The following is a 54,803-nucleotide window of genomic DNA, read 5'->3' on the forward strand; positions in this document are numbered from 1 at the left end:
TGCAGGAATCCCTCCGCATCATCCGGAAGCACGGCTCGGGCGTGCTGGTGTACCTCGACCAGGAAGGCCGCGGCGCCGGCTTGTTCGCGAAAGCGGAGGGCTACGAGCTGTCGCAGAAGCAGGGCCTGGACACCTTCGCGAGCTACGCGGCACTCGGCTACAAGGCCGACAGCCGGTCTTACGAGGACGCCGCGGCCCTGCTCGCGCAGTTCGATCTCACTTCGGTGCAGCTGCTGACCAACAACCCCGCCAAGATCTCGGCGCTCGAGGCGGCGGGCATCCAGGCGGAGATGCGCCAGCTGGTGCAGCCGGACCCGAGCCGCGAGACGGTGCGGTACCTGGCGGCCAAGGAAGTGCACGGGCACGCGATCCTCCCGCGGCCCGCCTGAGCCTCCCTGTCGATTCCGGGTGCGCTCGTTCGACGCACCGGTGTACGCACCCGGAACCAGGAGGATCCATGACGCTGCTCGCAGGCAAGAACGCCGTCGTCTACGGCGCCGGCGGCCGGATCGGCTCGGCCGTCGCCGCCGCGTTCGCCGAGGAAGGGGCCACCGTTTTCCTCGCCGGCCGGACGCTGTCCCGGCTGGACGAGGTGGCCGGGCGGATCCGGGCCGCCGGTGGTGCGGCCGAGACCGCCGAAGTCGACGCCCTCGACGAGCGGGCCGTCGACGAGCACGCCGACGCCGTCGCCGCGCGGGGTGGGCTGCACGTGTCGTTCAACCTCATCTCGCACGGCGACGTCCAGGGCACGCCGTTGGCCGACATGGCGCTAGCGGACTACGAACGGCCGGTGCTGACCGCCGTGCGCACCCAGTTCCTGACCGCCCGCGCGGCGGCCCGGCACATGATCGGGCAGCGGTCCGGCGCCATCCTGCTGTTCGGCGGGGCGGGGGAGCCGATGCGCGAGTTCGCCGTCGGCGGGCTGCAGGTGGCCTTCCACGCGCTCGAGGCGATGCGCCGCCAGCTCGCCGCCGAGCTGGGGCCGCACGGGATCCGGACGGTGACGCTGCGGACGGGCGGCATCACGGAGGTGCTCCCGGCCGGCTTCCCGGGCCGCGACGCGATCGAGGCGAACATCGTCGGCAAGACGATGCTCGGCCGCGCGGCCACCTTGGCGGACGTCGGCGCGGTGGCGGCGTTCGTCGCGTCCGACCGCGCCCGCACGATGACGGCGGCCACGGTCAACGTCAGCTGCGGTGCCTTGGTGGACTAGCGGCGGGACGAGATCTGCTGGACCGCCCAGGCGTTGCCGTCCGGGTCGGTGAAGAAGACGAAGCCCACGTTGTCCAGGTCGGCCTTCCCGTCCCAGGGACCCGCGCCGATGACCTGGATCTCGCCCGCGTCGACCCCGCGTTCCAGCAGTTCCGCGTGCGCCTTCGGGAGGTCCTTGACGACGAGCTGCAGGCCCTTCAGCGACCCCGGCGGCATGTCCGGCACCGCGCCCTTGCCGATCACCACCGAGCAGCCCGAGCCCGGTGGGGTCAGCTGGACGATCCGGACGCCGTCCGCGGGCGCCACGTCGTGGTCGAGGGTGAACCCGAGCTGATCGGCGTAGAAGGCTTTGGCGCGGTCGATGTCGGACACCGGCACCACGACCACTTCGAGCGTCCATTCCATGGGGGAGACGCTACTCGGCCGAAGCCCCGCGCTGCTCGACCACGAGGCGCTGGTGACGGGCCGCGCGGACCCGGTCACCGCAGGTCGTGGAGCACCAGCGGCGGCGGGCGTGCTCCCGGAAGAAGAAGCGGACGCAGCCGTGGGCCTCGCACGGGCGGACCAGCCGGCCGAGGTCGCCGCCGACGACGTCGATCGCGTCGCGAGCCAGCGCCGCGACCGCCTCGTCGACGGTGCCCGGCCGGGTGCTGCGCCACTCGCGCAGCGGGCCGCCCCGCCAGACGAGCTGGGGTGCGGCGGCGTCGGCGCGGGCGGCCGCGTTCACCACCGCCACGGCGGCGGCGTCCGGGACGCGGTCGTCCGCCAGCGCGGCCAGCAGCTCGCGGACGGCGCCGCGCAGTTCGGCGAGGCGCGCCACGTCGGCCGGCCCCAGTGGTGCCGCCGCCAGTTCGCGCCGGCGCAGCCAGGCCGCGGCGCCGTGCGGTTCGGCGAGGTCGTCGACGTCGCCGTTCGCGCTCGACCGCCGGGTGTTGACCAGCGCCAGCGCGGGCGAGCGGTCCTCGCCGGGTGCCGCAGTGACCACATCCGCCTCCCGAATCCGGTGCCCGGTTTTCCCCGGCCCGTTGACAGCCTACCTGTCTCATGGATAAATAAAAAAGTAACCATGAGACGCAGGAGGAACCGATGGTCACCGTGCACCACCGCCACGCCACCGTCGCCGGGCACCGGCTCTTCTACCGGGAGGCCGGGCCCGCGGACGCACCCACGATCGTGCTGCTCCACGGGTTCCCGACGAGTTCGCACATGTTCCGGCACCTCATCCCGGCGCTGGCCGACCGCTACCACGTCGTCGCGCCCGACTACCTGGGCGCCGGCGCGTCCGACGCCCCCGACGTGGCCGAGTTCGCCTACACCTTCGACGCGCTCGCCGACCTCACGCTCGGCCTGCTCGACGAGATCGGCCTGACCCGGTTCGCGCTCTACATCCAGGACTTCGGCTCGCCGGTCGGCCTGCGCATCGCGGCCGCCAACCCGGATCGGGTCACGGCGATCGTCACGCAGAACGGCAACGCCTACGTCGAAGGGCTCGGCGCCGGGCTGCCGCAGAAGCTCGCCGCCGGCACGCTGACCGAGGACGACCTGCGCGCGATGGTCACCCTGGAAGCCACCAAGGCGCAGTACCTCGACGGCGTGCCCGACCCGTCGCTGGTCAGCCCGGACGTCTGGATCCACGACCAGGCCCTGCTCGACCGGCCCGGTGCCGCGCGGATCCAGCAGGCGCTGCTCGCGGACTACCACCACAACATCGGCCTCTACCCGAAGTTCCACGAGTACTTCCGGAGCAGCCGCGTGCCGCTGCTCGCCGTCTGGGGCGCCAACGACGAAATCTTCGTCGCCGCCGGCGCCCGCGCCTACGCCCGCGACCTGCCCGACGCCGAGATCCACCTGCTCGACTCGGGGCACTTCGCGCTGGAGACACACCTGGACGCCATCGCCGGCTACATCCGCGGGTTCCTCGGGCGCGTGCTGGCGGGCTGACCGCGCTCAGCGCCAGCCGTCGTCGCCGAAGCCGAGGGTCACCGGGCCGCGGCGGGTGCCGGCCACCGTCTCCGACGGCAGGACTTCGTCCAGGAACCCGTAGTCCGGGCGGCGGGTGCGCGCGTGCCACTCGGCGATCTCGTGCCAGCCGGGGGCGGCGAGCGCCCCGCCGAAGTGCTGGACCGACAGGCTCGCGGTCAAGCACGCGAAGCGGAGCCGCTCCGCCAGCGGCCAGCCCGTCAGCGTCGCGGCGACGAACCCCGCCCCGAAGACGTCGCCCGCGCCCGTCGCGTCGAGGACGTCCACCGGCAGGGCCGGGACCGCCGCCGTTTCGCCCGTCGTGCCGTCGACCGCCAGCACGCCCGCGCCGCCGCGGGTGATCACCGCGATCGGGACCAGGTCCGCCAGCTTCGCCAGCGCCGCTTCCGCGGTGTCCGTGCGGGTGTAGGCCATCGCTTCGACATCGTTCGGCAGGAACGCGTGGCAGCACCCGAGCTGGTCGAGCAGCGCCGCCGACCAGGCCTCGGACGGGTCCCAGCCCACGTCGGCGAAGACCAGGCTGCCGGTCTGGTGCGCGGTGTGGACCCACTCCGCGGTGTCGAGGCCGATGTGCGCGACGGTCGCGCGGCTCAGCGGCGGCGAGCCCGCCAGCTCCGCGACCGGGACCGGCGGCGCGTGGCCGTGGGTGACCATCGCGCGGTCGCCGGCGTAGGCGAGTGAGACCGTGACGGGGGAGTGCCACTCCGGGAACCGCCGCGAGCGGGACAGGTCGATGTGCTCCTGGCGCGCGAGGACGTCCCAGCAGTAGCGCCCGTAGACGTCGGTGCCGAAGGCGGCCGCCAGCGACGTCCGCAGGCCGAGGCGGCTCAGCGCGACGGCGAAGTTCGCGATCCCGCCCGGTCCGGAGCCCATGCCGCCCGTCCACACCTCCGTGCCCGGCGCCGGTGGTTGTTCGAGCCCGGTGAAGACCAGGTCGAAGAACAACAGGCCGGACAGGAAGACATCGGTTTCGGGTGCGGGCTCAGCCGGCACGGGCGCCTCCACGGAAGTTCGCGCAACTGTGCGCACGAGAGTGCGTCAACCACGCAGATTTCGCAAGATCTGCGCATTCTTGGTCAGGAACTGAGCACAGTTGACTGCTATGGTCGCCGGATGCTGCCCCAGCGTCGCCACGAGCTGATCCTGCGGGCCCTCCGCGCGGAGGGGCCGGCGCCGGTCGGCGCGCTGGCCGAGCGGCTCGGCGTCAGCCACGCCACCGTGCGCCGCGACCTGGTGCGGCTCGACCGCGAAGGCCGGCTGACCCGGGTCCACGGCGGCGCGATGGCGGCGGCCGGCGACGCCGAGCCGTTCGCGCCCGCCGCCGACCACGCCGACGAGAAGGAAGCCGTCGCCCGGCGCGCGGCCGCGCTCGTCGCCGACGGCGACACCGTGCTCCTCGACGTCGGCACCACCGCGCACCGGCTGGCGCGGCACCTGCGCGACCGCCCGCTGACCGTGATCACCAGCAGCCTCGCCGTCTACGAAGAGCTGAAGGACGCCAACGACGTCGAGCTCGTCCTGCTCGGCGGCGTCGTCCGGCGCGGGCAGCACTCGATGGTGGGGTTCCTGACCGAGGACGCGCTGCGCCAGGTGCGCGCCGGCACCGTCTTCCTCGGCGCGAGCGGCGTCCGCTGCGACGGCCACGTGATGGACTCGACGGTCGTCGAGGTGCCGGTGAAGCGCGCGATGGTCGCCGCGGCGGACCGGGTGGTGCTGCTCGCCGACGCCGGCAAGTTCCCCGGGACCGGGCTGGCGAAGGTCTGCGGGCCGGACGCGCTCGACGTGGTCGTCACCAGCGCCGGGGCCGACGAACCGACCTGCGCCGCGCTGGCCGACGCCGGGGTCGAGGTGCTGCGGTGAAGCTGGCCATCCTCGGCGGCGGCGGGTTCCGCGTGCCGCTGGTGCACGGCGCGCTGCTGCGCGACGGCGGCGTCACGGACCTGGTGCTGCACGACGTCGACGCCGGGCGGCTCGCCGCGATCGCGCGGGTCCTCGCCGAGCAGGCCGCCGGGGTGGCGGGTGCGCCGCGGGTGCGCGTGGCGACGGACCTCGCCGACGCACTGTCCGATGTGGACTTCGTGTTCTCCGCCATCCGGGTCGGCGGCCTGCGCGGGCGGCGGCTGGACGAGCAGCTCGCGCACGCGGAAGGCGTGCTGGGCCAGGAAACCGTCGGTGCGGGCGGGATCGCGTACGGCTTGCGGACGATCCCGGTCGCGGTCGAGCTGGCCCGGCTGATCGGCGAACTGGCGCCCCGCGCGTGGGTCATCAACTTCACGAACCCGGCCGGGATGGTCACCGAAGCGATGGCCGCGCACCTCGGCGGCCGGGTGCTCGGCATCTGCGACTCGCCGGTGGGGCTGTGCCGCCGCGTCGCCGGGGCGCTCGGCGTCGACCCGGCGAAGGCGTGGTTCGACTACGCGGGCCTCAACCACCTGGGCTGGCTGCGCGCGGTCCGCGTCGGCGGCGAAGACGTCCTGCCGCGGCTGCTCGCCGACACCGGGGCGCTGGAGTCGTTCGAGGAGGGGAAGCTCTTCGGCGCGCCCTGGCTGCGCGCTTTGGGAGCCGTGCCGAACGAATACCTGCACTATTACTACTTCGCCCGCGAGGCAATGGGCTCTGCGTCACGCGGCGCGCTTCTCCTGGAGCAGCAACGGGATTTCTACGCGGAACCATCGCTGGCGTCGTGGGATCGCACCCGTTTGGAACGGGAAGCGACGTACATGGCCGAAACGCGCGAGGGTGAGCGTGACGACCTCGAGGGCGGCGGGTACGAGAACGTCGCGCTGGCGCTGATGCGCGCGATCGCGCACGGCGAGCGCGCGAACCTGATCCTCAACGTGCGCAACGGATCCGCGCTCCCGGGCGTGCCGGCGGACGCGGTCGTCGAGGTGCCGTGCGTCGTCGACGCGAACGGTGCGCGCCCGCTCGCGGTTTCACCGCTGCCCGGCCACGCGCTGGGCCTGGTGATCGCGATCAAGGCCGTCGAGCGGGCGACGATCGAAGCGGCGACGACGGGTTCACGCGAGGCGGCGCTGCGGGCGTTCGCCCTGCACCCGCTGATCGACTCGGTTCCCGTGGCGCGGCGGCTGCTCGACGCCTACGCCGCCGCGCACCCGGAACTCGGTTACCTGGCCTAGACCGCGGCCATCGCGTTGAACTCCGCTTCGGCCTCGTCGCGCTCGACGTACAGCGACCACGCCTGGTCGGCGATGTCGTCCGGGTTCAGCGTCCCGGCGGTGAACCCGTGGTCCTGCGAGGTGAACACGCGGTGGATGTCGCCGCGCTCGATGAGGCCGCCGATGGTGAGCGCGCCGGCGTAGACGCCCTTCTCGCGCAGGGCCGCGTGCAACGTCAGGACGTACATCCGCAGCGCCGCCGAGGCCGGGGCGAGGCTGCCGAGCATCGGCATCGGGTGCTTGCCGCTCAGGCCGCCGGCGAACAGCAGGGCGCCCGAGCCGCGTTCCAGCATCGGCGGCAGCGCCGCTTTCACCAGGTTCGCGGCCGGCAGCATGAAGTTCTCGAACGGCGTGCGCAGGTCGTCCGGCCCGGCTTCGGTGAGCGGTTTGATGCCCGGGCCGGCGGTCGCGTCGGCCGGGCCGAAGTACACCGTGTCGATCTCGCCGGCGTCGGCCGTGATCCGGACGAGGACGTCGCGGAGCTGGGTTTCGTCGGTGACGTCGGCGGTGTAGGTGTGCGTGGGGATCCCGGTCAGGGCCTCGCGGTACGCGTCGTGCCGCGTGGCGGTGCGGGAAACCAGCGCCGTGGTGAAGCCTTCGCGGCCGAAGCGGCGGGCGATCGACAGGCCGAGCCCGGGGCCGACACCCAGGACGGCGATCACTTTCGGCAAGGGAACCTCCTCTGAGAGAAACTTGAGACTGTCCTCAAGTTAGTCAGAAGTTGAGGGTGCCGTCAACTTGGCTCCGATGTGCGGCGAATGTCGTCACGGGTTGCGGCCACCGGCCGAACGCGCGCCCGGACTGCTGCTCCAAGCGGGTAGAACCTGTTTCAGTTTCGGGGCTGTCCCGACACGATGACCTTCGCCGTTCCGCGAGCGAGGAGTGCGCCATGGATGCCGACCTGACCCGCCGCCAGATCCTGCGCGGCACCGCGGCGGGCGTGGGCCTCGCGGCGACGTCCGCGCTCGCCGCGCCGTCCGCGGCGAATGCGGCGCCGGTGGGCGAGTACGACGTCGTCGTGGTCGGGTCCGGCGCGGCGGGCATGACCGCCGCGCTGACGGCGGCCAAGCGCGGGCTGAGCGTCGTCGTGGTCGAGAAGGCGCCGACGTTCGGTGGCTCCGCAGCCCGGTCCGGCGCCGGCATCTGGATCCCGAACAACCCGGTGCTGCTCGCCGCCGGCGTGCCGGACACGCCGGCGAAAGCCGCGCAGTACCTCGCCGCCGTCGTCGGGCCGGACGTGCCGGCCGCGCGCCAGGAAGCCTTCCTGCGCAACGGTCCCGCGATGATCGCGTTCGTCCTGGCGAACAGCCCGCTGCGGTTCCGCTTCATGGACGGCTACAGCGACTACTACCCGGAGCTCCAGGGCGGCCTGCCGAACGGCCGCTCGATCGAGCCGGACCAGTTCGACGGCAACCTGCTGGGCGCGGAGCTGGCGCACCTGAACCCGCCCTACCTGGCGACGCCCGCCGGGATGGTCGTGTTCAGCGCGGACTACAAGTGGCTCAACCTTGCCGCGGTCAACGCCAAGGGGGCCGCGGTCGCCGCCGCCTGCCTGGCCCGCGGCACGGCCGCCGCGCTCGCCGGGCAGAAGCCGCTCACCATGGGGCAGTCGCTCGCCGCCGGGCTGCGGGCCGGGCTGCTCGCGGCGAACGTGCCGGTGTGGCTGAACACCCCGCTCGTCGACCTGAACATCGAAAACGGCGCGGTCACCGGGGTTCTGGTCCCGCAGGGGCTGGTGCGGGCGCGGCGCGGCGTGATCGTCGGCTCGGGCGGGTTCGAGCACAACGCCGGGATGCGGGCGCAGTACCAGCGTCAGCCGATCAGTACCGATTGGACGGTCGGCGCGAAGGAGAACACCGGCGACGGCATCCGGGCCGGCCAGCGCGCCGGCGCGGCGCTCGACCTGATGGAGGACGCCTGGTGGGGCCCGGCCATCCCGGTACCCGGCGACCCGTACTTCTGCCTGGCCGAGCGCACCCTGCCCGGCGGGCTGCTGGTGAACCAGGCCGGGCAGCGGTTCGTGAACGAAGCCGCGCCCTACAGCGACGTCGTGCACACCATGTACGACAAGAACCCGACGGCGCCGGACATCCCCGCGTGGCTCGTCGTCGACCAGAACTACCGGAACAAGTACCTGTTCCGCGACATCCTGCCGCTGCTGCCGTTCCCGGATTCCTGGTACGCGGCCGGTGCCGTGTTCAAGGCCTCGACCATCCCGGACCTCGGCGCGAAGATCGGCGTTCCCGCCGCCGCGCTGAAGTCCACTGTGGACCGGTTCAACGCGCTCGCGCGGTCCGGTGTGGACAGTGACTTCCACCGCGGCGCGAGCGCGTACGACCACTACTACACCGACCCGCTGGTGCTGCCCAACTCCTGCCTCGCGCCGCTGTGGGCGCCGCCGTTCTACGCGTTGCGGATCGTCCCGGGCGACCTCGGCACGAAGGGCGGCATGCGCACGGACGCCCGGGCGCGCGTGCTGCGCCCGGACGGCACGGTCATCCCCGGCCTGTACGCGGCCGGCAACGCGAGCGCCGCGGTGATGGGGCACAGCTACGCCGGCGCTGGCTCGACCATCGGCCCGGCGATGACGTTCGGCTACATCGCCGCGAGCGACGTCTAGAACTCCTTTTCCACCAAGGGGAGCACCTCGGTGCCGAGCAGCTCGATGGCCTTCATGACCTCGGCGTGCGGGACGCCGGACCAGTCCATCTGCAGCGCGTAGCGGTCCGCGCCGGTGAGTTTGCCGACCTCGATCAGCCGCTCGGCGATCTCCTGCGGGCTGCCGACGAACAACGCCTGCGCGCCGTCGGTGTACTGGTCGTACTCGGCGCGGGTCGGGACCGCCCAGCCGCGGGCGCGGGCGCCGTACTTCATCGTCTCGAGCCAGTACGGGTAGAACGTCTCCTTGGCGTCCTGCGAGTTCGGCGCGAGGAAACCGATGGCGCCCATGGTGACGTGCAGGTCTTCGCGCTGGTGCTCCCCGGCCTCGCCGGCCTGGCGGTAGAGGTCGACGAGCGGGGCGAAGCGCTCGGGACGCCCGCCGATCACGGCGTACACGACGGGCAGGCCGAGCAGCCCGGCGCGGATCGACGACTCGGGGTTGCCGCCGGTGCCGATCGAGATGCGCAGGCGACGGCCGTACGGGCGGGGCAGGATCCGGGCGTTGTCCAGCGGCGGGCGGAACTTGCCGGACCAGGTCAGCGGGTCCTCGCGGTCGATGCGCAGCAGCAGCGCGAGCTTTTCTTCGAACAGCTCGTCGTAGTCGCCGAGGTCGTTGCCGAACAGCGGGAACGACTCGGTGAACGACCCGCGCCCGGCGAGCAGTTCGGCGCGGCCGTGGCTGAGCTGGTCGAGCGTGGTGAACTGCTGGTAGACGCGGACCGGGTCCTCGGTGCTCAGGACGGTCACGGCGGAGCTCAGCGTGATCTGGTTCGTGACGCTCGCCGCGGCGGCCAGGACGGTGCCCGGGTTCGAGATCGCGTACTGGTCGAGGTGGTGTTCGCCGAGGCCGTAGAAGCCGAGGCCCAGCTCGTCGGCGAGCTTGATCCGCTCGAGGGTGTTGGCCAGCGTCTCCGCGACGGACGGCTGCTCGCCGGTCCGCGGATCCGGCGCGCGGTCGCCGAAGCTGTAGATGCCGAGTTTCATACAACGCTCAACTACTTGGCGGCCGGATTCGTTCCCTCGCCGTACCGCGCCTGGATGGCCTCGAGGTTCCGCTCGGAAAGGCGCAGGGCGGCGGCGCGCAGGCTCGAGCCGTCCACGGTGGCGAGCTCGAACACGGCGGTGACCAGTTCGCGCATCCGGGCCCGGACCTTCCCGAACGCCTCGCCGGCGTCCGCGCCGACGTCGCCGAAGAGCGTCCACCACCACCAGGAGTTGGTCGCCGAGTTGGCCACGAAGTCCGGCACCACCGGGATGCCGCGGGCGCCGAGGAGCTCTTCGGCGTCCGCGGTGACCGGCAGGTTCGCGGCCTCGACGACGAGCTTCGCGCCGATCTTGGCCTGGTTGTCGCTGTCGACGTAGTAGGAGATCGCCGCCGGCACGAGGACTTCGGCCGGCACGTCCAGCCACGCTTCCGGCGGCAGGAGCTCGTCGCCGGGCCTGAGGTGGTCGCGGTCGATCCCGCCGAAGCGGTCGCGGTGCCGCAGCAGGTTCTCGACGTCGAGCCCGGCGGGGTTGGCGACGACCCCGTGGACGTCCGAGACCCCGACGACCGGCAGCCCGGCCTCGGCGAGGAACCGCGCGGTGGCCCCGCCCATCGACCCGAACCCCTGCACGACGGCACGGCTCGGCCCCGCGTACCCGAGCAGTTCGAGCCCGGTCAGCGTGGCCTGCGCGACGCCGAGGCCGCCGACCAGCTCGTCGAGCCCCAGCCCACCGACCTCGATCCGGAAGGCGTCGGCGAGCCGGGCGGTCGCCGCTTCGCGGTCTTCGAGCAGCGGGTAGACGGCCTGGACGGGGCTGAGCAGCCCGATCTCGGCGAGCACGCCGTCGATGACGTCCTGGCGCAGCCCGAGGTCTTCACCCATGGTCCAGTACCGCTCGATCAGCGGGCGCATGGCGTGCAGGTAGCGGGCGACGACGTCGCGGGCGCGCTCGTCGTACGGGTCGAAGTCGATGCCGCCCTTGGCGCCGCCGAGCGGGACGTACCGGCCGGCGGGGTCGTAGTTGAGGCCCTCTTTGAGCGTCATGCCCCGGGCGAGGCCGCGGACTTCGAAGAGGCTGCACCCGCGGCGCATCCGGAGCCCGCCGCTGGCGACGCCTCGCACGAGCCGGTCGATCACCAGGTAGCCGCGGCACCCGGTGACGGGATCGGTCCACGCCACTTCGAGGAGCGCGGTCACCCGAGCTCCTGCCGCACGGCCTGCTCGACCCACCGCACACAGTCGGCGGCGGTGACGGACCCCGTCTTCGCGACGACTTGGACGGCCAGCCCGTCGAGCAGCGAGGTCAGCCGCCAAGCGGCCCCTCGCGGGTCTTCGCACCGGAAGACCCCGGTTTTCACGCCCTCGGTGATCAGCGCGACGACGGCGTCCCGCCACCGCTGATCCAGCCGCTGCAGAACGGCCCGCAGTTCGGCGTCCCGCATGGCGGCGGCTTGCGCTTCGATCCAGAGCTGCCAGTTGTGCCCGGAATGGGCGGGCCCGTAGAGCGTGAGAACGGCTCGGAGCCGGGCATCGGCGGGACCACCGCGGGCCAGCTCGTCGCGAAGGGTGGCGAGAGCGGTTTCGGTTGCCTGGCGGAAGGCTTCGATGATGAGGGCTTCGAGGGTGCCGAAGTGGTAGAAGATCAGCGCGGTGCTGACATCGAGAACTTTGGCGACATCGGCGGCCCGGACACCGGCGATCCCCCGATCGCGGATTTGCCCAAGGGCGGCCCCGACAATCTCCTCCCGCCGGACGGCGACCGCCTTGCGCATCATGCGGGTCACGGTACCGAGGGGGTGGGGGTGTGGGGAGACGACGAAGGGCGGGTTTGCGTTCTGGGGGTGGGGATTTGGTTCGTTGGCGGGCTTCGCGTGAGCCCGCTGGCGGGCTGCCGGCCGGCGGTGGCTGGTGGGTCGCGGGCCCACTTGGGGTGGGCCGCCGACGGGTTGGGCTGCCGGAGCGGTTGAACCGGTGGGTCGGGCTGTGGGGTGCCGGAGCGGTTGGGCTGGTGGGTCGGGCTGTGGGGTGCCGGTGCCGTCGGGCATGGGCTGTCGGGACGGTAGCCGTGGCAGCGGGCTTCGGTGCCGGGGCGGCGGGGCTGCGGGTGCGGGCTGCCGGGATGACTGCGGCTGGAGCGGGGGGGGCGGGCCCGTTTGCTCCGGTGGCTCGTCGGCCTGCACGGCCCCGCTGGCCCGCTGCCCGGTAGAGGGGACGACGGTCCGGTCGGTCCCGCTCCGGCGGACCCGCGTGCCCGCTCGCCCCGCCGGCCAGCTCCGCGTGTCGGCTCGCTCCGCCGGCCCGGACAGCTGAGGTGGTCTGTCCGCCCCTGCGGCCCCGGGTGCCCAGGCCTGCCCCGGACCGCCCGGCGGCTCCGCGTGCCCGCTCGCTCCGCCGGCCTGGACGGCCTCGCTGGCTCGCCTGCCCCTGCGGCCCGCGGCCTGTCCGCCCCCGAGGCCACGGGTGGCCCGGCCTGCCCCGGTCTGCTGCGCCGGACCGCCCGGTGCGCCGGCCTGCCTGCTCCGCCAGTCCGGGCGGCTGCGCCGGCCCGCCTGCTCCGCGGCACCGGGCGGCCCAGCCTGCCCCCGCCGAAGCGGCGGCCCCGCTTGGTGTGCTGGCATGCCTGCCCCGCGGCCTCGGGTGGCCCGGCTGCTCCGGCCGGCTGAGCCGAACCGTCCCGCCGAAGCGGCGGCCCCGCTCGGTGTGCCGGCCTGCCTGCCCCGCGGTCCTGGGCGGCCCGGCCTGCTCCGGTTGGCTGCGCCGGACTGTCCCGCTGGAGTGGCGGGGTGGCGGGTGGTTGCGCTGGACCGGCCCGGTGGGGTGGCGGGGTGGCGGGTGGTTGCGCTGGACCGGCCCGGTGGGGTGGCGGGGTGGCGGTTGCGCCGGACCGGCCCGCTGGAGTGGCGGGGAGACGGGCGGCTGCCCCGGGCCGCCCCGCTGGAGCGGCGGGGCGGTGGGGCGACGGGCTGTCAAGCCTTCCACTCCGGGTTGCGGCCCAGGTAGCGCAGCAGGGCTGAGGCTGCGTCGTCGTTGGCCGGGCCCTCCAGGGCCGGGGCGTAGGCGAAGCCGCGGAGGGGTTCGGCCAGTTGCTTGGCTACCGGGAGGAGGGACTCCGCCAGTTCCTGGGTCAGTGGGGACTGCTGGCCCGAGGCCTTCGCGATGTCCCAGGCGTGGATCGCCGCGTCGAGGGCTGCTGCTCCGACCGCTACCGGGGCGGGGAGGGCGCCCTGGGGGAGGGGGGTGGGGACCGCTGGTGCGTCCGGGGTGACCGTCGCGAAGGCGGCTGCTGCGGCCGACAGGGTGGGCTCGAGGAAGTCCGCGGGCTTGGTGGTGAGGGTGCCCGACGGGGAGAACGGGTCGAAGTCCGGGCCGCCGGTGCCGGTGATGAAGGCTGCGTAGCCGAGCTGGTCGCCTGCTGCGTGCTGGAGGACCTGGGTGATGGTCCACTCCGAGCACGGGGTCGGGGCCGACCAGTCCGTGACGCCCTCGATCACCGTGCGGAGGGCTTCGTGGGACTGGGCCAGGATCGGCCACGGCGTTGCCGGGCGCAGGCCGGCGAAGAACTGGCGGATGTCCGCCACCAGGACCTCCGGGGTTTCGTGCGCCGCGTAGTGGCCGGCTGCGTCGCGGGGGCCGCCGGAGGTTGCCGTTGCGTCGTAGGTGTTCCAGCTCACGATGTTCGCGTGGTCGCGGTCGGCGAAGCGGCGGATCGACTGGAAGTCGCCCGCGAACATCGCCAGGGCCGTCGGGACCGTCGTGGGGCCCTCCGGCTCGGCCTTGCGGTGCGCGTCCTCGTAATAGAAGCGGATCGACGAGCCCGCCGTGCCGGTCAGCCAGTACAGCGCCACGTTCGCCACGACGAAGTCCGCGTCCAGGTGCTCGCCGAACAGCTGGGCGTTCCACGCCAGCAGGCCGAGCGGGGAGTCCGCCAGCGCGAACGCCAGCGTGTGCGGCTGCTGGCTGTGCAGCGTGTTGAACGAGAACATGTTCTCGTAGAACCACTGGAGGTGCGCCAGCGCGGCCTGGTCGGCCTCGCTCAGGTCCGCCATCTCGGCCGGGTCGCCGGACGGGAACGAGAACAGCTGCGTCACGTGCACCCCGACGACCTTCTCCGGCGCCAGTCTGCCGATCTCCGGCGAGATCATCGACCCCGCGTCGTTGCCCGCCGCGCCGTACGACTCGTAGCCGAGGCGGCTCATCAGCTCGGTCCACGCCGCCGCCGTGCGGTGGGTGCCCCAGCCCGACGACTTCGCCGGGCCTGAGAAGCCGAAGCCCGGCAGGGACGGGATCACCAGGTGGAACGCCGGCTCGTCGGCCGACTCCGGCTCGGTCAGCGGGCCGATCACGTCCAGGTACTCCGCGATCGAACCCGGCCAGCCGTGCGTCAGCACCAGCGGCGTCGCGTCCGCCCGCGACGACCGGACGTGCAGGAAGTGGATGGTCTCGCCGTCGATCTCCGTCACGAACTGCGGGTGCGCGTTCAGCCGCGCTTCGAAGGCCCGCCAGTCGAACTCGCCCAGCCAGTGCTCGGCCAGCCCGCGGACGCGCTCGTTCGTGACGCCGTACTCGGCGGGCAGGTCGTCCGGCCACAGCGCCCCGCGCAGGCGGCTCTGCAGGTCGTCCAGCTTGGCCTGGGGGATCTCGGCGCGGAAGGGGCGGATGGCGGGGACGGTCATTGCTGGCTCCTCGGGAAGACTGGAACGGAATGCTTCGTTCCGAACCGTACCAGAGCGGAACGATCCGTTCCAGTGCTAATCTGCACCCATGCCCGAGACAGCCCTGCCCGGCCGCCGCGGCCAGGCCGCCCGCAACGACGTCGTCATCCTCGATGCCGCCCGCCAGGTCTTCCTCGTCGACCCGAAGGCGCCGATCTCGCACGTGGCCGAGCGCGCCGGCGTCGGCATCAGCGCGCTCTACCGGCGGTACCCGAGCAAGGAGGTGCTGCTCTGCCGGCTCTGCCACGACGGCCTCCGCACCTACATCAGCGAAGCCGAAGCCGCCGCCGACGAGCCCGACGGCTGGGCGGCGCTGACCGGCTTCCTCGGCCGGGTCGTGGACGCCGACGTGCACTCGCTGACCGTGCACCTCGCCGGCACCTTCACCCCCACGCCCGACATGGGCGCGGACGCCCAGCGCGCGAACCAGCTGACGCGGGACCTGGTCGAGCGGGCCCGGGAGAGCGGGCGCCTGCGCCACGACGCCGTCGCCGAAGACCTCGGCATGGTCCTCGAGTGCTGCGCGGCCATCCGCGTCGACGACCAGGAGCGCACCGCGCAGCTGCGGCGGCGCTACCTCGCGCTGCTCGTCGAGGGACTGGCGGCCGGCGGGCCGGATCTGCCGGGCCCGCCGCCGCGTCCGGGTGAGATGAACGGCCGCTGGCGTCCCTCCTGATGGCGGTGCCGCGCGGCGGCCGGACGGTGGTAAAGGCCGCCGGGCGGCGGTAACGAATTCCGGGATCGGGGCGACTGATCAGCGTCGGACGTCCCCGAAAAGACCACGCACGACCTGTCATAGCGGCATTCCCGGACCCGAACAGCGAGATCACGACTATGCAACGAAGCTGGCGACGGACCACGATCCTGTCCGCGGTGGCCGCACTGGCCACGACGTTTTTCGCAATCGTGCCCGCCGCGCAGGCGGACACCCCGACGAGCGCCGTCTCCGTGAGCGCCACCACGGTGCTGCCGGGGCAGACGTTCACCATCACGCAAACAATTCACAACGACCGCGATTTCACGGTGACCTTCGCGAAGGGCGCCATTTACGGAAATCCCACCGCGATCACCGACGTCGTCGACGTCGTCTCCTGCACCAACACGACGGCGGTCGGCTGCTTCCAGGCCGGCAGCAGCTACCGCGCCGCGTTCGGCGACCTCGAGGCGGGTGGCACGAAGACCACGGTGTGGACCCTGCGCGTCAAGGACACCGCGGCGCCCGGGCAGTTCACGCTGCAGCACCAGTTCGTCGGCGACAACTACTCCTTCGAGACCCTGGACGGCCCGGTCATCACCGTCGGCCAGCCGTCGACCCAGGCCGACGTCAAGGTCGCGCTCGCCGCGACCGGGCACGGCGGGCTGAACGCGCGCATCGACTACACGGTGACCGTGACGAACAACGGCCCGGCCACCGCGACCGGGATCCGCGTCGTGGCCACGTACCCCTCGGGCCTGTCCTTCGCCAGCGGCACCGGCTGCGCCCGGGTCGGCACCACCAGGAGCGTGAACTGCGACGTCGCATCGCTGGCCAGCGGGGCCTCGGCGACGGCGAAGTTCTCGGTCAACGGCGGCCTGCTCGCGCTCGGCACGTACACCACGACCGCCCAGCGGACGGCGAGTTCGCCGACGGATCCCAACCCCGCCAACGACAGCGCGGCCAAGTCGTGCTCGGCGCTCACCGGGCTCATCGTGACCTGCTGAGGGTTCGCGAGAGGTGAACCGGGCTCGTGTCCTCCGCCAGGGACGCGGGCCCGGTTCGCGTTTCAGCCCGTCGCCGTCGCGTAGAGCTTCGCGATGTCGTCGTCGAAGTAGGCGCTGTAGGAGACGTCCGGGGTGTCGCCGCCGAGTTGGTAACCGCCGATGACGCCGATGACCTCGCCGCCGGTCACCCACGGCCCGCCGCTGGTCCCGTCGGGGAAACCGGGGCAGGCGACCTGCATCTGGTAGGTGTCCGAGCGCGTGGTCGTGCCGTCGCAAACGACCGGGGAATCGGCCGTGTCGGGGTAGCCCGAAAGGGTGATTCTGTGGTCGAAACCGCGGTTCACGCCGAGTGCGTTCGCGCCGGTGAGGCTTTCCAGGGATGCCGGATTGCCGGGCTGGTGAACGGTCAAGAACGCGAAATCGAGATCCGGGTCGGCGGCTGAAGTCCAGCCGTCGGCGACGGTGATCCCGGTGACCGGCCACATTCCGAGCGGTGCGACGCCGTCGTGGTAACCGGGGGCGAACGCCATTCCGTCCTGGACGCAGTGCGCGGCCGTCAGCACCAGATCGCCGGTTCCGGAGTGGACGACGCTCGCCGAACAGAAATGGCTGCCGTTCGCGAACAACGCGCCGACCGGGGAAACGGTTTTCGCGGGCGCGGCTTTGCCCGCGGTGACCGGAACCGGGGCACCGGCGGCGTAGGCGTCGTCGGCGGCCGTGTCCGCGCCGACGGCCAGGCCGGTGCCCAGCACCAGCACCGCCGCCGCGGCCAGGGCGGCCGCCCGGAGAACCTTGATCGCCACCTCCTCAGATCACCACACCGCGGCCGGATCGGCAGCGCGCGAAGCCGGATGCACAGCGACTTCACAGCGGGTGCCCGGCAGCGGTTAGCGTCGGCGCCATGCCGGAATCGGTCACCTCGCGCGACGGGACGGTCGTCGGGTTCGAGACGCTCGGCGCCGGGCCGCCGATGGTCCTCGTCCACGGCACCGGCGCGGACCACACCCGCTGGACGGCGGTCCGCGACCGGCTCGCCGAGCGCTACCGCCTGCACCTCGTCGACCGCCGCGGCCGCGGGCTCAGCCGCGCCGAGGCCGCCGGGTACGACATCCGGCGCGAGGGCGAGGACATCGCCGCCGTGGCCGAAGCCGCCGGGGGAGACGTCTACCTGCTCGCCCACTCCTACGGCGCGTTGTGCGCGCTGGAAGCCGTCCGGCTGACGAACGCGGTCAGCCGGCTCGTGGCGTACGAGCCGCCGCGGCCCGAGCCGGGTGGTCCCGTCGTCGGACCGGACGCGCGTGCCCGCATGCGGGCCGCGGAGGACCCGGAAGAGATCCTCGAAATCTTCCTGCGGGAAGCACTCCGGCTCGCTCCGGAGGCCGTCGAGGCGATGCGAGCCACGCCGGTCTGGCCCGCCCGGGTGGCCGCCGCGCCCACGATCCCGCGGGAACTGGACGCCGTCGAGGCCGTCGTGTTCGACGAGCGGCTCGCCGGAATCGCGATCCCGGTCCGGCTGTTCGCCGGCACGGAGAGCCCGGGTTACCTCCGGCTGGCCGCCCAGGCGGTCGCGGACCGGATTCCCGGCGCCGACGTCGTGCCGCTGCACGGCCAGGCGCACCAGGCGATGGACTTCGACCCGGAGCAGTTCACCGAGGCGGTGTTCGCCTTCAGCCGGCCGTGAGACCGCGGCGGTGCGCCCACGCCGCCACCTCGGTCCGGTTGGCCAGGCCCAGCTTGGCCAGGACGCTGCGGACGTGGCTTTCCACCGTGCGCTCGGAAAGCACGAGCCGGTGCGCGATCTGCCGGTTGCTCAGCGCGCCGGCGACGAGCGCCGCGATCTCCCGTTCGCGGCCGGTCAGCGGGTCGGCCGCGGTCCGCGCCCGGTCGAGCAGTTCCGTGGCGCGCCGCAGCCAGCCCGGCATCCCGAGCCGCCGGGCCTCCTCGGCCGCTTGCCGGGCCAGGGTTTCCGCGCGCGGGAGGTCGCCGAGGACGACGAGCTCGGCCGCCAGCCGGACGCGGTTGTGCACGACGTAGGGCCGGGCGCCGAGCCGCGCGTCCCACGCGATCGCCGCCTCGAACAGCGGCACGGCTTCGTCGGGCCGGCCCAGCAACGCGGCCAGGCGGGCGGACCAGCTGCTGGAGCAGTCGCTGCAGAACGTGCCCGCGCCGGCGGAGCCGACCGGCGGCGCGTCGGCGAGCTGCTTGGCGAGCCACTCCGCGGTCTCGACGTCTTCGAACGCTTCGAGCAGCGGCAGCAGGTTCGGGCCGATCCCCGGTGACTGGCCGATGAAGTCGGGGTCGCGCAGGCGCGGGCGCAGGGCGTCGTACCCGGCCCGCGCTTCGTCGCGACGGCCGTCGAGCAGGGCGCACAGCGGACGGGAGACGATCGTGATCGGCAGCGGCGGCGCGATCGCCAGCAGCTCCTCGTACCCGGCGAGCAGCTCGGCCGGGTCGCCGAGGACCTCGGCCAGCTGCTGCGCGAACGCGAACGACATCCCGGCCGCGGACCGGTCTTCGGCCAGCTCCGCCGCCGCGAGTTCGCTCGCGAGCCGGTTCTGCGCGCGGGCCTCGTCGAACGCGCCGCGGTAGGCCGCGACCGACGCGCGCAGCCGCAGCTCGTGCCAGCGGACGAGCGGCAGCCGGGTCGTCGCGGCCAGCGCGGAGATCGCGGTGAGCTCGGCGTCGACGACGGGAACCGTGCCGACCTCGAACGCCGCGTCGAGCCGCCACTTGTGGCCCCACAGCGCCACGAGCGGCCGTCCCGTGCCGCCCAGCGCCACCGCGAGCGCGCCCAGCCGCAGCCGTTCGGCCAGCGGCAGCTCCGTCGGGCGGATCTTCAGCCGGGCGCGGACGGCGTCGAGCCGTGCCTCCTGGTCGCCGGAGAGCTCCGCGAGGGCCATCGCCTCGTCGGCGGTCGCGACGGCTTCGGTCGCCCGCCCGTAGTCGGCCGCCACGGCCGCGGACTGCGCGAGCAGCTTGGCCCGCACCGCGCGGTCCGCGTCGGGGCCGAGCCCCGCCAGCGCGGACGCGGTGAGCTCCGCCATCCCGGGCAGCAGGTCGGGCGCCGACGTGTCCCGGACGACGAGCGCCGCGGCGGCGGCCAGCGCCGGATCGGACGTCAGCTCGGCGGCTTCGCGCGCGTGGCCGAAGCCGCGCGCGAAGCGGCCCGCCCGGTACTCCGCGGTCGCGAGGTCGACGAGCAGGGCGGCCAACCCGTCGTGGTGGCCCGCGCGACGACGGCAATCGAGTGCGAGCGACAGGAAGCGCGCGGCTTCGGTGAAGGCGAGCGCGCGGGTGGCGTCCCGCGCCGCCGCTTCGGCCCAGCCCGCCGCCCGGGCCAGCGCGTCCGGCGTCGCCGCCGACCGCAGCCAGTGCCCGGCCACGACCCCCGGCTCGGCGCGGTGTTCCAGCGCGGCCGCCGTCCGGGCGTGCAGGTCCTCGCGGACGCCCTGGTCGAGGTCGGCGTAGATCCCGTCGCGCACCACGGCGTGGGCGAACCGCCGGGACCCGGCCTCGGCGGGCAGCAGCACCCCGGCGCGCACCGCGCGGTCGAGCGCCGGGACGACGTCGCCGGCCGGCTGCCCGGCGACCTCGGCGACGACGTGCGCGTCGACCTCCTCGCCGAGCACCGAAGCGATCGCCAGCAGCTCGCGCGCGCCGTCGTCGAGCCCGGCGACGGTGGTGCGGACGAGGTGCCGCAGCTCCGCCTCGCCGCCGCCGCCGGTCGCGGAGGAGCGGGCGACCGCCTTGAGGTAGAGCGGGTTCCCGCCCGAGCGCCGCAGCGCGTCGCGGGCGTCGACGGCGGCCCGGCCGACCTCGGCGAGGTAGGCCCGGACGTCGGGTTCGGTCAGCGGGGCCAGGCGCAGGCTCTCCGTCCCGGGCCGGCCGAGCAGGTCGGGCAGGGCTTCGAAGAGCGGGCCGGCGGACCCGTTGTCCCGGTAGGTGGCGACGACGGCGAGCCGGGACCGGCGGATTTCCCCGGCCAGGTGCCGCAGCAGCCGCAGGGACGCTTCGTCGGCCCAGTGGACGTCTTCGAGGACGACGACGAGCCCGGCCGGCCCGGCCGCGGCGACCAGCGCGTCGGCGGCCACCGCGACGAACCGGAAGCGGGCCGCGACCAGGTCGGCGCCGTCGTGGTCGTCCAGGTCGGCCAGCGCGCGGGAGACCTGGGCACCCGCCTCCGGCAGCGCTTGGAGGACCCGGCGCCACGGCCACAGCGGCGGCGCGCCCGGGTCGTCGACGCACCGGCCCCACACGGCTTCGCGGTCCGTGACCGCCTCGACCAGCCGGGACTTGCCGATCCCCGCCGGGCCGCCGACGAGCACCAGCGCACCGGTGCCCCCGGCCGCCGCGGCGAGCCACGCGCGCAGTTCGGCCGCGGCACCGGCCCGCCCGACGAACGGCTCGCTGCGCGTCACCCGAGCAGTATCCCCTGCGTGCCCGGTTTCAGTGCCCTTCTCCGTACTGGCACTGATGTCGCCGTCGCCGCCCCGGGCGAGAGTCGACGGCACAGCGGAAGGAGCACCCCATGCACGCCACCATCCACCAGTTCCGGGGGCCACTCGGGACCCACGGCTTCGGCGCGGACGCCCTCGGCGCCTGCACGCTCACCCAGCTCGGCGGCCTGGCCGGCGCCGTCGTCACGTTCTGGCCCGACGCCGCCACCGCGGGCGAAGCCGCCGCCCGCAGGCCGGCCGGGACGACCTGGCTCGAGTCCGGCGCGTACCGGGTCGTCGAAGCGCACTCGGCGTCCGGCGCGGCCGCCTACGCCCAGGTCACCTGGTTCGACGGGCCCCGGGGCGCCGAGCAGTCGGCCGCCGAGCTGCGCGCGGGCCGCGAGCGGATCTGGCCCGCCGTCCGCGACCTGGAGGGCGTCGGGACGACCTACGCGCTGCTCGGCGACGACCGTTCCCTGGTCGTCGTGGCCCTCTCCGCGTCGATGGCGACGATCGAGGCCACCCAGGACGCGATCATGGCCACCGAGCTGCTGCCCGGCGAGGACCCCGCGCTGCTGCCCGGCCCGGACCGCGTCGACGTCCACCGCGTTTCGCACGCGGCCCTGCCGGCCCCGGCGGGTGCGCGATGAGCCCGCGCACCGCCCCCGCGCTCCGCGCCGGGACGTGGACCGTCCGCACCGGCCGGACGACGGCGTCGTTCGAGGTCCGCAACTTCGGGTTCAACCGCGTCCGCGGCACGATCCCGGTCCGCGCGGGCACCGTCGAGGTGACCGGCGGCGGGGTGACCGCCGTCCGCGCGGAGCTCGACCTCGCCGCGCTCGGCACGGAGAACCCCCGGCGTGACGCCGACCTGCGGAAGCCGAACCTGCTCGACAGCGGCGCCCACCCGGACCTGACGTTCACGGCCACCGGTGTCCGGCGCCGTGACGAGGGCTGGGAGGTCACCGGTGGACTCCGGCTGCGCGGGACGTCGTGCCCGCTGACGCTGGCCGTCGAGCCGGTCACCGCGACCCGGGTGCGGGCGACGGGGACGCTGGACCGGGCCCCACTGGGCATGCGGGTGCCGCGCGCGGTGATCGGCCGGTACGTCCGGATCGACGTCGAAGCGGAGCTCGAGCCGCCTAGCTGAGGTCCTTGGGGAGCAGGGTGGTCGCCGGGTCGGGGGCGGCGACCGCCTTGCGCCTGCGGTCGCGGAACAGCCAGCCGCCGATGATGCCGCCGGCGAACCCGAACAGGTGGCCCTGCCAGCTGATCCCCTCGTCGGTCGGCAGCAGGGACGTGAACTGGTAGGCGAAGCAGAGCGCCATCACGATCCCGAGCACGATGTCGATCGGGTGCCGGTCGAACAGGCCGCGCACGAGTACGTAGCCGAAGTAGCCGAAGACCAGGCCGCTGGCGCCGACCGTGACCGTGTTCGACGGGGCCGTGAACCAGACGCCGGCACCGCTGGCGACGATGATCAGCGCGCTCACGCCGAGCCACTTCTTCACCCCGCGGTAGGCGGCGAGGAAGCCGAACACGAACAGCGGGCCCGAGTTGAGTTCGAGGTGACCCCAGTTGGCGTGCACGAACGTCGAGCTGAAGATGTCCGGCAGCGACGCCGGATCGCGGGCCTCGATGCCGAGGTCCCGGCTGATCGCGTAGTCGCCGAGGGCGCTCACGATCTGCACCACCCACAGCACGGCCAGCAGGCCCACCATGGCCCAGAGGGCCTTCTTGGCCTCGGCGATCATCGCTTCGGCCTCGCTGCGGCCCGGGCCTTCACCGGTCGTGCTCATGTCTCTCCCCCTGCTCGGTTGCGCGCGCAGGATAACCGGCCCGCGGCCCCGGGAGCGGCGTTTCGGACCCAGCTGTGACCTGGCAGGGTGAGGAGCATGACGTCACACCGGCCGGAGGTGGTCTTCCGGGGCCGTCGCATGCCCGGCGACCGCGCGTTGGTCATGGCAATCGTGAACCGCACCCCCGATTCGTTCTACGACAAGGGCGCGACCTTCGCCGAGGACGCCGCCCGCGAAGCCGTGGACCGCGCGGTCGCGGCCGGGGCCGACATCGTGGACATCGGGGGCGTCAAGGCGGGCGAGGGCCCCGAGATCGACGTCGACGAGGAGAGCCGGCGCGTGGTGCCGTTCGTCGCCGAGGTGCGGGACCGCCACCCCGGGCTGGTGATCAGCGTCGACACGTGGCGGCACGAGGTCGGCCGCCAGGCCTGCGAGGCCGGCGCCGACCTGCTCAACGACACCTGGGCCGGCGCCGACCCGAAGCTGGTCGAGGTCGCCGCCGAGTTCGGCGCGGGCTACGTCTGCTCCCACGTCGGGGGCATGCCGGTGCGGACCGACCCGTACCCCGCGCCGACCCCGGAACGCCCGTTCTGGCCGCGCTACGACGACGTCGTCGCGGACGTGGTCGCCGAGCTGACGACGGCGGCCGAGCGGACGGTCGCCGCCGGGGTCCCGCGCGGCGGCGTGCTCGTCGACCCGACGTTCGACTTCGGCAAGAGCACCCGCCACGGCCTCGAGCTGCTCCGCCACTTCGACCGCCTGGTGGCGACCGGCTGGCCGGTGCTGGTCGCGCTGTCGAACAAGGACCTGATCGGCGAGACCCTCGACGTCGAAGCCCGCGACCGCCTGGCGGGCACCCTCGCGGCGACGGCGATCGCGGCGCACGCGGGCGCCGCGATCTTCCGCGCCCACAACGTCCGCGAGACCCGGGAAGCCGTGGCGGCGGTCGCCGGACTGTCTACTGTGGACTGAGCCGCCAGAGGGACGTGACCTCCGCGGCCCTGGCCCGGTGCAGGGGATCCGCCGGATCGAGCGCGCGGGGGTGCCGGGCCGGTGTCCCGGTCCGGTCCACCACCCGCAGGCCCGCCGCTTCGATCCAACCGAGGAGCTGCTCGCGCGGGCGCAGGCCCAGGTGCTCGGCGAGGTCGGACAGCACCAGCCACGCCTCGCCGTCCGGGGTCAGGTGGCGGCGGGACCGGTCGAGGAAGCCGCGCAGCATCCGGTGGCCCGGGTCGTACACCGCGTGGTCGAGCGGTGTGCGCGGGCGGCCGGGGAGCCACGGCGGGTTCGCCACCACCAGCGGGGCGCGGCCGGGCGGGAACAGGTCCGTCCGCACGACTTCCGTGCGCGCGCCGAAGCCCAGCCGGGCCAGGTTCTCCCGCGCGCAGGCGACCGCCCGCGCCGAGGCGTCGGTGGCCACCACCCGCCCGACCCCGCGGTGGGCGAGGACGGCGGCCAGCACGCCGGTGCCGGTGCCGATGTCGAACGCCAGCTCCGCGCCGGGCAACGGCGCGGCGGCGACCAGCTCGACGTACTCCGGCCGCAGCGGCGCGAAAACGCCGTAGTGGGGGTGGATCCGCGCGCCGAGCGCGGGGACGGTGACGCCCTCGCGGCGCCATTCGGCGGCGCTCAGCACCCCGAGCAGTTCCCGCAGCGGCACGGCCGCCGGCCCGGCCGAGGAGGGGTAGACGCCGGTGCACGCCGCCCGGACGTCCGGTGCCCGGCGCAGGGGCACGACGTACCCGGGATCGAGGGGGACGTAGAGCAGCGAAAGGAGCCGGGCCCGGCGGGCGCGGTCCGCCCGGTACCGCGCGAAGTCGTCCGGCGGCGGGGGCGGGAGGCGCCGGCCGAGCGCGTCCAGGAGCCGCCGCGCCGCCGGGTAGTCGCCGCGCCAGAGCAGCGCGACGCCGGACGAAACCGTGCGGAAGGCGGCCGCGGCGGACAGGCGGTCGTCGGCGAGGACCGCCTGCCGCGAAGGTGGGGAAAACAACCGGCGATCGGGTTCGCCGGGCACGACGAGGTGAGCCATGGGAAGGAGGTCCGTTCGTTGCCGCGGGCACGTCGAAGAACCCGCGAGAGGGCGGGTGTGCGGGAGGTCCTGAGCGGGAACTAGCTCAGGACGGCGGCATGAACGGGGTTCGTCACCCTTCGACCCTAGCCTTCGTGGCGTACAAAGGGTGCAGAGGTGATGCCGGATGACGGTGGTGCGGCGGGAAAAGCGTCGCCGGTGGGCGGTCGTCGCGGCCGTGGCCGCGGTTCTCGTCTCCGTTCCTTCGGTGCTCAGCGCGCTCGCGCCCGCCGGGGCGGCGGCCGACCCCGCCAAGCTGCGCGACCTCGTCCTGGCCTCCGCCGGACGGCCGTACCAGGGTTACGCCGAAAGCGCGGGTTCGCTGGCCCTGCCCGAACTGCCGAACCTCGGCGCCGTCACCGCGCTCTTCTCCATGCGGACGCCGATGCGCGCCTGGTACGCCGGGCCCGACCGCTACCGGGTCGACATCCTCGGCACCGCCGGCGAGCACGACCTCTACCGGCTGCCCGACGGCGAATACACGTGGGACTACGGCGACAACACGCTGACCGAGCTGATCGGCGAGCCCGCCGTCCGGCTCCCGCGGGCCGCGGACCTGCTGCCGCCCGAGCTCGCGCGGCGGATCCTGCGCGCGGGCCGGGGCGACCCGGTGAGCGCGCTGCCCGGCCGCAACGTCGCCGGCGTCGCCGCGTCCGGGTTCCGGCTCGTCCCCGCCGACCCGGACACGACCATCGGCCGGGTGGACCTCTGGGCGGACCCGGCGACCGGGGTGGCCGTGCGGGTCGAGGTGACCGCGCGCGGGCAGCAGGCCCCGATCCTGGTCACCGAGTTCCAGGAGCTGGCGCAGACCACACCGGTCGTCGAGGCCCCGCGGCCGGTGCTCGGGTCCGGCTTCACCGTGGCGAGCGCCCCGGACGTCTCGGACACCCTCGGCGCCTTCAACCAGGTCCCGCTGCCGTCGGCGCTCGCCGGGCGGCCGGTGACGTCGTCGGACTTCGGCGGTGTCCAGGGCGCCGCGCTCTACGGCCGCGGGCTGGCCTCCTTCGCGGTGATCGCCGTGCCGCGCGCGGTCGCCAACGCGGCGAGCGACGCCGCCGGGAAGGCGGGCGCGGTGCAGGTCAAGCTGGCCGCCGGGACGGTGGTGCAGCTGTCGATCACGCCGTTGTCGCTCGCGATCGTCCGCTCGGCCGTCTCCCGCCGCTCCTACCTGCTGGCCGGGACGGTGACGGCCGACGTCCTGAAGTCCGTCGCGGACGAGCTGTCCCGGCTGCGGCGGAGCGGCCGATGATCGTCACGCGCGCGCTCACCAAGGCCTACGGCCGCACCGTCGCCGTGAACGCGGTCGACCTCGACGTCCGCGAAGGCGACCGCTACGGCTTCCTCGGCCCGAACGGCTCGGGCAAGACCACCCTGGTCCGGATGCTGCTCGGCCTCGTCTACGCGTCCAGCGGGGAGATCGAGGTGCTCGGCAAGCCGGTGCCGAAGCGGGTCGCCGAGGTGCTGCCCGAGGTCGGCGCGCTCGTCGAAGGCCCGGCCGCCTACCCGCACCTGTCCGGACGGCGGAACCTGGCGCTGCTCGACGCGGCCGGGCGGGGCGGCGGGCGGCGCACGCGACGGCGCCGCATCGACGAAGCACTGGAGCAGGTCGGGCTCGGCGGGGTCGACCAGCGGCCGGTCAAGGCGTACTCGCTCGGCATGCGGCAGCGGCTCGGGCTGGCCGGCGCGCTGCTGCGCAAGCCCCGGCTGCTGATCCTGGACGAGCCGACGAACGGCCTCGACCCGCAGGGCATCAAGGAGATCCGGGAGCTGCTGACCGCGCTGAACGCGGGCGGCACCACGGTGTTCCTCTCCAGCCACCTGCTGGCCGAGGTGGAGCAGCTGTGCACCCGCGTCGGCGTCGTCGACCGGGGCCGGCTGGTGCTGGAAGAGGACCTGGCCGCGCTGCGGGCCGAGACCGGCCGGGTGCTGGTCGGGACGCCGGACCCCGCGGCGGCGGCCGCGGTCCTCGACGGGCAGCTCGAAGCCCGCGACGGCGACCGGCTGGTCATCCGGCACGCCGACCCGGCGGCGCTGAACGCGCTGCTCGTCGAAGCGGGGGTGCGCGTGACGTCGATCCACGCCGAGCAGCGGACCCTGGAACAGGTGGTCCTCGACGTGACGGGTCCGGGCTCGGACCGGTTCGGGGCGGCCGGGTGATCGGCGTCGAACTGCGGAAGCTCGCGCTGCGGCCACGGGTGTGGGTCAGCGTGCTGCTGCTGTGCCTGCTGCCCGCGGTCGTCGGCGTCTTCCTGGCCACGGCCGACTTCGCGCCGCCGCCCGGGCAGGGCGGGGCGTTCCTGTCGGCGGTGGTGAACGACGGCGCGCTGTACCCGGCCGCGGCGCTCGCCCTGGTGCTGCCGCTGTTCCTGCCGATCGCGGTCGCGGTGGTCGCGGGCGACTCGGTCGCGGGCGAGGCGTCCGGCGGCACGCTGCGGTACCTGCTGGTGCGCCCGGTCGGCCGGACCCGGTTGCTGAGCGCGAAGCTGGTCGCGATCGCGGTCTACGTGACCGCGGCGATCGTCATCGTCGTGCTGACGTCACTGGTGCTCGGGGTGATCCTGTTCGGCACCGGCGGCAACCCCGGTGTCGCCGGGCCGGGCGGGCAGCCGACCGGCGTGACGTCGTTGTCCGGGCAGTCGCTCAGCTCGTCCGGGCTCGGGTTGCGGCTGCTCGGCGCGGTGTCCTACATCGTCCTGTCGATGCTCGGGTTCGCCGCCATCACGATGTTCCTGTCCACGGTGAGCGACTCGGCGCTGGGCGCCGCGCTGTGCGGGCTGGCCGTGCTGATCACCAGTTCGGTGCTGGAGACCCTGGACGCGGCCGCGTCCGTGAAGCCGTACCTGCCGACGCACTACTGGCTGTCCTGGATCGACTTCTTCCGCGATCCGGTGCTGTGGCGCAACATCGACCACGGGCTGCTGCTGCAGGCGGGCTACATCGTCGTGTTCTTCGCGGCGGCGTGGGCGAACTTCGCGACGAAGGACGTCACGAGCTGAGGCAGTCCGTCGGCGCTTCGAGCGGCGTGGTGCCGAGGGCCTGCAGGACGATCTCGGTGACGGCGGGGTCGGTGGGCAGGTCGCCGTGCGTGGCGCCGTTGCCCGGGCACACCTGCTGGAGGGCGACGTTGACGGCGCCGTCGACCCGGGCGGACTCCGGCGGGGTCACGGTCTCGTCCTGCTCGGTCCAGAGCGAAAGCCACGGCAGCGTCGCCGGGATCGGTTCCTTCGCGAGCTCCTGCAGGAGGGCGCTGCCCGGCGCCAGCTGGACGCACGCGGCCGGGCAGCCGCCCGGGACCAGCGCGCCGCCCGCCGCGGCGAGGCCGGTGCCGTGCATCGGCGCGCCGAGCGTGACGACCCGGCGGGCCTGGTGGTCACCGCCTTCGCGGCTGACCCACAGCCGGGCCACGACCCCGCCGGCGGAGTACCCGACGACGTCGACCGAAGGCGCTCCCTGCGCGTACGCGCGTTCGACGGCTTCGGCCAGGACGGCGGCCTGTTCGACCAGGTCACCGGTGCCGTCGCCGGCCAGGGTGAGCACTTCGGTGCTGCGGCCGGTCGCCTGGCGGATCCGCGCGGCGAGCTCGTCCAGCGCGCCTTGGCCGCCGCCGTAGCCGGGGACGAGGAGCACCGGGCCGGGCCGGTTCTGGTCGGGGGTGCCGGCGTCCGGCGCGCTCTTCGTGCCGGAGGTGGCGATGGCGGTCGCGGCGACCGCGGCCACCACGACGACGGCGACGCTGTTCAGCATCAGACGTCGCCGTGGGCTGATGCCGCGCCACCAGGCCGTGATCCGCACAGCTCCATGATGCCTGGCTCAGCCGGCGCCGTAGCAGACGTAACTCGTGGCGGCGGGGGAGTCCGGGAGCTCCGACTGGGCGCGGGCGAGGGCCTCGGCCGGGGTGTGGCCCGCGGCGAGGTGGCGGTGGTGGCGGACCATCAGGGCGCGGCCGGCGTCGTCGGGGATCGGGAGGACGGTCGCCACCAGGCTCGTCGTGCCCAGCGCCAGCAGCGCCGAGGCCAGGCCCAGCAGTTCGTCGCCCGCATGGATCGCCGAGCGGCCCGAGTCGCAGCCGGACAAAACCACCTGCCGCGGCGGGCGGGCCAGCCGTTCCAGGTCGTACACCGTGAGCGGCCCGTCGGCCAGGCGCAACGACGAGAACAGCGGGTTGTCGGTGCGGAACCGGCCGTGCGCCGCGATGTGGCCGAGCGCGGCGCCGTCGAGGGCGGCGAGCACCGGCTCGGCCCGCGCGGTCCGGCCGGTGAACCGGCGGGCACCCGGGTAGCGGCGGGCCAGCGCGGCCACTTCGGCGGCGGCGTGCGGCAGCCCGGGCCCGGCCACGACGACGTGGTCGCCGCCCTCGGCGCGCGGCGCGGTCGCCGCGCGGTGCCAGAGCGCCGCGGACGGGGCGAGGGACACCGGGCGGCCGCGGCAGCCCGGCAGGACCGGCCACGGCAGCTCGTGCAGCCGCCCGGTCGGCACGACGACCAGGGGGCCGTCGCCGAGCGAGAGCGGGGCGAGCAGCAGCTCGTCGAGCCGGCGGGCGGTCCGCTCGACGAGGTCCCCGATCGAGCCGAGGCCGAACACCGCCCGCCGCAGCGCGAAGCGCAGCTCGTCGAGGCGTTCCGCGGTCTCGGCCGCCGGGCCCAACGCGTACCGCCGCAGCCGGCCGCCCGTGACGGCGAGCGCGGTCAGCCGCCCGTCCAGCTCCACGTACTCCACGAGCGTCGACGGTCCGAGCGCCGCGGCGAGCTCCGCGCGGGACGGGACGCGAGTGTCCGAAGTGGACACTCCGGTCGCGTGCCGGGCGCGGTCCCGCACCGCTTTCTCCAGTTCGGCCTGACGGCGCAGCAGGGTCCGCGCGTGGCCCGTCCCGGTGGCGAGGTCGACGGCGATCTGGCGCAGCGCGGCGAGGTCCGCGGCCAGGACTTCGTCGTCCGGCGGCCGGGCGGGCCGCAGCCGCAGCGCGCCGGCGTGCCGCCACTCCGCCCAGCGCAGCACGGCCTCCGGGTGCCCGGCCTCCGCGGCGAGCCGCAGCCCGAGCCCGGTCAGCTCGCTCGCGTGCCCGGACGCGTGGGCGCGCAGCTCGCTCGCCCCGAGCCCGGCGCGGAACCGGTCGACCACCCGGACCCCGGCGCGCAACGCGGCGTCCGCGCCCCGGCGGTCGCCGTGCACCAGGCGCAGCAACGCCGTCGCGTGCCAGGCACGGGCGCGCATCTCGGCCGGGCCGCCCCGCCCGGCCCGGCCGACGAACGCCAGCTCCGCCTTCGCGATCTCCGTGCGGCCCAGCTCGAGCGCCAGCGCCGCGACGATCAGCCGCGCGTCCAGGGCCGGCACCACCCAGCCCGCCTCGGTCAGCGCCGCCGCCGTCCGCTGTCCCGACCGGAGCATCGCCGCGGTCCGCAGGCCGCTGTCGCGGCGGGCGCGCAGAGCGAGGTACCCGCCGAGCGCGGCCCAGCCGGGCCGGTCCTGCCGCGCCGCGGACCGCCGCGCCAGCGAGGCTTCGCGCAACGCCGTGCCCGGATCGCCGTCGAGCAGCGCGACCTTCGCCAGCAGCAGCCGCGCCTGCACGAGGTCGACGGCGTTGCGCCGCCGTCCGTAGTCGGCGACGGCGGTCGTAGCCGCTTCGCGCGCTTCGGCGATCAGGCGCACCGAGAGCAGCGCTTCGGCGCGCTCGATCGGCAGCAGGCCGGGATCGGTGCCCGCTTCGCGGTAGCGCGCGGCGGCTTCGTCGTAGGCGGTCAGCGCGGCCGGGACGTCGCCGCGCACGGTGGCGGCCAGCCCGCGGTTCTGCCACACCATCGCCGTCCGTCCGATGTGGCCGGTCGCGGCGAACCCGCGTTCGGCGTGGCGCAGGTCGTCTTCGGCGCCCCGCCAGTCGCCGAGGCGGGCCAGCACGATGCTGCGGTTGGTGCGGATCGTCGCCTCGATCAGGTCGTCGCCACCCGCGGCCCGGAGGGTCTCGAGGGCGTCCGCGAACCCGGCGGCGGCGTCGCCGAACCGGCTGATTTCGGTGAGCACGACGGCCCGCTGCATGCGCAGCCGCGCCGCCGCCTGCCCGGTCAGCTCGGGCATCGCGCGGTCGAGTTCGCGCAGGGCTTCGGCGGTGCGCCCGGTCAGCGTCAGGACGTAGCCGAGCACCCCGCGCGTCTGCGCGGCCCGCTCCCGCAGCCCGGCCCCGCCGGCCAGCCGGAGCGCGGCGCGCAACCGCGTTTCGGCGTCCGTCAGGTGCCCCATGGACACCCCGGCGAGCCCGAGCGCGTGTTCGGCCACGGCGGCGGCCTCGGTCCGCCCGCCCGCTTCGGCGAGCGCGGCTTCGGCGAGCGCCCGCGCCTCGGCCGGCGCGGTGAAGGCGAGATCCGCGGCGGCGACGGCCTTGGCCAGCGCGTCGCTCATCGCGGCTTGTGCCGGCCCCGGCCGGGGTGTATCAGCTGGAGGGGCTCGCGGATCGAGTAGCCGACCCGTTCACCCGTGATCGAGGGGGACACATGACGCGATACCGCCATCGAGCAGGCGAGCTGCTGGTCCATGCGGACGATTGTGCCGCGCTCCGGCCCGAACTGGCAGGGGCCGGCTACCACCCGGCCGGGGCGACCGGCACCGTCCACCGGTTCGTCGGGACGCGGCCGGTGCCGGAGGTGCTGGCCGCGCTGCGCGGCCGCGGAGCGAGCCCGAACCACTTGTTCGGCCTGGACCGGATCATCTGGGGTGAACTGCGCCCGAAGCCCACGAACAAGACGCTGGATCCGGTGCTCGCTCCGGAGGTCGCGCCGCTGGTCGGGATGATCGACACCGGCGTCGTGCTGCACGAGGGCCGCCCGCACCCCTTCCTCGGCAACCGGGTGGTGTTCGACCCGGAGGACACTGCCCGGGTGGTGCGCGGCGAAGACGGGAACCCGGCCGGTTCCGCCGCGCACGGGACGTTCGTCGCCGGGGTGCTGCTGAAGCAGGTGCCGCCCGAGGTCCGCATCCGCGTGAAGGGGGTGATCGACGAGCAGAGCGGCGAAATCGAAGACCTGGCGGTCGCCAACGCCATCGACGAGCTGCGCGAGGAGGGCATCACCTTGATCAACCTGTCCTTCTCGGGAGCGACCTGGGAGGACGAACCGCCGAAGGCGATCGAGGCGGCGTTGAGCAGGCTGCCCGCGGACTCGATCGTGATCGCCTCGGCCGGGAACCGGGCGAGCCGGCACCGGGTCTACCCGGCCGGCATCAAGTTCGAGGCCGCCGTGCCCGGCAGCGTCGACCGCAGCCACGTCCAGGTGATCGCGGTCGGCTCGGCCGACGCGTCGCAAGACGCGAACAAGCCGCTCGTCGCGGACTTCAGCAACTACGGGCCCTGGGTCTCGGCCTACGCGGACGGCGTGGACGTGCTCGGCCCGTACTTCCGGCCGGGCTACCCCACCGAGCCCGCCGGGTACAACGGGTATGCGGTCTGGAGCGGGACGTCCTTCTCCGCCGCCATCGTGACCGGGCAGATCGCGGCGGTCATGGCCAAGGGCGCCTCCGCGTTCGAGGCCGCCCACGCGGTGCTGCACCCGGAGGGCGCCGAGGAGCCGGTCACGGTTCGCGTCCAGGACTTGAACGGGGAAGCGCCCGTCCCGTACGTGGCGGGTGTGCGGGAGCCGGGCGTCTAGAGGCTCGCCCAGCCCGTGGTGACCGCCGTGCCGTCCGCGGCGGTCACCTTCACGCGCGTCGCTCCGCGTGGGAGCCCCGCCGCCGTGAACCAGCCCTCCGCGCCGATCGGGCGGACGTGCCGTTCGCCGGCCACCTCGATCACCGCTTCGCCCGTCGCGCCGGTGATCAAGCCGCGCAGGGAAACGCCGCCGTCCGCGTACTCCACCTGCAGCTCCACCGACACCCGCGCCGACGCGAACGACAGCAGCCGGACGTCCTCGGCCGCCGCGCGGACCGCGCCCGCTTCCGCGAGGTCGGAGTCGAAGGCCAGGTCCGCCAGTTCGGCGTCGGGATCGCGCAGGCTCAGCGCCGCCTTGGCCTGGCGCAGCACCAGGTCCGGTACCGGGTCCGCCTGGGCCGCGGCCGCGCGCAGGACTTCCATGAGTTCGTCGTCGGTCATGTCCGGTCCTCCGTCCCGAGCCCGGCCGCGCCGGCCCGCTCGCGCAGACGGCCGAGGCAGCGCTGCCGCGTCGGGCCGATGCTGCCGACCGGCATGTCGAGGGCGGCCGACACCTCCGCGTACGACGGCGGGGGCGTGGCCATGAGCGCGCGCAGCAGCCGGCGGCAGTGCTCCGGCAACGCGGCCAGCGCGCGCCAGAGCGTGGCGTCGCGTTCGTCCAGCAGCACCGCCGCGTCGACCGGCTCGCCCGGCGCCGGTTCGTTCTGCCAGACGTGGTCGTCGGCCGGGCGTTCCCGTTCGCCGCGGCGGAGCTGGCGGAGGCACTCGTGGCGGGTGGTGGTGCCCAGCCAGCCGGGCAGCCGTTCCGGATCCTTGATGCGGCCGAGGTTTTCGATCAGCTTCAGCCACACCGTCTGGACGACGTCGGCCGCGTCGGCCTCGGAAAGCCGGTGGGCGCGGGCGATCGACCAGAGCAGGCTCGCGTACCGCTCGACGAGCGCGTCCCAAGCCGCCTGGTCGCCGCGCGCGGCCGCTGAGAGCAGGGTCGTGGTGTCCACTTCGCCTCCCCTTGACCCGCTCAGCCTAGCCAAGAGCGGCCCTTCGGACCGGTACGCCATCGGGGGACTCCTTCGCGTCTTCCCCCCGTTCCTCCGATCCGGTGGCAGCCCGGGAAATACCTGAACCCGGCCGGGACGGGCGCCGTGTGCGCGGTGGGAGTGGTGGAGACGGATCGGGGTGAGCCGATCGTGCGGGTGATGGTGTTCGTGCTGCTCGTGTGGGGACTGGTGGCGTGCGGGCAGCCGGTGGACGGCCGGGCGGTGCCCGTCCCGGCGCGGTCCGGGGTGCCCGGGTGCGCGTTGCTCGGGGACACGCCGGTGGTGCCGGGCGGGCTTCAGACCTTCTCGGAAACCCGGTGGGTGGCCGGCGCGGGCTGAGACCGGCGCTGGGCGGCCACGACGGCGGCGAGCACGACCGCCGCGCCCAGCAGCTGCCACGGGGTCAGCCGCTGGCCGAGGACGAGCCAGCCGAGCAGCGTCGCGACGACCGGGCTCAGCAGCCCGAGGAACGTCACGTGCGTGGCCGTCAGCGCGCGGATCCCGCGGAACCACAAGGCGTACGCGAACGCGGCGCCGATCAGCGAGAGGTAGGCGTAGCCCGCGAGGTTCGCGCCGGACAGCGACGACGGTGGCGCGCCTTCGACGGCCAGCGCGACCGGCACGAGCACCAGGCCGCCCGCGACGAGCTGCCAGCCGGTCGTCGCCAGCAGGGGTGCGGGAGACGTCCAGCGCTTGCTGAGCACGACGCCGGTGGCCATCACGACCGCGCCGCCGGCCGCGGCGGCGACCCCGATCGCGTCGAGCCGGGCGTCGGACTGCAGCACCAGCAGGCTGACGCCGACGACCCCGGCGACGCCCGCGAGCACGGTCCGCGTGGTCAGGCGTTCGCCGAGCAGCCCGGTCGACAGACCGGCCACGAGCAGCGGCTGCAGCGCGCCGAGGGTGGCGGCGACCCCGCCGGGCAGCCGGTAGGCGGCGACGAACAGCAGCGCGAGGAAGGCGCCGATGTTGAGCGTGCCGAGCACCAGCGAGCGCCACCACCAGTCGCCCTTCGGCAGCCGCCGGGTGAGGGCGACGAGCAGCAGCCCGGCGGGCAGTGCCCGGACGACCGCGGCGAGCAGCGGGCGGTCGGGTGGCAGGAACTCGGTCGTGACGAGGTAGGTGGAGCCCCAGATCGCGGGGGCCAGCGCGGTGGCGAGGAGCTGTTTGTTTAGCACTAAGACAGTTTACCTCAGCGCTAAGGTAAATGACCAGAGCTCACTTAGCGCTAAGGAATCGGCTACGCTGGGCCGATGGCCGACCACGTGGACCGCGTCCTGGCGCAGTGGCACGCCGAGCGCCCCGACCTCGACGTCTCCCCGATGGCGGTGATCGGCCGGCTGTCCCGGCTGAGCGCGCTGGTCGACGCGGAGCTGCGCCGCACGTTCGCCCGCCACGGGATCGACCGCGCGACCTTCGACGTCCTCGCGACCCTGCGCCGCAGCGGCCCGCCGTACCGGCTGACCCCGACGGAGCTGATGCGCTCGGCGATGGTGACGTCCGGCGCGATCACGCAGCGCCTGGACAAGATGGAGGCGCGCGGCCTCGTCAAGCGCACGCCGAACGAGACGGACGGCCGCGGGGTCCGCGTCGAGCTGACCGACGCGGGCGGCGAGCTGATCGACCGGGCGCTGCCGGAGCACGTCGAGAACGAGCACCGGATCCTGAGCGCGCTGAACCCCGGCGAACGCGACGAACTCGCCGCGACGCTGCGGACCCTCCTGGAAAGCCTGAGCGGGTCCTAGGAGATCTGGCGGACCGGTTCGCCGTCCAGCAGGTAGTCCAGGTCGATGCGGCCGCCCGCCGCCGCGAGGATCGCGTCGATCGCCAGGTCCACGTCCAGCTTGCGGCCGTGCTGGTCGGCGTAGGCGCGCATCAGGTTGCCGATGTGCCGTTCCGGGTTGCGCCAGCCCGGCCAGCGCAGGGACGCCTGCCGCGCCAGCTTCGTGAAGTCGGTCTGGCGCTCGGTCACCTCCAGCAGCCACTCGAGGTAGACGCGCATCGCGTGGAACGCGGTGTGGCCCGGGTTGGCCACCGGGCCGTGGCCGGGGACCAGGGTGCGCGGGCGGAACGTGTCCTGGAGCCAGTCGAGCGCGTCGAGCCAGCCCGGGATCGAGCCGTGCACCGCCACCGGGGTGTCGCCGATGACCACCAGGTCGCCGGTGAACAGCGTGCCCGAGCGGGGCTCGTGCACCACCAGGTCGCCCGCCGTGTGCGCGACACCGGGGACCGCGACCACGTCCGCCGCCGCGTCGCCGAGGTCGAGCCGCCGCCAGCCGGTGACCGGCTGGACCGCGTCCGGCTCCGGCGGCTCGAGGACGCCCCAGCGCGTGTAGGTGAAGACGTTGCCGTAGGTCTGCGGGCCGGCCTTGACCAGGTCGAGGGCGCCCGGCGCGGCCAGTGCCGTGCCGCCGTCGCGCAGGGCGACGCCGAGGCCGTTGTGGTGCTCGCCGTGCGCGTGCGTGATGACGACCGTGAGCTCGCGGTCACCGGCGTACTTGCGCACGTCGCGTAGCAGTTCCAGGGTCGCCTGCTCGGTTCCGCAGGTGTCGATCAGCACGACGCCGTCGCTGCCCTGGATCCAGCCGCTGTTCGCGACGAACCACTCGGCCGGGCTCTTCACGTACGCGACCACGCCCGGCTTCGCGTGCCGGAGCGGGACGATGTTCGATGTGACGGCCGGCATGCCTTCCCCTCCCTCATGCAGACGATGCGTTAACGACGGCGGCCCGGACAGGTTGCGCGGATTTCCCGAAATGTTCAGGCCGGTCCTTGCCAGCGCTGGTTCGCGGTGGCCGCGCAGGTCCGGATCTGCAGGCGGGTGCCGTCGGCCGGGGAGCTCCCGGTCGCGTCGAGGCACTTGCCCGACTGCGGGTTCAGCAGGGTCCCGTCGGTCCGCGCCTGCCACGTCTGCGCGCCGGTGGCGTTGCAGTCCCACAGCTGCACGAGGGTGCCGTCGGCCGTCCCGCTGTTCGCGACGTCGAGGCACTTGCCGAACGCGCGGAGCGTGCCGTTCTGCTTCGTCCAGCGCTGAGCGGCGGTGGAGTTGCAGGTCCACAGCTGGACCGCGGTGCCGTTGGCGGTGTTCGACGCGCTGACGTCGACGCACTTGCCGCCGAGCCCGGTGATCGTCCCGGCGGGGTACGGGCTGCCGCTCGCGATCAGGTACGCGCTGTTCGCCACGTTCCAGTGCGTCGCCAGGTACGTGCCCGGCGCCGGGTTGGTGTTGAAGTAGTCGTCGCCGAGGCAGTCGAGCTGGTTCTCCGGCGCGCCGGGGCACACCTTCACCAGGCCGCCCGGCGGGTTCGGCAGCCCGCCGTCGTCGTAGCACATGATGTCTTCGTCGTCCCAGCAGTGACCGTAGGTGCTCGAGTGCGGGGCGCTGCCCTGGACGGCGCCGAGGGTGTGCAGGAGCTCGTGCCCGGTCGCCTGCCACGACCAGCAGCCGGTGCCGACCGTCGCGTAGTGCGGGCCCGCGTTGTACGGGTTGCTCGCGCCCGGGCTGTCGTTGCCGCCGTTGCCGAAGGCGAGTCCGCAGCCGTCCTTGTCGTACCAGACGACGTACTTGCGGTCGGCGCGGTTGTACCCCTGTGCCTTGATGGCGTTCGTGATCGTGTCGACGGTGGCCATGTCGCCCTGGGTGACCACGACGTTCCCGATGGTCGCGCGGCAGCTCGAGTCGGTCACGTACCGGACGTGCCGGACGCCGCCGCCCAGCCGGTACGCGGCTTCGACGAAGGCGTCGTCGATCTGGCTCGCGAAGGTCTGGAACTGGCCGGCGAACTGGCCGTACCGGTCGGCTTGGCCGTTCCCGCGGACGTAGAGCGCCTGGACGCGCTTGCCGCTGACGCCGTCGCCGTCGCAGGCGGCCGAACGCGGAGCCGGGGCCGCGGCGGACGGCGTGCGGAGGTGGCCGGGCAGTTGCTCGGTGCCGTCGGTCGCGGCGGCCGAGGGCAGCGCGGTGGCGAAGAGGAGCGCGGTGCTGAGCGCGGTGAGGCGCAGGGATCTCGCGGTCACGGGGGTTCCGCCTTTCCCGGTGCGGCAGGGGGCGAGGAAGTGCGGTCTAGACCAATGGGAATGATAGGAGGGGCCCGCCGGGGTGTCACTGACAAGACCGGACAGCTCCGGGTGAACCTCTCACCAGGGAGTTTTCGATCGGCCGCCCGGTCGAATAATTTTCGGGTTTTCGCTCTTGACAGTCGATCACGACCGTCCATACTGGTATATACCTTTATGGGAGGGTCCGGGGTAACACGAGGGGGGCTTCGCGCTCGTGGGCCGACGGAAGGTCTGAGGGGTCCTTCCGTCGGCCGCGCGAAGGCCGGTCACCGGCAGTGTTGACACAGATACTGGTACGAACCAGTATGTCTCCTGCCGTCCGGGAGGAGAAACATGGCGGGGGCACACGTCCGGATCGACAACCGGCTGATCCACGGGCAGGTCACGGTCGCGTGGACCCGCCGGCTCGGCGTGCGCCGCCTGCTCGTCTGCAACGACGACGTCGCCGCCGACGACCTGCAGCAGGTGCTGCTCCCGCAGGCCGCCCGCGGGCTGCCCACCGCCGTGCTGTCGGTGGCCGCGGCGCTCACGGTGCCGCTCGACGGGGATGTCATGATCATCGCGAAGGATCCCGGGGACGCCTTCCGCCTCGTCGAAGGCGGGCTGCGGCCCGGGGTCGTCAACGTCGGCAACGTCGCGCCCCGCCCGGGCACCGCGTACACCATGGTCACCCGCTCGATCGCGGTCACCGCGGACGAAGCCGGCGGCTACCGCAAGCTCGCCGCCGGGGTCCCGCTGGTCACGCAGCTGATGCCGCAGGACAAGCCTGCCGAATTCGTCCCACTGCTCGACCGGAAAGGGCTCTAGCCCCGCATGCTCGTCGCGCTGGCCCTGACCATCTGGGCGATCTACTGCACCTACGACGGGCTCGGCCCGTTCCTCATCTACGCCCAGCGCCCGCTGATCGCCGGCTCGGTGGCCGGGCTGATCACCGGGAACCCGCTGCTCGGCCTGCTGATCGGCGCGACGCTGGAGCTCGCCGCCCTCGGCGTCTACACCTACGGCGGCGCGACCATCCCGGACTACCAGACCGGCGCGATCGTCGGCACGGCGCTGGCCGCGGGTGCCGCCGGCGGGACGTCCGCCCAGGTCGCCGTCGGGATCGGCGTCGGGTTGCCGGCCGCGATCCTGCTGTCGGCCCTGGACCCGGTCGGCAAGATGGTCACCACCGCGCTGGTGCACCGGGCCGACGCCTACGCCGCCGACGGCAACGCCCGCGGCCTGGCGACGATCCACTGGGTCAGCCTGGTCCCGTGGGTCGCGGTGCGCGCGATCCCGACGTTCCTCGCCGCGCTCGCCGCGTCGGGTGGCCTGGTCAAGGACATCACCGCGAGCATCCCGGCCGGGTTCGTGCAGGGCATGACGCTCGCCGGGTCGCTGCTGCCCGCGGTCGGCTTCGCGCTGCTGCTCGGCATGATGGAGCTGTCGCGGTACTGGTACCTGCTGCTGATCGGCTTCGTCGGGTTCGCCTACCTGAAGCTGCCGGTGCTGGGGATCGCGCTGGTCGGCGTCGCGGTGGCGATGCTGTTCGTGACGCTGAAGCGCGACGAACCGGCCATCGCCGTGCCCGAGCCGGCCGAAGAAGCCGCGGTGGACCCCCGGCTGACCAAGCAGGACCTGCGGCGGGTGTTCCGCCGCTACTTCTGGTCGAGCCAGATCTCGTGGAACTACGAGCGGATGCAGGCGCTCGGGTTCGCGTACTCGATGGAACCGGTGCTGCGCCGGCTGTACCCGGAAAAGGCCGACTACGTCGCCGGCCTGCAGCGGCACCTGCAGTTCTTCAACACCTCCGTGCTCATCGGCGGCCCGCTGATCCTCGGCTCCAGCGTCGCGCTGGAGGAGGCGGGGACGCCGAAGTCGGCGGCGAGCACCAAGGTCGCGCTGATGGGGCCGCTGGCCGGCATCGGCGACACCGTCGTTTTCGCGCTGTACAACAGCATCGTCTTCACCATGGGCGCGTCGTGGGCGCTGCAGGGCAACTGGCTCGGCCCCGCGTTCGCCGCCGTGATGGTGCTCGTGCCGTACGCGCTGGTGCGGCGCTGGCAGTTCGGGTTCGCCTACCGTGAAGGGAAGCGGCTGGCCGGGCACCTCGCCGCCGGCGCGCTGGCGCGCGTGGCGCAGGGGGCGACCGTGCTCGGGTTCGTCGTGCTCGGCGGGTTCATCCCGTCGATCGTCAAGGTCGTCACCACGCTGACCTACCGGCAGACCACCACGGTCCAGGGACAGCCGGTGACCCAGTCGGTGGCGATCCAGGACCGGCTCGACGAACTGCTGCCGTTCCTGCTGCCGGTGCTGGTCACCGCCGGGGTTTACCTGCTGACGGCCAAGGCCCGGCTGCGGCCGGTCTGGGTCATCGGCATCGTCGTCGTCGCCGGGGTCGTCCTGGGGTGGCTCGGCTGGTTCGCGCCATCGGCCCCGGTGAAGAGCTAAGGGGAGTCCGCCATGTCCGTCCCGATCATCCTGGCCGGCCACGGCCGGCTGCCCTCCGGCGTCGGCGAGGCCGCCGAAATGATCCTCGGCCCGCAGTCGCGGCTGAAGGTCTGCGAGCTGAGCCCGCACGACAGCCCGGAGGAGTTCGGCGCCCGCGTGCTCGCGCTGGCCGGCACCGCCGAGGGGGTGCTCGTGCTCGCCGATCTGCACGGCGGCTCGCCGTTCAACGCCGTCCGCACGCTCGCGGCCGGGCACCCGCGCATCCAGCTCGTGTCGGGGCTGAACCTGCCGATGCTGCTGGAGGTCCTGCTGCACACCACCGGCGACGTGACCGAGCTCGCCGGCGTGGCTCGCGCCGCCGGCCGCGACGGCGTGGTCGACGTCCTGGAATCGACCTGGTGACCGCCGCCCTCCTGCTCGCCGCGCAAGACGTCCGGATCACCCCGGAGCCCGGGCACCCGCTCGGCGGCTACCTGGCCCGGCACGGCGTCGCGACCGGCACGCACGACGAGCTCGAAGCGTCGCTGATCTGGCTGTCCACCGAGGACGACCCGGGTGTGGTCTGGGTGGCGCTGGACGCGCTCGCGGTCGACGCCGGCCTCACCCGCACCCTGGCCGACGCGGTCGGCGCGGCGGTGGGCGTCGATCCGGAGCGGGTCCTCGTCTGCGCGTCGCACACGCATTCCGGGCCCGAGGGCTGGACCGGCCCGCTGCACCCCGGGCTGCCGGGGGAGCGCGACCCGGGGCTGGTCGGCCGGATGGCGGAGAAGGTCACCGGGGCCGCGCTGCGGCTGCGCGCCTGCCGCTCCCAGGTCCGGGCCCGCTGGCACGCGGGGTCGACGGAAGCCGTCGGCGGCAACCGGTACCGGCCGGACGGGCCGCACGACACGTCGTTCGGCGTGCTGGAACTGAGCCGCGACGACGGCACCCCGGCGGCGCTGCTGTTCGACTACGCGAGCCACCCGACCGTGCTCGGCCCGGACAACCTGGCCTGGTCGGCGGACTGGCCGGGCGCGACCCGGAGAGAGCTGGCCGCGCTGATCGGCCGCCCGGTGGCGGCGTTCCTGCAGGGCGCGGCGGGCGACGCCAGCTCCCGCTTCGTCCGCCGCGGCCGCGACCACGCCGAAGTCCGCACCCTGGGCGGCCACCTGGCGACGTCGATCGCCCGCACGCTGGCGGCGGCGTCGGCGATCGGCGCGAGCGGCCCGGTCCGGCTGACGCGGTCTTCGCTGCACCTGCCCTACCGCGACGTGCCGTCGATCGAGGACAGCTTGGCGCTGCGCGAGTCGGCGGAGGTGGAGTGGCAGCGGGAGCTGGCCCACCACGGCGAGGACCACCCGGCGGTCCGGATCGCGCAAACCCGCTACGAGGGCTGCGCGATGCTCGCGGCGATGGCGGCCAGCGACCGGCCGACGGGGTGCGCCGAGGTGCCGGTCAGCGTCGTCTCGCTGGGGGACATCGCGTGGCTGCACACGCCGTTCGAACTGTTCGCGTCGCTGGGGCTGCGGATCCGGCGGGGGAGCCCGTTCCGGCACACGCGGGTGATCGGCTACACCGACGGCTACCTGGGGTACCTGCCGGACGCCGAGGGGCACCGGACCGGGATCTACGAGTCGTACGTGACGCTGTTCGGCGCGGACGCCGCGGACCTGCTGGTGGAGCACTGCCTGAAGGTCCTGCGGGCGCACCGGCTCAGCCCGCAATAGGTCGCGGGCGGGCTGCTCAGGCCGGGCTGCGCCGCGCCTGCGTGAAGACCGTGTAGCGGTCGGCCCGGTACAGCGACCGGCCCGCTTCGATGACGCCGCCGCTCTGGTCGTGCAGCGTGCCCTCGATGATCAGGCACGGCTGGGTGGCTTCGATGCCGAGCAGGACCGCGTCGCCGGTGTTGGGGAGGACCGCCGAGATCGCCGTGTCGTTCCACTCCGCGCGGACGTCCCAGCGCTCCTCGATCGTGCGGTGCAGGGATTCGGTTTCCCAGTCGAACTGCTCGATGCCCGGGAACCGGTCGACCGAGAGGTTGGTGCGCTCGACGGCGAACGGCTCGTCTTCGACGTAGCGGAGCCGTTCGAGCCGGAACACCCGCGCGCCCGGGGGCACGTTCAGGCGGCCGGCGATGCGCTGGTTCGCGCTCTCCACCTCGGCGTGCAGCACCTTCGTCTTGGGGACGACGCCGCGGGCCTTCATGTCCTCGGTGAACGAGGTCAGCATGTCGATGTGCGCCGCCTGGCGTTCCGCGGTGAAGGTCGCGGTGCCGTGCTGGCGGTACAGGACGCCGTCCGCGACCAGGCGGTTGATCTCCTGGCGCACGGTGCCGCGGGCGACCTGGAAGTGCTCGGCGAGGAACCGTTCCGACGGCATCAGCCGGCCGGGGCCCGCCTCCGTCGCGACGGATTCGAGGATTTCGCGGAGCTGGTCGCCCTTCGGCCGCCCCGGCTGCAGCGCGCCCGGGAGGCGCAGATCGCTCGCGGGGACGTGTTTTGGACGGGGCATGGGTTCAGTATGTCGCGCCGGGGGCGGCAACGTGCCGTGAAGGCCACCTTGAGGCAGCACAAGTTCCGCGCGGTGGCCTTCACGAAGCTGGTCAGCCGGTGGCGCGCCCGGCCAGCTCCGCGAGGAACCGGGCGGCCACGGCTTCGCCCGTCACGTGCCCGACCGCGCGGTACAGCGACCGCGACTCCCGCGCCGTCCCGTCGGCGAGCGTCGAGCGGCCCGCGGCGGCCTCGACCGCCGCCAGCCCCAGCAGTGCTTCCGCCTCGACGACGCGGAACCCGCCCGCCCGCGCCGCGTCGAGGGCCGCCCGCGCGTGTTCGCCCGCCTCGCCCGCGCGGCCGCCCGCGGCCAGCACCCGGGCCAGCGTCGCCGCCGCCTCCGCCAGCTGGCCGCGCAGGCCGGACTCCGCCGTCAGTTCCCGGGCTTCCCGCAGGACGCGCTCCGCCGCACCCAGGTCACCCCGGCCTTCCTCGGCGCGGCCCAGCGCGATCAACGCGGCCGCCTCGACCTGCCGGTCGCCGTCGCGGCGGACGGATTCGAGGGCCGCTTCCGCCGTTCGCGCCGCCGCGGCGTGTTCGCCGCGGGCGATCTGCAACGCGCTCACCGCGTTCAGCACCGTCGCTTCGCCGAAGCTCGTACCGAGGTCGCGGAACGCCGTCAGGGCCTGGTCGAGGACCTCGCCCGCCTCCGCCAGCCGTCCGGTGGCCAGCAGCACCCAGCCCAGGTCGGCGAGGTTCGCCGCCTCCCAGAACGCCAGGTCTTCCTTGCGGGCCAGCGCGATCGCCTCGACCAGGCAGTCCTCCGCCTGCTCCAGCCGGCCCAGCTGGCGGTAGTGGCAGCTCAGCGAGTTCAGCGCGAGCGCCTCACCCGACCGGTTGGCCAGCTCGCGGAACAGCTGGATCGCGCGACGGCTGTGTTCGACGGCCTCCGACAGCCGGCCGGTCCACTCCAGCATCGAGCCCAGGTTCGCGACGGCGGTCGCCTCGCACTCGCGCCAACCGCACGCCCGGCTGGCCAGCACCGCCTTCTCCGAATGCCGGATGCCCGCTTCGTGCTGGCCCTCGCGGAAGTACGCGCCGCCGATGGACAGGTGGACCAGCGCCTCGGCCGGCTGGGCGCCGTGGTCGCGGGCCGCGCGCAGGACGATCGGGGCCAGTTCGAGCCACTCCGCGCGGCGGCCGTGGTCGTGGAAGAACCGCCGCAACGCGTCGGCCAGGTACCAGGCGCCGGGGTACGGCCCGCGCGTCGCGGCCTGCCGCAGCGCCGCCGAAAGGTTCGGGACCTCGACGTCGAGCCAGGCCACGGCGGCCGCGGCGTCGGCGAACGCGACCGGGCTCGGCGCCGCCGGGGCGTCTTCGCGGGGCAGCGTCACGATCCGCGCGCCGAGCAGCGCGACCGCGGCGTCGGCGGCCGCGCAGTAGCCGGTGAACAGCCGCTCCCACGCGCCCTCGCGCGTGGCTTCGTCCTCCTCGGCCCGGACGCACTGCTCGGCGTAGCGGCGGGCGAGGTCGTGGAACCGGTAGCGGCGGGGCGCGTGCGCCTCCAGGAGGTTCGCCGCCGCCAGCCCGCGCACCCGCCGCGCCGCCTCCTCGGGCGGCACGTCCAGCAGCGCCGCCACGGCGATCGGCGTGAAGTCGGCGCCCGGCACCAGCGCGAGCAACCGGAACGCCTGCCGCAGCCCGGGCGCCAGTGCCTGGTAGGACACCGAAAACGCCTTGGCGACGGCGCTTTCCTCGGCGCCGTCGAAGCCGAGCTGGGCCAGCGGGTCGCCGCGCAGCTCGTCGACCAGCTCGCCGATGCTGGCGACGCCGGTGTTCGCCGCGGCGATCCGCAGGGCGAGCGGGTGGTGGCCGCAGAGCCGGGCCAGCTCGGCCGCGGCTTCCGGTTCGGCGCTGGTCCGGTCGCCGAGCAACGCGGTCAGCAGCGCCTGCGAGTCGTCTTCGCGCAGCTGCGCCAGGCCCAGCGACCGCGCGCCGGTGCGGGCGACCAGCTCGTCGAGCCGGTGGCGGCTGGTCACCAGCACCCGGCCCGACGACGGCAGCAGCGGGAGCACCTGGGCGGCGTCGCGGGCGTTGTCCAGCACGACGAGCGCCTGCCGGTCGGCCAGCAGCGAGCGGTAGAGCTTGCTCTGGTCGTCGAGGCCCGGCGGCACGTCCCGCAGGTCGACGCCGAGGGTGCGCAGCAGCTGCGCGAGCGCGGCGGCGGGGGTGAGCGGCTCGTCGTCGGCGTCGAAGCCGCGCAGGTTCACGTACAGCTGGCCGTCGGGGTAGCGCGCCCGCGCGGTGTGGGCCCAGTGCACGGCCAGCGCGGTCTTGCCGACGCCCGCCGTGCCGGTGATCACCCAGACGTCGCCGGGTTCGTCGAGCGTGGCCAGTTCCGGGGCGCGGCCGGCGAACCCGCGGACGTCCAGCGGCAGCTCGGCCGGCCGCAGCGCGACCGGGGCCGCGGCGGGCGCGGGCGCCGGTTCGCCTTCGCCCCGCAGGATCCGCATCCGCAGGTCCTGCAGGGCCTGGCCGGGCTCGATGCCCAGTTCGTCGACGAGCAGGTCGTGCGCCCGCGTGTACGTCTCGAGCGCTTCCGGCGTGCGGCCGCAGCGGTGCAGCGCGAGCATCAGCGCGGCGCGCAGCCGTTCGCGGAACGGGTGTTCTTCGACGAGCTGCCGCAGCTCGCCGACCACCTCGGCGTGCCGTCCCGAAGCCAGTTCCTGCTCGTACAGCTCCTCCAGCACGACGAGCCGGCGCTCGGCCAGCGCCGGGCCCTCGTGCTCGGCCAGGGCTTCGCTGACACCGCCGAGCGGGGTGCCCTCCCACAGCGCGAGCGCGGCACGCAGGTGCGCGACGGCGTCGGGCCCGGAGGTGGCCCTGGCCTTGGCGACCTCGTCGTCGAACACGTCGAGGTCCCGGTCGCCGGGACCGACCTCGATGACGTAGCCGGGCGCGCGCCGCACGATGACGTCGCGGCCGAGCAGCTTCCGCAGTTCCGAGATGTGCACCTGGAGCCGCCCGCGGACGCTCGGCGGCGCGTTTTCCCCCCAGGTCAGGTCGATGAGGCGGTCTTCGGTGACCACGCGGTTCGGGTTGAGCAGGAGCGCGGCCAGCACGGACGTCTGTTTCTGGCCACCGGGCCGGAACGCCCCCGTGTCGCCGAGGACCGTGACCGGCCCGAGCAGGCGGTAGCGCACGTGTTGCCCCCCAGAAGGCGGACCGAAGCGGAACGGAAGTGCCGTGCTCGACCCTAACCCTGGACGGAAAGGGAAGGGAGGCCACGGGTGGACACCGATGATCCGGAGCGCTTGCTGTTCGTCTGTTTCCCGGACGCCGGTGAAGCCGCCGGCCGCTACCGGGCCTGGCGCGATCCGCGGATCGCGGTGCACGTCGTCGAGCTGCCCGGGCGGGGCGAGCGCCGTGACGAGCACCCGTACCGGGACATGTGGCTGCTCGTCGAGTCGCTGTCCGCGGAACTGGCCGGGGTGCTCGCCGGGCCGCACGTGCTGTTCGGCGCGGGGCTCGGCGCGCTGGTCGCCTACCGGCTGGCGCAGCGGCGGGTGGCCGCGGGACTGGGGGTCCCGCGGGCGCTCGTCGTCGCGCACCAGGCCCCGCCGGACCGGGCCGCGCGGGCGGTGCCCGACCAGGCGGACCGCGCCGACGTGAGCCTGCTGGTCAGCGACGCGCACGTGCCGGCGGCGCCCCCGCTGCCGTGCCCGATCCGCGGGTTCGGCGAGCCGCACGTGATGACCGGCTGGGGCGAGCACACGAGCGCCGGGTTCGTGCTGATCCCGGCGCGGGCCCGGGACAGCGCCGCGTTGCTCCGCGACGCCGTCCTGCGCTCGGCCTACCTGATCTCCGCCCTGGCCGTGCAGGGGCTCGCACCGCCGTCGAAGTCGACGGAGGCGTAGCTCGGGACGTCCTGCGGGACCTTGACGTCTTCGGGGAGGTGGACGCTGAGCTTCGTGCCCGCGGTCCCGGTGAAGGTGCCGCGGTAGACGGACGTGGTGGCGCCCGCGTCGACGTAGGAGACGTCGAGGACGAACGTCGCCGAGTCGCCGATGTACGGGCCGCCGCCGATGGTGGCGACGCCCGGGTGGTACTCGGTCGTGCCGACGGGCTGGTAGGTGACCGACACGGTGCCGCGGAACGGGCCGGCGGTGCAGCTCGCCGCCACCGTCTGGGCTCCGGTCCCGGCCGCTTCGGCGGGGGGTGCGAGGACGACCGCCCCCAGGACGGCCGTGCCGATGACGGCGTGGATTGCACCGGCTCTCATGGTGACTCCTCTTGCGTTCGGGGTGCGGCAGATGCTGCCGGAGGCGACTTCCAAACCACTTCCTTCGCCGCCCGCGGCAAACATATAAGCGCTGTTACACTTTGCGCCGTGCTCCGAGCCCTCGTCGACACGACCCCGCTGCGCTCGTCACCCGCCTTCCGCCGGCTCTGGCTGGGCCGGGTGTTTTCCGGCTTCGGAGCCCAGATGACCCTGGTCGCCGTGATGTTCCAGGTCTGGGAGCAGACCGGCAGCACCGGGTGGACCGGGGCCGTCGGGCTCGCGCAGGCCCTGCCGGTCATCGCGTTCGGCCTGTTCGCCGGCACGCTGGTGGACCGCGTCGACCGGCGGAAGTTCGCCCTCGTGATGACGGCCGGGCAGGCCGGCTGCTCGGTCCTGCTGGCCGTGCAGGGGTTCGTGGGCGGCGTGCCGGTGCTCGTGGTGCTGGGACTGGTGGCCGTCCAGTCGTGCTTCGTCGCCGGCGGCGGGCCGGCCGGGCGCACCTTCATCCCCCGGCTGCTGCCGCCCGAGCAGCTGCCCGCGGGGCTCGCGCTGAACCGGATCGCCTTCCAGGGCGCCATGTTGCTCGGCCCGGCGCTCGGCGGGCTGCTCCTCGGCTGGCTCGGCGTAGGCGGCTGCTACGTCGTCGACGCGCTCACCTTCGGGCTGGCGTTCTACGGCGTCTTCGGCCTGCCGCCGATGCGGCCCGGCGGCGAGCTGTCGCGGCCGGGCCTGCGCGGCGTGCTCGACGGACTGGCGTTCCTCGTCCGGACCCCGGTCGTGCGCGGGGCGCTGCTCACCGACCTCGCCGCGACCGTCCTGTCCATGCCCATCAGCCTGTTCCCGCTGGTCAACGAGGAGCACTTCGGCGGGAACCCGCGCACGCTGGGCTTGTTCCTCTCCGCCATCGCGGTCGGCGGCGTGGCGGCGTCGGTGTTCTCGGGGGCGTTCACCCGGCTCCCGCGGCCGGGCCTGGTGATGCTCGCGGGCTCCGCCGCCTGGGGTGTCGCGCTGACGGTGTTCGGGCTGGCGCCGAGTCCGTGGCTCGGGCTCGCGTGCTTGGTGCTGGCGGGCGCGGCGGACACGGTTTCGGTCGTTTCGCGCGGGGCGCTGGTCCAGCTCAACACCCCGGACGCGCTGCTCGGCCGGGTGGCGGCGGCCGAGCAGATCGTCGGGCAGGCCGGCCCGGACGTCGGCAACCTGCGCGGCGGCCTCGTGGCCGGCGCGACGTCGGGGACGTTCGCGCTCGTCAGCGGCGGCTTGCTCTGCGTGGCCGCGGTGGTGGCCGTCGGTGCCGCGACCCCGGGGCTGCGCCGGTTCGCGGTCACGGCAGCTTCAGCGACAGCACGTCCGGGATCGTGACGACGCTGCCGTAGGTGTTCGCGCTCCCGCCGATCGCGAGGATCCGGTGCGCCGACACGGTCGCGCACACCAGCGACGCCCGGCCGTGGGGGAGCAGCGTGCCGGGCAGCACCCAGTACCCCGTGCCGGGGTCGAAGACCTCGGCCGTGCGGTCGCGGGCGGTCGGGTCGTCGACCGGGGCCGGGCCGCCGCCGACGACCACGATCTTGGTGCCCACCACCGCCGCCCCGGGCGAGCCGCGGCGCTTGTGCATCGGCGCCACGGCTTCCCAGCGGTCGGACTCCGGGCAGTACCGCTCCACCGACGCGAGCGCGTCCTGCGCCCGGCTCGGCAGGCCGCCGAGCGCGTACAGGTGCGCTTCGGTGGCCACGAGCCGGAACTGCGCCCGCGGGGTCGGCATCGGTGCCACCGGTACCCAGTGCGGGCGGGGGTCCGCCGGGTCCAGCACGCGGACGGCGTCGGTGGCGTGCTGCGCGGGGTCGGCGTCCCCGACCACGCCGCCCGCGACGTACACCCGGCCGTCCAGCCCGGCGGCCGAGGCCGCGGCCAGGGGAACCGGCAACGCGGGCGCCGGGTGCCATTCGTCGCGTTCGGGGTCGTACCGGTCGACCGCGTCCAGCGCGGCCCCGCCGCGGCCGGTTCCGCCCGCGGCGTAGACGATCCCGCCCACCACGGCGGCCGCGAAACCGCTGCGGGGCACCGGCATCGGGCAGACGTGGTGCCACTCCCCGTCGCCGCGCGCGTGGCGGGTCTCGACGGAGCTGTGGACGAGGTCGCCGTCGGTGCCGCCGAGGACGAAGAGGTGGTCCCCGGCGGCGGCCACCTCGTGGCCGGACCGGGGTGACAGCAGCGGTGGCCGGTACTTCCATTCGTTCATCGTTTTCCACCCTCTTTGCCGCTCAGAGTCTCCGCGGTGATCCGGTTCGTTACGGCGGCCGCGATTTCCGCCGTCGGAGCAGTGCCGGTGACGATCAGACGTCCCAGTGCGCTCGCCCGGATGGCGGACAACGATCACGCTGTGTGCGACCTCCTCGTTGGTTTGTTTCCCCACGTGATCATTGCGGTCGCAATTCTCGGCAACGTGTTTGCGGGCGCGGAAATCGTCATCTACAGTCCGGCGGATCACGGCTCCACCGCCGGATTCCACGTGCAGAAGTATTCATTTCCGAGGAGTGCCATGCCCAGACGCGCCTCGACCCGCCGGTTCGCCGTGCTCGCCGTCGCCGCCGCCCTGCTGCTGAGCGGGTGCAGCCAGCTCGGCGGGACCAAGACCGGTGGCGCCGTCGAAAAACCGGCCATCCGGGTCGCGATCCTCACCACCGTCGACCTCGCCACCCTGTGGCTGGCGCAGGAAGGCGGCTACTTCAAGGCCGAAGGCCTCGAGGTGCAGACCGACATCGGCGCCAGCGGCCAGGACACGCTGAACCGCATGGTGGCGGGCAAGGACGACCTCGCGCTGTCCACCTACACGCTGTTCTTCCTGGCGAAGAACAGCGGCACCGCGGACGTGAAGCTCATCGCCGACGCCACTTCGGCGAGCCCGCGCAGCAACGAAGTCGTCACGGTGCCGAACTCGCCGGTGAAGACCATCGACGACCTCGGCGGCAAGCGGATCGCGATCAGCTCGAAGAACGCGGCCTCCGACGTGCTGACCCGGTCGGTGATGCGCGACCACGGCATCGACGCCACCAAGGTGACGTGGGTCCCGATGCCGCTGCCGGAGATGGGCGCGGCACTCGCGCAGGGCCGGGTCGACGCCGCCTACCAGCCGGAACCGTTCCTCACCCAGGCCGCCAAGACCGCCGGCGCGTACCCGGTGATCGACGCCGCCAGCGGCAGCACCCAGGCCTTCCCGCTGACCGGCTACGGCGCCACGGCCCAGTGGGCCCGCGACCACCCGAAGACGCTGGCCGCGTTCCAGCGCGCGATGCTCAACGCCACCCGCGCCGCGGTGGACCGCGCCCGCGTGGAACCGCTGGTGGTCCGCAACGCCCGCGTGGACCAGGACATCGCGAGCCTGATGGTGATGCCCGCGTTCGGGTCCACGTTGGACGCCCGCCGGATCCAGCGGGTGCCGGACCTGTTGCAGCAGCTGGGTGTGGTGCAGACGAAGATCGACGCCTCGTCGATGATCGCCCCGCAGGCCAGCACCGGCTGACGCGGGCGATGGCGGAAGGGCGGGTGTGCTTCGGCGTGCCCGCCCTTCGTCGTGCCCCGGCGGCAATGCCATGAACGACTCGTTCATGACGTCTCGGCGTGCACGTTCTGGTGCCGAATACCACTAAGCGCGCGCTTTGTGAAAATTCCCGGAGCGTCCGGTTTCGACACTTCGTGCCTTGACTTCACCGCCGCTGCCCTCCACCCTCTTCATACCGACCGCGCGGTACGGCCTGGTCCACATGGTGAGACAGGAGAGTCATCGATGACACTTCTCGGGGAGGCTCAGCCCGGCGAGGACCTGCTCGTGGTCGACGGCCTCACCGTGCGCTTCGGCGGCCTCACTGCGCTGCACGACGTCCGGCTGAGCGTCGACGCCGGCACCGTCGTCGGGGTGATCGGGCCCAACGGCGCGGGCAAGACGACGCTGTTCAACGTCGTCTGCGGGTTCGTCCGGCCCCAGGCGGGCCGCGTGCTGTGGCGCGGGGAGCCGCTGGTCCGGCACCGCCCGGAACACCTGGCCGGCCTCGGGATCGTGCGGACCCTGCAGGGCCTCGGCCTGTTCCCGGGCTTGACCGTGCTGGAGAACGTGATGGCCGGCGCGGGCCGGCACGCTCGCACCGGCGTGCTCCCCGCGCTCGTCGGGGCCGGGCGGTCCGCGCGTGATGAAGCCGACCTGGCCGGGCGGGCCCGCGCGACCCTCGGCGAGCTGGGGATCGCCGACCTCGCCGACCGGCTGCCCGGTGTTCTGCCTTACGGGGTCAGGAAACGCGTCGCGCTGGCGAGAGCGCTCGTGGCGGAACCCGACCTGCTCCTGCTCGACGAACCCGCGAGCGGGCTCTCGGCCGCCGAGCTCGTCGAGCTGTCGACGTTGATCCTGTCGCTGCGGCGGCACATGGCGGTCGTGCTCGTCGAACACCACATGGACCTGGTCATGCAGGTCTGCGACCGCGTCGTGGTGCTGAACTTCGGCGAGGTGATCGCGGCGGGCACGCCGGCCGAGATCCAGGCCGACCCCCGCGTGGCCGAGGCCTACCTCGGCGACCCCGCCGAGGAGGCGCCCCGTGCTTGAGATCGAGGAGCTCTCCGTTTCCTACGGCGCCGTCCGCGCGCTCGACGGCGTCGGCATCACCGTCGAGCGGGGCGGGATCACCGCCGTGCTCGGGGCGAACGGGGCCGGCAAGAGCACGTTGCTGCGCACGATCAGCGGCCTGCAGCCCGCCCGGGCCGGCCGGATCTCCTGGGACGGCGCGGAACTCACCGGCCGGGCGCCGGACCGGATCGCCCGCGGCGGGGTCGCGCACGTGCCCGAAGGCGGCGGGGTGATCACCGAGCTGACCGTCGACGAGAACCTCCGGCTGGGCGCGCTGTGGCGGCGGGACCGCGCCGATCGCGCCGCCGCGCGCCGGGAGGTCTACGAGCTTTTCCCACCCCTGGAGGAACGTTCGGCGAAACCCGCGTCGACGCTCTCCGGCGGGGAACGGCAGATGCTGGCCATCGGCCGCGCCCTGATGAGCCGGCCCGGGCTGCTGCTGCTGGACGAGCCGTCGCTGGGGCTCGCCCCGCTGATCACCGCGCGGATCATGGGGATCCTGCGGGACCTGCGGGCCTCGACCGGGCTGACCGTCGTGCTCGTCGAGCAGAACGCGCACAGCGCGCTGTCCATCGCCGACCGCGGGTACGTCCTCGCGCTCGGCAAGGTGGTGGCCGTCGACACCGCGGCGGAACTGCTGGCCGACGACGGCCTCCGCCACGCCTACCTCGGCTTCTGACCGTCCACAATGGAGGTGACCGGTCCGGTATGCAGGACTTCTTCGATCTGACCCTCGGCGGGATCTCGGCCGGCGCGGTGTACGCGGCGCTCGGGCTCGCCCTGGTCATCATCTACCGGGCCACCCGGGTGGTGAACTTCGCACAGCCCGCCCTCGCCCTCATCTCCACCTACCTCGCGTACTCGGTGACCAAGGCGACCGGCAGCTACTGGCTCGGCTTCGCCGTCGCGATCGTCGCCGGGACCGTGCTGGGCGTCGCCACCGAACGGCTGCTGATCCGGCCGCTGCGGCACCGCTCCGAGCTGAGCTCGATCATCGTCACGCTCGGGCTTCTGCTGGTGCTGCAGGCGATCGCGGGCATGATCTGGTCCAACGAGCCGCTGGCGTTCCCGTACGCCTTCGACTTCCGCGGCCGGTTCTCCGCCAACGACCTGTTCGTCGTGCTGATCGTGCTCGCCATCGCCGCGCTCGTGCTCGTCGTGTTCAAGTACACCCCGCTGGGCCTGCGGATGCGCGCGGCGGCGTTCGCGCCGGACGTCGCCCGCACCCTCGGCGTGCGGGTCGGGCTGATGCTCACCGTCGGCTGGGGCATGGCGGCGGCCGTCGGCTCCCTGGCCGGGCTGCTCGCCACCCCGCCGTTCCTGTTCCCGAACGTGCTGGACGGCGTCTTCGTCTACGCGCTCACCGCGGCGGTGCTCGGCGGCCTCGACAACCCCTTGGGCACCATCGCCGGCGGGTTCGTCCTCGGCGTCGGACTGTCCTACGTGTCCGGCTACTTCGGACCCGAGATGGTGACGATCGCCGCGCTGGCGATCCTGGTGATCGTGCTTTCCGTGCGCCCGAGCGGGTTGTTCGGCCGGGCGAAGGCGAGGCGGGTATGAGCGTGCGCACCTCCCTCCCGCGGACCACCGTGCGGACCGAAGAAAAGAAGCGCACGCTGCCGCCGCTGGTCCGCCACGTGCTCGCCGCGCTGGCCGCCTTCGCCGTCGTCGTGGTGCTGACGCTGGTGACCGACGAGTTCACCAACCTGCGGATCGCGACGATCGGCTACTACCTGATCGCGGTGGCCGGGCTGACCCTGCTGACCGGCCTCACCGGCCAGGTCTCCCTGGGCCACGGCGCGTTCATGTTCATCGGCGCGTACACGGTGGCGCTGCTGGTGAACAAGGTGCCGTCGTTCCCGCTGTGGGCCGACCTGCTGCTCGCGTCGGTGGCGGGCGGGCTCGCCGGGTTGCTGGCCGGGGCCGCGGCGGCCCGGCTGCGCGGGCCGTACCTGGCCGGGGCGACGCTCGCGCTGGCCGTCGGCCTGCCCGCGCTGACCCGCAGGTTCCCGGACTTCCTCGGCGGCAGCAACGGGCTGAGCTTCACCGTCCACAGCAGACCGTCCGGAATGGTCGGTGTGGTCCCGGAACTGCGGTGGCAGACCTGGATCGTCTGGCTCAGTGTGCTCATCGCGCTGGTGCTGGTGGTCAACATCGTCCGCGGGCGGCTCGGGCGCGACTTCCGCGCCGTCCGCGACGACGAGGTCGCCGCGTCGCTGAGCGGGATCGCCGTCGGGCGCACCAAGATCCTCGCGTTCCTGGTCAGCGCGGTGTGCGGCGGGCTCGCCGGTGGCCTGCAGGCGTTCCTGCTCGGCACCGCCGCGCCGGGGTCGTTCACGCCCGCGCTGTCGCTGAGCCTGCTGGCGGCCGTGGTGCTGGGCGGGCTCGGGTCCCTGTGGGGCGCGCTGTGGGGCGCGGTCGCGCTCGTCTACTTCCAGGCCTGGTCCGAGGACCTCGCCGACGTGCTGCACCTGAACACCGACGTGGCCAACAACCTCCCGCTCGCGGTGTACGGCGTGATCCTCATCGTCGTCGTGCTCGCCTTCCCGCGGGGCATCCAGGGCGGTTTCCAACGCCTGCGCGGGCTGCTCCGCCGACCCGCCGAAAAGAAGGAGAACCATGAGACTCACTAGGTACGGCGCGGGTTTCCTCGCCCTCGCCCTGGCGCTGACCGCGTGCGGCGGCGCGGGGGAGAGCGACGGCGGCGGTCAGCAGGCCGCGGACTCGGCCGTCGGCGTCACCAAGGACACCGTCGTGATCGGCACCCACCAGCCGCTGACCGGGCCGGCCGCGCCGGGGTACAGCAAGATCTCCGTCGGCGCTCGCGCGGTCTACCAGGCGATCAACGACGGCGGCGGCGTCAACGGGCGCAAGATCGACTACAAGGTCGAGGACGACGGCTACAACCCGACGAAGACCGTCGAGGTGGTGAAGAAGCTCGTCCTGCAGGACAAGGTGTTCGCGATCGTCGGCGGGCTGGGCACGCCGACGCACTCCAAGGTCGTCGACTACCTCAACTCCGAAGGCGTACCGGACCTGCTGGTGTCCTCGGGCGCGCTCGCCTGGGACAACCCGCAGAAGGCGCCGATGACCTTCGGGTACCAGGTGGACTACACGCGCGAGGGCAAGATCCAGGGCAAGTACATCAAGGACACCTTCGCGGGCAAGAAGGTCGGCTACTTCACGCAGAACGACGACGTCGGCCGCGACACGCAGGCCGGGCTGGACCAGTTCGTCAAGGACCAGGCCGTCGTCCGGCAGGGCTACGACAGCGCGAACACCGACGTCACGCCGCAGCTGTCCGCGCTGAAGGCCGCGGGCGCCGAGGTCGTCGTCTGCGCGTGCATCCCGGCGTTCACCGCGCTGTCGATCCTGGCCGCGGCGAAGATCGGCTACCGGCCGCAGTTCGTGGTCAGCAGCATCGGCGCGGACCCGGCGACGCTGTCCGGGCTGCTGCAGGACTTCGCCAAGCGCGGCGGCGCCAGCGTCTCCAGCGGGCAGCTGCTGGCCGGCCTGATCGGCACCGGCTACCTGCCGGACGTCGCCCAGACGTCGGA

Annotated in this window: 53 protein-coding genes (2 of these 53 running past the window's edge); 30 read left to right on the forward strand and 23 right to left on the reverse strand. The window is 73.8% G+C overall.

The window, feature by feature from the left end; translation table 11 throughout:
• Both AB5J73_RS19180 and AB5J73_RS19185 read left to right on the forward strand, forming a co-directional pair.
• Nucleotides 1-389 carry the 3' portion of a GTP cyclohydrolase II gene (locus AB5J73_RS19180; RefSeq protein ID WP_370971038.1) on the forward strand. The gene continues 202 nt to the left of window position 1, outside the view, so only the last 389 of its 591 coding nucleotides appear in the window; its start codon lies beyond the left edge, outside the window; its stop codon occupies nt 387-389.
• Between the two features lie 68 nt (nt 390-457).
• Nucleotides 458-1,213, forward strand: a complete 756-nt coding sequence (locus AB5J73_RS19185; RefSeq protein WP_370971039.1) for an SDR family NAD(P)-dependent oxidoreductase — start codon at nt 458-460, stop codon at nt 1,211-1,213.
• Here the strand turns inward: AB5J73_RS19185 and AB5J73_RS19190 are convergent.
• Nucleotides 1,210-1,617 carry a VOC family protein gene (locus AB5J73_RS19190; RefSeq protein ID WP_370971040.1) on the reverse strand — a complete coding sequence of 136 codons (408 nt, stop codon included), beginning with the start codon at nt 1,615-1,617 and terminating at the stop codon, nt 1,210-1,212. The two genes, AB5J73_RS19185 and AB5J73_RS19190, sit on opposite strands and share 4 nt — an antisense overlap.
• A gap of 10 nt (nt 1,618-1,627) precedes the next feature.
• Nucleotides 1,628-2,197, reverse strand: coding sequence for an ABATE domain-containing protein (locus AB5J73_RS19195; RefSeq protein ID WP_370971041.1), 570 nt, complete (start codon nt 2,195-2,197; stop codon nt 1,628-1,630).
• 101 nt (nt 2,198-2,298) lie between these two features.
• On the opposite strand from AB5J73_RS19195, the gene AB5J73_RS19200 reads away from it, so the two are divergent.
• Complete coding sequence (locus tag AB5J73_RS19200; protein ID WP_370971042.1) at nt 2,299-3,153, forward strand: alpha/beta fold hydrolase; 855 nt, start codon at nt 2,299-2,301, stop codon at nt 3,151-3,153.
• Nucleotides 3,154-3,159: 6 nt separating this feature from the next.
• Here AB5J73_RS19200 and AB5J73_RS19205 read toward each other — a convergent pair whose 3' ends face one another.
• The gene (locus AB5J73_RS19205) at nt 3,160-4,185 is read right to left on the reverse strand and encodes a PfkB family carbohydrate kinase (protein WP_370971043.1); all 1,026 of its coding nucleotides are present in this window, start codon (nt 4,183-4,185) and stop codon (nt 3,160-3,162) included.
• Nucleotides 4,186-4,305: 120 nt separating this feature from the next.
• On the opposite strand from AB5J73_RS19205, the gene AB5J73_RS19210 reads away from it, so the two are divergent.
• Together AB5J73_RS19210 and AB5J73_RS19215 are read left to right on the forward strand one after the other, a co-directional pair.
• A complete protein-coding gene (locus AB5J73_RS19210) occupies nt 4,306-5,052 on the forward strand; it encodes a DeoR/GlpR family DNA-binding transcription regulator (protein WP_370971044.1) in 747 nt (248 codons plus the stop codon).
• Nucleotides 5,049-6,329, forward strand: coding sequence for a 6-phospho-beta-glucosidase (locus AB5J73_RS19215; protein ID WP_370971045.1), 1,281 nt, complete (start codon nt 5,049-5,051; stop codon nt 6,327-6,329). The genes AB5J73_RS19210 and AB5J73_RS19215 overlap by 4 nt, the downstream gene beginning before the upstream one ends.
• Here the strand turns inward: AB5J73_RS19215 and AB5J73_RS19220 are convergent.
• Nucleotides 6,326-7,030 carry an SDR family NAD(P)-dependent oxidoreductase gene (locus AB5J73_RS19220; RefSeq protein ID WP_370973234.1) on the reverse strand — a complete coding sequence of 235 codons (705 nt, stop codon included), beginning with the start codon at nt 7,028-7,030 and terminating at the stop codon, nt 6,326-6,328. The genes AB5J73_RS19215 and AB5J73_RS19220 overlap by 4 nt on opposite strands.
• 227 nt (nt 7,031-7,257) lie before the next feature.
• Between AB5J73_RS19220 and kstD the strand changes: the two genes are divergently transcribed.
• Complete coding sequence (gene kstD / locus AB5J73_RS19225) at nt 7,258-8,988, forward strand: 3-oxosteroid 1-dehydrogenase (protein WP_370971046.1); 1,731 nt, start codon at nt 7,258-7,260, stop codon at nt 8,986-8,988.
• Here kstD and AB5J73_RS19230 read toward each other — a convergent pair.
• The 4 genes from AB5J73_RS19230 to AB5J73_RS19245 all read right to left on the reverse strand — a co-directional run bounded on the left by AB5J73_RS19230 (nt 8,985) and on the right by AB5J73_RS19245 (nt 14,688).
• Entirely contained in the window at nt 8,985-10,013 is a 1,029-nt protein-coding gene (locus AB5J73_RS19230) for an LLM class flavin-dependent oxidoreductase (protein WP_370971047.1), read from the reverse strand. The genes kstD and AB5J73_RS19230 overlap by 4 nt on opposite strands.
• Before the next feature lie 11 nt (nt 10,014-10,024).
• Entirely contained in the window at nt 10,025-11,212 is a 1,188-nt protein-coding gene (locus tag AB5J73_RS19235) for a Glu/Leu/Phe/Val dehydrogenase dimerization domain-containing protein (protein WP_370971048.1), read from the reverse strand.
• Nucleotides 11,209-11,790, reverse strand: coding sequence for a TetR/AcrR family transcriptional regulator (locus AB5J73_RS19240; RefSeq protein WP_370971049.1), 582 nt, complete (start codon nt 11,788-11,790; stop codon nt 11,209-11,211). The genes AB5J73_RS19235 and AB5J73_RS19240 overlap by 4 nt, the downstream gene beginning before the upstream one ends.
• A 1,191-nt stretch (nt 11,791-12,981) precedes the next feature.
• Nucleotides 12,982-14,688, reverse strand: a complete 1,707-nt coding sequence (locus AB5J73_RS19245) for a TIGR03086 family metal-binding protein (RefSeq protein ID WP_370971050.1) — start codon at nt 14,686-14,688, stop codon at nt 12,982-12,984.
• Nucleotides 14,689-14,776: 88 nt separating this feature from the next.
• Between AB5J73_RS19245 and AB5J73_RS19250 the strand changes: the two genes are divergently transcribed.
• Nucleotides 14,777-15,403, forward strand: coding sequence for a TetR/AcrR family transcriptional regulator (locus tag AB5J73_RS19250; protein ID WP_370971051.1), 627 nt, complete (start codon nt 14,777-14,779; stop codon nt 15,401-15,403).
• A 197-nt stretch (nt 15,404-15,600) separates the two neighbouring features.
• On the forward strand, nt 15,601-16,428 hold the full coding sequence (locus tag AB5J73_RS19255; protein ID WP_370971052.1) for a DUF11 domain-containing protein: 828 nt from the start codon (nt 15,601-15,603) through the stop codon (nt 16,426-16,428).
• A gap of 62 nt (nt 16,429-16,490) precedes the next feature.
• Here AB5J73_RS19255 and AB5J73_RS19260 read toward each other — a convergent pair whose 3' ends face one another.
• Complete coding sequence (locus AB5J73_RS19260; RefSeq protein ID WP_370971053.1) at nt 16,491-17,231, reverse strand: serine protease; 741 nt, start codon at nt 17,229-17,231, stop codon at nt 16,491-16,493.
• A 98-nt stretch (nt 17,232-17,329) separates the two neighbouring features.
• Between AB5J73_RS19260 and AB5J73_RS19265 the strand changes: the two genes are divergently transcribed.
• Entirely contained in the window at nt 17,330-18,109 is a 780-nt protein-coding gene (locus AB5J73_RS19265) for an alpha/beta fold hydrolase (RefSeq protein WP_370971054.1), read from the forward strand.
• Here the strand turns inward: AB5J73_RS19265 and AB5J73_RS19270 are convergent.
• Nucleotides 18,096-20,846: an AAA family ATPase gene (locus AB5J73_RS19270; protein WP_370971055.1), complete on the reverse strand. Its 2,751-nt coding sequence runs from the start codon at nt 20,844-20,846 to the stop codon at nt 18,096-18,098. The two genes, AB5J73_RS19265 and AB5J73_RS19270, sit on opposite strands and share 14 nt — an antisense overlap.
• Nucleotides 20,847-20,956: 110 nt before the next feature.
• Between AB5J73_RS19270 and AB5J73_RS19275 the strand changes: the two genes are divergently transcribed.
• Complete coding sequence (locus AB5J73_RS19275; RefSeq protein ID WP_370971056.1) at nt 20,957-21,514, forward strand: hypothetical protein; 558 nt, start codon at nt 20,957-20,959, stop codon at nt 21,512-21,514.
• Nucleotides 21,511-22,014 (forward strand): YceI family protein, encoded by a 504-nt coding sequence (locus AB5J73_RS19280; protein WP_370971057.1) that lies wholly within the window; start codon nt 21,511-21,513, stop codon nt 22,012-22,014. Before AB5J73_RS19275 ends, AB5J73_RS19280 begins: the two co-directional genes overlap by 4 nt.
• Here AB5J73_RS19280 and AB5J73_RS19285 read toward each other — a convergent pair.
• Nucleotides 22,007-22,663: a rhomboid family intramembrane serine protease gene (locus tag AB5J73_RS19285; RefSeq protein ID WP_370971058.1), complete on the reverse strand. Its 657-nt coding sequence runs from the start codon at nt 22,661-22,663 to the stop codon at nt 22,007-22,009. The genes AB5J73_RS19280 and AB5J73_RS19285 overlap by 8 nt on opposite strands.
• A gap of 96 nt (nt 22,664-22,759) precedes the next feature.
• Here AB5J73_RS19285 and folP point away from each other — a divergent pair, with 96 nt between their 5' ends.
• A complete protein-coding gene (folP, locus tag AB5J73_RS19290; RefSeq protein WP_370971059.1) occupies nt 22,760-23,635 on the forward strand; it encodes a dihydropteroate synthase in 876 nt (291 codons plus the stop codon).
• On the opposite strand, the gene AB5J73_RS19295 is transcribed toward folP, so the two are convergent.
• On the reverse strand, nt 23,622-24,692 hold the full coding sequence (locus tag AB5J73_RS19295; protein WP_370971060.1) for a methyltransferase: 1,071 nt from the start codon (nt 24,690-24,692) through the stop codon (nt 23,622-23,624). The two genes, folP and AB5J73_RS19295, sit on opposite strands and share 14 nt — an antisense overlap.
• Nucleotides 24,693-24,858: 166 nt before the next feature.
• Between AB5J73_RS19295 and AB5J73_RS19300 the strand changes: the two genes are divergently transcribed.
• From AB5J73_RS19300 to AB5J73_RS19310, 3 genes are read left to right on the forward strand one after another with little or no spacing between them, the layout of a single operon-like run.
• Nucleotides 24,859-25,980 carry a hypothetical protein gene (locus AB5J73_RS19300; RefSeq protein ID WP_370971061.1) on the forward strand — a complete coding sequence of 374 codons (1,122 nt, stop codon included), beginning with the start codon at nt 24,859-24,861 and terminating at the stop codon, nt 25,978-25,980.
• On the forward strand, nt 25,977-26,888 hold the full coding sequence (locus tag AB5J73_RS19305; RefSeq protein ID WP_370971062.1) for an ABC transporter ATP-binding protein: 912 nt from the start codon (nt 25,977-25,979) through the stop codon (nt 26,886-26,888). Before AB5J73_RS19300 ends, AB5J73_RS19305 begins: the two co-directional genes overlap by 4 nt.
• On the forward strand, nt 26,885-27,727 hold the full coding sequence (locus tag AB5J73_RS19310; RefSeq protein WP_370971063.1) for an ABC transporter permease: 843 nt from the start codon (nt 26,885-26,887) through the stop codon (nt 27,725-27,727). The genes AB5J73_RS19305 and AB5J73_RS19310 overlap by 4 nt, the downstream gene beginning before the upstream one ends.
• On the opposite strand, the gene AB5J73_RS19315 is transcribed toward AB5J73_RS19310, so the two are convergent.
• The gene (locus AB5J73_RS19315; protein ID WP_370971064.1) at nt 27,717-28,523 is read right to left on the reverse strand and encodes an esterase/lipase family protein; all 807 of its coding nucleotides are present in this window, start codon (nt 28,521-28,523) and stop codon (nt 27,717-27,719) included. The genes AB5J73_RS19310 and AB5J73_RS19315 overlap by 11 nt on opposite strands.
• An 18-nt stretch (nt 28,524-28,541) precedes the next feature.
• Nucleotides 28,542-31,121, reverse strand: coding sequence for a CHAT domain-containing protein (locus AB5J73_RS19320; protein ID WP_370971065.1), 2,580 nt, complete (start codon nt 31,119-31,121; stop codon nt 28,542-28,544).
• Between the two features lie 92 nt (nt 31,122-31,213).
• Here AB5J73_RS19320 and AB5J73_RS19325 point away from each other — a divergent pair, with 92 nt between their 5' ends.
• The gene (locus AB5J73_RS19325; protein WP_370971066.1) at nt 31,214-32,362 is read left to right on the forward strand and encodes a S8 family serine peptidase; all 1,149 of its coding nucleotides are present in this window, start codon (nt 31,214-31,216) and stop codon (nt 32,360-32,362) included.
• Here the strand turns inward: AB5J73_RS19325 and AB5J73_RS19330 are convergent.
• Nucleotides 32,359-32,802: a hypothetical protein gene (locus tag AB5J73_RS19330; RefSeq protein ID WP_370971067.1), complete on the reverse strand. Its 444-nt coding sequence runs from the start codon at nt 32,800-32,802 to the stop codon at nt 32,359-32,361. The two genes, AB5J73_RS19325 and AB5J73_RS19330, sit on opposite strands and share 4 nt — an antisense overlap.
• The gene (locus AB5J73_RS19335; protein ID WP_370971068.1) at nt 32,799-33,359 is read right to left on the reverse strand and encodes an RNA polymerase sigma factor; all 561 of its coding nucleotides are present in this window, start codon (nt 33,357-33,359) and stop codon (nt 32,799-32,801) included. Before AB5J73_RS19335 ends, AB5J73_RS19330 begins: the two co-directional genes overlap by 4 nt.
• Nucleotides 33,360-33,521: 162 nt before the next feature.
• Between AB5J73_RS19335 and AB5J73_RS19340 the strand changes: the two genes are divergently transcribed.
• On the forward strand, nt 33,522-33,737 hold the full coding sequence (locus AB5J73_RS19340; protein ID WP_370971069.1) for a hypothetical protein: 216 nt from the start codon (nt 33,522-33,524) through the stop codon (nt 33,735-33,737).
• Here AB5J73_RS19340 and AB5J73_RS19345 read toward each other — a convergent pair.
• Entirely contained in the window at nt 33,695-34,576 is an 882-nt protein-coding gene (locus AB5J73_RS19345; protein ID WP_370971070.1) for an EamA family transporter, read from the reverse strand. The two genes, AB5J73_RS19340 and AB5J73_RS19345, sit on opposite strands and share 43 nt — an antisense overlap.
• 75 nt (nt 34,577-34,651) lie before the next feature.
• On the opposite strand from AB5J73_RS19345, the gene AB5J73_RS19350 reads away from it, so the two are divergent.
• Nucleotides 34,652-35,143 (forward strand): MarR family winged helix-turn-helix transcriptional regulator, encoded by a 492-nt coding sequence (locus AB5J73_RS19350; RefSeq protein ID WP_370971071.1) that lies wholly within the window; start codon nt 34,652-34,654, stop codon nt 35,141-35,143.
• Here the strand turns inward: AB5J73_RS19350 and AB5J73_RS19355 are convergent.
• The gene (locus tag AB5J73_RS19355; RefSeq protein ID WP_370971072.1) at nt 35,140-36,084 is read right to left on the reverse strand and encodes an MBL fold metallo-hydrolase; all 945 of its coding nucleotides are present in this window, start codon (nt 36,082-36,084) and stop codon (nt 35,140-35,142) included. The genes AB5J73_RS19350 and AB5J73_RS19355 overlap by 4 nt on opposite strands.
• Nucleotides 36,085-36,158: 74 nt before the next feature.
• A complete protein-coding gene (locus tag AB5J73_RS19360; RefSeq protein WP_370971073.1) occupies nt 36,159-37,415 on the reverse strand; it encodes a ricin-type beta-trefoil lectin domain protein in 1,257 nt (418 codons plus the stop codon).
• Between the two features lie 375 nt (nt 37,416-37,790).
• On the opposite strand from AB5J73_RS19360, the gene AB5J73_RS19365 reads away from it, so the two are divergent.
• Genes AB5J73_RS19365 through AB5J73_RS19380 form a run of 4 tightly spaced genes read left to right on the forward strand, consistent with a single transcriptional unit; the run spans nt 37,791 to nt 41,593 of the window.
• A complete protein-coding gene (locus tag AB5J73_RS19365) occupies nt 37,791-38,264 on the forward strand; it encodes a PTS system mannose/fructose/N-acetylgalactosamine-transporter subunit IIB (RefSeq protein ID WP_370971074.1) in 474 nt (157 codons plus the stop codon).
• Nucleotides 38,265-38,270: 6 nt separating this feature from the next.
• Nucleotides 38,271-39,887, forward strand: coding sequence for a PTS system mannose/fructose/sorbose family transporter subunit IID (locus tag AB5J73_RS19370; protein WP_370971075.1), 1,617 nt, complete (start codon nt 38,271-38,273; stop codon nt 39,885-39,887).
• A gap of 12 nt (nt 39,888-39,899) precedes the next feature.
• On the forward strand, nt 39,900-40,289 hold the full coding sequence (locus tag AB5J73_RS19375) for a PTS sugar transporter subunit IIA (RefSeq protein ID WP_370971076.1): 390 nt from the start codon (nt 39,900-39,902) through the stop codon (nt 40,287-40,289).
• Nucleotides 40,286-41,593 (forward strand): hypothetical protein, encoded by a 1,308-nt coding sequence (locus AB5J73_RS19380; protein ID WP_370971077.1) that lies wholly within the window; start codon nt 40,286-40,288, stop codon nt 41,591-41,593. Before AB5J73_RS19375 ends, AB5J73_RS19380 begins: the two co-directional genes overlap by 4 nt.
• Nucleotides 41,594-41,609: 16 nt before the next feature.
• Here AB5J73_RS19380 and AB5J73_RS19385 read toward each other — a convergent pair whose 3' ends face one another.
• Nucleotides 41,610-42,377, reverse strand: coding sequence for a GntR family transcriptional regulator (locus AB5J73_RS19385; protein WP_370971078.1), 768 nt, complete (start codon nt 42,375-42,377; stop codon nt 41,610-41,612).
• 91 nt (nt 42,378-42,468) lie between these two features.
• The gene (locus AB5J73_RS19390; RefSeq protein WP_370971079.1) at nt 42,469-45,558 is read right to left on the reverse strand and encodes a BTAD domain-containing putative transcriptional regulator; all 3,090 of its coding nucleotides are present in this window, start codon (nt 45,556-45,558) and stop codon (nt 42,469-42,471) included.
• 87 nt (nt 45,559-45,645) lie between these two features.
• Between AB5J73_RS19390 and AB5J73_RS19395 the strand changes: the two genes are divergently transcribed.
• On the forward strand, nt 45,646-46,272 hold the full coding sequence (locus tag AB5J73_RS19395; protein WP_370971080.1) for a thioesterase II family protein: 627 nt from the start codon (nt 45,646-45,648) through the stop codon (nt 46,270-46,272).
• Here AB5J73_RS19395 and AB5J73_RS19400 read toward each other — a convergent pair.
• Nucleotides 46,209-46,637: a hypothetical protein gene (locus tag AB5J73_RS19400; protein ID WP_370971081.1), complete on the reverse strand. Its 429-nt coding sequence runs from the start codon at nt 46,635-46,637 to the stop codon at nt 46,209-46,211. The two genes, AB5J73_RS19395 and AB5J73_RS19400, sit on opposite strands and share 64 nt — an antisense overlap.
• 108 nt (nt 46,638-46,745) lie before the next feature.
• Between AB5J73_RS19400 and AB5J73_RS19405 the strand changes: the two genes are divergently transcribed.
• On the forward strand, nt 46,746-47,996 hold the full coding sequence (locus AB5J73_RS19405; protein WP_370971082.1) for an MFS transporter: 1,251 nt from the start codon (nt 46,746-46,748) through the stop codon (nt 47,994-47,996).
• Here AB5J73_RS19405 and AB5J73_RS19410 read toward each other — a convergent pair.
• A complete protein-coding gene (locus tag AB5J73_RS19410) occupies nt 47,959-48,873 on the reverse strand; it encodes a Kelch repeat-containing protein (RefSeq protein WP_370971083.1) in 915 nt (304 codons plus the stop codon). The two genes, AB5J73_RS19405 and AB5J73_RS19410, sit on opposite strands and share 38 nt — an antisense overlap.
• A gap of 300 nt (nt 48,874-49,173) precedes the next feature.
• Between AB5J73_RS19410 and AB5J73_RS19415 the strand changes: the two genes are divergently transcribed.
• The 6 genes from AB5J73_RS19415 to AB5J73_RS19440 form a co-directional block, all read left to right on the forward strand.
• The gene (locus AB5J73_RS19415) at nt 49,174-50,154 is read left to right on the forward strand and encodes an ABC transporter substrate-binding protein (RefSeq protein ID WP_370971084.1); all 981 of its coding nucleotides are present in this window, start codon (nt 49,174-49,176) and stop codon (nt 50,152-50,154) included.
• A gap of 264 nt (nt 50,155-50,418) precedes the next feature.
• Entirely contained in the window at nt 50,419-51,225 is an 807-nt protein-coding gene (locus tag AB5J73_RS19420; RefSeq protein WP_370971085.1) for an ABC transporter ATP-binding protein, read from the forward strand.
• Nucleotides 51,218-51,925, forward strand: a complete 708-nt coding sequence (locus AB5J73_RS19425) for an ABC transporter ATP-binding protein (protein ID WP_370971086.1) — start codon at nt 51,218-51,220, stop codon at nt 51,923-51,925. Before AB5J73_RS19420 ends, AB5J73_RS19425 begins: the two co-directional genes overlap by 8 nt.
• Before the next feature lie 29 nt (nt 51,926-51,954).
• Nucleotides 51,955-52,806, forward strand: a complete 852-nt coding sequence (locus AB5J73_RS19430; RefSeq protein ID WP_086863271.1) for a branched-chain amino acid ABC transporter permease — start codon at nt 51,955-51,957, stop codon at nt 52,804-52,806.
• A complete protein-coding gene (locus tag AB5J73_RS19435; protein ID WP_370971087.1) occupies nt 52,803-53,879 on the forward strand; it encodes a branched-chain amino acid ABC transporter permease in 1,077 nt (358 codons plus the stop codon). Before AB5J73_RS19430 ends, AB5J73_RS19435 begins: the two co-directional genes overlap by 4 nt.
• Nucleotides 53,866-54,803, forward strand: partial view of an ABC transporter substrate-binding protein gene (locus tag AB5J73_RS19440; protein WP_370971088.1) — the 5' portion only. It continues 376 nt past the right edge of the window; the window shows 938 of its 1,314 coding nt (coding positions 1-938); it begins with the start codon at nt 53,866-53,868; the stop codon falls past the right edge of the window. The genes AB5J73_RS19435 and AB5J73_RS19440 overlap by 14 nt, the downstream gene beginning before the upstream one ends.

Source organism: Amycolatopsis sp. cg9, from assembly GCF_041346945.1.
Classification (GTDB): Bacteria; Actinomycetota; Actinomycetes; order Mycobacteriales; family Pseudonocardiaceae; genus Amycolatopsis.

Excerpts from the sequence above, each read along its gene's own strand:
- AB5J73_RS19400 (WP_370971081.1), bottom strand. The coding sequence starts at position 46,637 with ATGAGAGCCGGTGCAATCCACGCCGTCATCGGCACGGCCGTCCTGGGG.
- AB5J73_RS19200 (WP_370971042.1), top strand. The coding sequence starts at position 2,299 with ATGGTCACCGTGCACCACCGCCACGCCACCGTCGCCGGGCACCGGCTC.
- AB5J73_RS19330 (WP_370971067.1), bottom strand. The coding sequence starts at position 32,802 with ATGACCGACGACGAACTCATGGAAGTCCTGCGCGCGGCCGCGGCCCAG.
- AB5J73_RS19230 (WP_370971047.1), bottom strand. The coding sequence starts at position 10,013 with ATGAAACTCGGCATCTACAGCTTCGGCGACCGCGCGCCGGATCCGCGG.
- AB5J73_RS19410 (WP_370971083.1), bottom strand. The coding sequence starts at position 48,873 with ATGAACGAATGGAAGTACCGGCCACCGCTGCTGTCACCCCGGTCCGGC.
- AB5J73_RS19435 (WP_370971087.1), top strand. The coding sequence starts at position 52,803 with ATGAGCGTGCGCACCTCCCTCCCGCGGACCACCGTGCGGACCGAAGAA.
- AB5J73_RS19285 (WP_370971058.1), bottom strand. The coding sequence starts at position 22,663 with ATGAGCACGACCGGTGAAGGCCCGGGCCGCAGCGAGGCCGAAGCGATG.
- AB5J73_RS19185 (WP_370971039.1), top strand. The coding sequence starts at position 458 with ATGACGCTGCTCGCAGGCAAGAACGCCGTCGTCTACGGCGCCGGCGGC.
- AB5J73_RS19250 (WP_370971051.1), top strand. The coding sequence starts at position 14,777 with ATGCCCGAGACAGCCCTGCCCGGCCGCCGCGGCCAGGCCGCCCGCAAC.
- AB5J73_RS19295 (WP_370971060.1), bottom strand. The coding sequence starts at position 24,692 with ATGGCTCACCTCGTCGTGCCCGGCGAACCCGATCGCCGGTTGTTTTCC.
- AB5J73_RS19320 (WP_370971065.1), bottom strand. The coding sequence starts at position 31,121 with ATGAGCGACGCGCTGGCCAAGGCCGTCGCCGCCGCGGATCTCGCCTTC.
- AB5J73_RS19370 (WP_370971075.1), top strand. The coding sequence starts at position 38,271 with ATGCTCGTCGCGCTGGCCCTGACCATCTGGGCGATCTACTGCACCTAC.
- AB5J73_RS19365 (WP_370971074.1), top strand. The coding sequence starts at position 37,791 with ATGGCGGGGGCACACGTCCGGATCGACAACCGGCTGATCCACGGGCAG.
- AB5J73_RS19350 (WP_370971071.1), top strand. The coding sequence starts at position 34,652 with ATGGCCGACCACGTGGACCGCGTCCTGGCGCAGTGGCACGCCGAGCGC.
- folP (WP_370971059.1), top strand. The coding sequence starts at position 22,760 with ATGACGTCACACCGGCCGGAGGTGGTCTTCCGGGGCCGTCGCATGCCC.
- AB5J73_RS19245 (WP_370971050.1), bottom strand. The coding sequence starts at position 14,688 with ATGACCGTCCCCGCCATCCGCCCCTTCCGCGCCGAGATCCCCCAGGCC.
- AB5J73_RS19280 (WP_370971057.1), top strand. The coding sequence starts at position 21,511 with ATGAGCCCGCGCACCGCCCCCGCGCTCCGCGCCGGGACGTGGACCGTC.
- AB5J73_RS19300 (WP_370971061.1), top strand. The coding sequence starts at position 24,859 with ATGACGGTGGTGCGGCGGGAAAAGCGTCGCCGGTGGGCGGTCGTCGCG.
- AB5J73_RS19355 (WP_370971072.1), bottom strand. The coding sequence starts at position 36,084 with ATGCCGGCCGTCACATCGAACATCGTCCCGCTCCGGCACGCGAAGCCG.
- AB5J73_RS19275 (WP_370971056.1), top strand. The coding sequence starts at position 20,957 with ATGCACGCCACCATCCACCAGTTCCGGGGGCCACTCGGGACCCACGGC.
- AB5J73_RS19420 (WP_370971085.1), top strand. The coding sequence starts at position 50,419 with ATGACACTTCTCGGGGAGGCTCAGCCCGGCGAGGACCTGCTCGTGGTC.
- AB5J73_RS19190 (WP_370971040.1), bottom strand. The coding sequence starts at position 1,617 with ATGGAATGGACGCTCGAAGTGGTCGTGGTGCCGGTGTCCGACATCGAC.
- AB5J73_RS19210 (WP_370971044.1), top strand. The coding sequence starts at position 4,306 with ATGCTGCCCCAGCGTCGCCACGAGCTGATCCTGCGGGCCCTCCGCGCG.
- AB5J73_RS19325 (WP_370971066.1), top strand. The coding sequence starts at position 31,214 with ATGACGCGATACCGCCATCGAGCAGGCGAGCTGCTGGTCCATGCGGAC.
- AB5J73_RS19375 (WP_370971076.1), top strand. The coding sequence starts at position 39,900 with ATGTCCGTCCCGATCATCCTGGCCGGCCACGGCCGGCTGCCCTCCGGC.
- AB5J73_RS19415 (WP_370971084.1), top strand. The coding sequence starts at position 49,174 with ATGCCCAGACGCGCCTCGACCCGCCGGTTCGCCGTGCTCGCCGTCGCC.
- kstD (WP_370971046.1), top strand. The coding sequence starts at position 7,258 with ATGGATGCCGACCTGACCCGCCGCCAGATCCTGCGCGGCACCGCGGCG.
- AB5J73_RS19265 (WP_370971054.1), top strand. The coding sequence starts at position 17,330 with ATGCCGGAATCGGTCACCTCGCGCGACGGGACGGTCGTCGGGTTCGAG.
- AB5J73_RS19430 (WP_086863271.1), top strand. The coding sequence starts at position 51,955 with ATGCAGGACTTCTTCGATCTGACCCTCGGCGGGATCTCGGCCGGCGCG.
- AB5J73_RS19305 (WP_370971062.1), top strand. The coding sequence starts at position 25,977 with ATGATCGTCACGCGCGCGCTCACCAAGGCCTACGGCCGCACCGTCGCC.
- AB5J73_RS19385 (WP_370971078.1), bottom strand. The coding sequence starts at position 42,377 with ATGCCCCGTCCAAAACACGTCCCCGCGAGCGATCTGCGCCTCCCGGGC.
- AB5J73_RS19240 (WP_370971049.1), bottom strand. The coding sequence starts at position 11,790 with ATGATGCGCAAGGCGGTCGCCGTCCGGCGGGAGGAGATTGTCGGGGCC.